General features: G+C 72.8%; 48 protein-coding genes and 3 pseudogenes. 22 read left to right on the top strand and 29 right to left on the bottom strand.

What is annotated here, in order from left to right; translation table 11 throughout:
* Positions 1-126: 126 nt before the first annotated feature.
* From ACFVGY_RS06960 to ACFVGY_RS06950, 3 genes are all read right to left on the bottom strand, one after another.
* A complete protein-coding gene (locus ACFVGY_RS06960) occupies positions 127-1,347 on the bottom strand; it encodes an esterase/lipase family protein (RefSeq protein WP_385672184.1) in 1,221 nt (406 codons plus the stop codon).
* A gap of 174 nt (positions 1,348-1,521) precedes the next feature.
* Positions 1,522-2,937, bottom strand: coding sequence for an FAD-binding oxidoreductase (locus tag ACFVGY_RS06955; protein WP_385672181.1), 1,416 nt, complete (start codon positions 2,935-2,937; stop codon positions 1,522-1,524).
* 255 nt (positions 2,938-3,192) lie between these two features.
* Positions 3,193-4,326 (bottom strand): PucR family transcriptional regulator, encoded by a 1,134-nt coding sequence (locus tag ACFVGY_RS06950; RefSeq protein WP_385672178.1) that lies wholly within the window; start codon positions 4,324-4,326, stop codon positions 3,193-3,195.
* Positions 4,327-4,446: 120 nt separating this feature from the next.
* Here ACFVGY_RS06950 and ACFVGY_RS06945 point away from each other — a divergent pair, with 120 nt between their 5' ends.
* Both ACFVGY_RS06945 and ACFVGY_RS06940 read left to right on the top strand, forming a co-directional pair.
* The gene (locus tag ACFVGY_RS06945; RefSeq protein WP_385672175.1) at positions 4,447-5,358 is read left to right on the top strand and encodes an alpha/beta hydrolase; all 912 of its coding nucleotides are present in this window, start codon (positions 4,447-4,449) and stop codon (positions 5,356-5,358) included.
* 356 nt (positions 5,359-5,714) lie between these two features.
* On the top strand, positions 5,715-6,827 hold the full coding sequence (locus tag ACFVGY_RS06940) for a serine hydrolase domain-containing protein (protein ID WP_385672264.1): 1,113 nt from the start codon (positions 5,715-5,717) through the stop codon (positions 6,825-6,827).
* Between the two features lie 150 nt (positions 6,828-6,977).
* Here the strand turns inward: ACFVGY_RS06940 and ACFVGY_RS06935 are convergent, their stop codons facing one another.
* The 10 genes from ACFVGY_RS06935 to ACFVGY_RS06890 form a co-directional block, all read right to left on the bottom strand.
* Positions 6,978-7,367 carry a hypothetical protein gene (locus ACFVGY_RS06935; protein ID WP_385672172.1) on the bottom strand — a complete coding sequence of 130 codons (390 nt, stop codon included), beginning with the start codon at positions 7,365-7,367 and terminating at the stop codon, positions 6,978-6,980.
* Positions 7,368-7,559: 192 nt separating this feature from the next.
* A complete protein-coding gene (locus ACFVGY_RS06930) occupies positions 7,560-8,012 on the bottom strand; it encodes a DUF6069 family protein (protein WP_385672169.1) in 453 nt (150 codons plus the stop codon).
* A 129-nt stretch (positions 8,013-8,141) separates the two neighbouring features.
* Entirely contained in the window at positions 8,142-8,588 is a 447-nt protein-coding gene (locus ACFVGY_RS06925; protein WP_385672166.1) for a hypothetical protein, read from the bottom strand.
* Between the two features lie 4 nt (positions 8,589-8,592).
* Positions 8,593-10,287 (bottom strand): type IV secretory system conjugative DNA transfer family protein, encoded by a 1,695-nt coding sequence (locus ACFVGY_RS06920; protein ID WP_385672163.1) that lies wholly within the window; start codon positions 10,285-10,287, stop codon positions 8,593-8,595.
* A gap of 1 nt (position 10,288) precedes the next feature.
* On the bottom strand, positions 10,289-11,851 hold the full coding sequence (locus tag ACFVGY_RS06915) for a type VI secretion protein (protein WP_385672160.1): 1,563 nt from the start codon (positions 11,849-11,851) through the stop codon (positions 10,289-10,291).
* A complete protein-coding gene (locus ACFVGY_RS06910) occupies positions 11,851-13,377 on the bottom strand; it encodes an SCO6880 family protein (protein ID WP_385672157.1) in 1,527 nt (508 codons plus the stop codon). Before ACFVGY_RS06910 ends, ACFVGY_RS06915 begins: the two co-directional genes overlap by 1 nt.
* Positions 13,374-15,194, bottom strand: a complete 1,821-nt coding sequence (locus ACFVGY_RS06905) for a hypothetical protein (RefSeq protein ID WP_385672154.1) — start codon at positions 15,192-15,194, stop codon at positions 13,374-13,376. Before ACFVGY_RS06905 ends, ACFVGY_RS06910 begins: the two co-directional genes overlap by 4 nt.
* A 34-nt stretch (positions 15,195-15,228) precedes the next feature.
* Positions 15,229-16,011, bottom strand: coding sequence for a hypothetical protein (locus ACFVGY_RS06900; protein WP_385672151.1), 783 nt, complete (start codon positions 16,009-16,011; stop codon positions 15,229-15,231).
* Between the two features lie 2 nt (positions 16,012-16,013).
* Positions 16,014-16,352 (bottom strand): hypothetical protein, encoded by a 339-nt coding sequence (locus ACFVGY_RS06895; RefSeq protein WP_385672148.1) that lies wholly within the window; start codon positions 16,350-16,352, stop codon positions 16,014-16,016.
* Positions 16,349-17,254 carry a hypothetical protein gene (locus tag ACFVGY_RS06890; protein WP_385672145.1) on the bottom strand — a complete coding sequence of 302 codons (906 nt, stop codon included), beginning with the start codon at positions 17,252-17,254 and terminating at the stop codon, positions 16,349-16,351. The genes ACFVGY_RS06895 and ACFVGY_RS06890 overlap by 4 nt, the downstream gene beginning before the upstream one ends.
* Before the next feature lie 300 nt (positions 17,255-17,554).
* Here ACFVGY_RS06890 and ACFVGY_RS06885 point away from each other — a divergent pair, with 300 nt between their 5' ends.
* From ACFVGY_RS06885 to ACFVGY_RS06875, 3 genes are read left to right on the top strand one after another with little or no spacing between them, the layout of a single operon-like run.
* On the top strand, positions 17,555-18,685 hold the full coding sequence (locus ACFVGY_RS06885) for an NlpC/P60 family protein (protein ID WP_385672142.1): 1,131 nt from the start codon (positions 17,555-17,557) through the stop codon (positions 18,683-18,685).
* Complete coding sequence (locus tag ACFVGY_RS06880; protein ID WP_385672139.1) at positions 18,682-19,257, top strand: hypothetical protein; 576 nt, start codon at positions 18,682-18,684, stop codon at positions 19,255-19,257. The genes ACFVGY_RS06885 and ACFVGY_RS06880 overlap by 4 nt, the downstream gene beginning before the upstream one ends.
* 16 nt (positions 19,258-19,273) lie before the next feature.
* Entirely contained in the window at positions 19,274-20,809 is a 1,536-nt protein-coding gene (locus ACFVGY_RS06875; RefSeq protein ID WP_385672136.1) for a hypothetical protein, read from the top strand.
* 32 nt (positions 20,810-20,841) lie between these two features.
* On the opposite strand, the gene ACFVGY_RS06870 is transcribed toward ACFVGY_RS06875, so the two are convergent.
* Positions 20,842-21,156 carry a GNAT family N-acetyltransferase gene (locus ACFVGY_RS06870; protein WP_385672133.1) on the bottom strand — a complete coding sequence of 105 codons (315 nt, stop codon included), beginning with the start codon at positions 21,154-21,156 and terminating at the stop codon, positions 20,842-20,844.
* A 613-nt stretch (positions 21,157-21,769) separates the two neighbouring features.
* Here ACFVGY_RS06870 and ACFVGY_RS06865 point away from each other — a divergent pair.
* The gene (locus tag ACFVGY_RS06865; RefSeq protein WP_385672130.1) at positions 21,770-22,192 is read left to right on the top strand and encodes an Ig domain-containing protein; all 423 of its coding nucleotides are present in this window, start codon (positions 21,770-21,772) and stop codon (positions 22,190-22,192) included.
* A gap of 58 nt (positions 22,193-22,250) precedes the next feature.
* On the opposite strand, the gene ACFVGY_RS06860 is transcribed toward ACFVGY_RS06865, so the two are convergent.
* The 4 genes from ACFVGY_RS06860 to ACFVGY_RS06845 form a co-directional block, all read right to left on the bottom strand.
* Positions 22,251-22,709, bottom strand: a complete 459-nt coding sequence (locus ACFVGY_RS06860; RefSeq protein ID WP_385672127.1) for an NUDIX domain-containing protein — start codon at positions 22,707-22,709, stop codon at positions 22,251-22,253.
* A 226-nt stretch (positions 22,710-22,935) separates the two neighbouring features.
* Positions 22,936-24,894: an ATP-binding cassette domain-containing protein gene (locus ACFVGY_RS06855; protein ID WP_385672125.1), complete on the bottom strand. Its 1,959-nt coding sequence runs from the start codon at positions 24,892-24,894 to the stop codon at positions 22,936-22,938.
* Positions 24,895-25,568: 674 nt separating this feature from the next.
* Positions 25,569-25,913 carry a hypothetical protein gene (locus tag ACFVGY_RS06850; protein ID WP_385672122.1) on the bottom strand — a complete coding sequence of 115 codons (345 nt, stop codon included), beginning with the start codon at positions 25,911-25,913 and terminating at the stop codon, positions 25,569-25,571.
* 154 nt (positions 25,914-26,067) lie between these two features.
* Positions 26,068-26,415: a hypothetical protein gene (locus ACFVGY_RS06845; RefSeq protein ID WP_385672119.1), complete on the bottom strand. Its 348-nt coding sequence runs from the start codon at positions 26,413-26,415 to the stop codon at positions 26,068-26,070.
* Between the two features lie 327 nt (positions 26,416-26,742).
* Between ACFVGY_RS06845 and ACFVGY_RS06840 the strand changes: the two genes are divergently transcribed.
* Complete coding sequence (locus tag ACFVGY_RS06840) at positions 26,743-28,086, top strand: amidase family protein (protein WP_385672116.1); 1,344 nt, start codon at positions 26,743-26,745, stop codon at positions 28,084-28,086.
* Positions 28,087-28,095: 9 nt separating this feature from the next.
* Complete coding sequence (locus tag ACFVGY_RS06835) at positions 28,096-28,323, top strand: hypothetical protein (protein ID WP_385672113.1); 228 nt, start codon at positions 28,096-28,098, stop codon at positions 28,321-28,323.
* 43 nt (positions 28,324-28,366) lie between these two features.
* On the opposite strand, the gene ACFVGY_RS06830 is transcribed toward ACFVGY_RS06835, so the two are convergent.
* On the bottom strand, positions 28,367-28,888 hold the full coding sequence (locus ACFVGY_RS06830) for a hypothetical protein (RefSeq protein WP_385672110.1): 522 nt from the start codon (positions 28,886-28,888) through the stop codon (positions 28,367-28,369).
* 296 nt (positions 28,889-29,184) lie between these two features.
* Here ACFVGY_RS06830 and ACFVGY_RS06825 point away from each other — a divergent pair, with 296 nt between their 5' ends.
* Complete coding sequence (locus ACFVGY_RS06825; RefSeq protein ID WP_385672107.1) at positions 29,185-30,363, top strand: glycosyltransferase; 1,179 nt, start codon at positions 29,185-29,187, stop codon at positions 30,361-30,363.
* Positions 30,364-30,670: 307 nt separating this feature from the next.
* Here the strand turns inward: ACFVGY_RS06825 and ACFVGY_RS06820 are convergent, their stop codons facing one another.
* On the bottom strand, positions 30,671-31,219 hold the full coding sequence (locus ACFVGY_RS06820; protein WP_385672104.1) for an NUDIX domain-containing protein: 549 nt from the start codon (positions 31,217-31,219) through the stop codon (positions 30,671-30,673).
* A 142-nt stretch (positions 31,220-31,361) separates the two neighbouring features.
* On the bottom strand, positions 31,362-32,402 hold the full coding sequence (locus tag ACFVGY_RS06815) for a D-alanine--D-alanine ligase (RefSeq protein ID WP_385672101.1): 1,041 nt from the start codon (positions 32,400-32,402) through the stop codon (positions 31,362-31,364).
* Positions 32,403-32,896: 494 nt separating this feature from the next.
* On the opposite strand from ACFVGY_RS06815, the gene ACFVGY_RS06810 reads away from it, so the two are divergent.
* Positions 32,897-35,089, top strand: a complete 2,193-nt coding sequence (locus ACFVGY_RS06810; RefSeq protein ID WP_385672098.1) for a PIG-L family deacetylase — start codon at positions 32,897-32,899, stop codon at positions 35,087-35,089.
* Between the two features lie 100 nt (positions 35,090-35,189).
* On the top strand, positions 35,190-35,690 hold the full coding sequence (locus tag ACFVGY_RS06805; protein WP_385672095.1) for a hypothetical protein: 501 nt from the start codon (positions 35,190-35,192) through the stop codon (positions 35,688-35,690).
* 51 nt (positions 35,691-35,741) lie between these two features.
* Here the strand turns inward: ACFVGY_RS06805 and ACFVGY_RS06800 are convergent, their stop codons facing one another.
* The gene (locus tag ACFVGY_RS06800; protein WP_385672092.1) at positions 35,742-37,280 is read right to left on the bottom strand and encodes a hypothetical protein; all 1,539 of its coding nucleotides are present in this window, start codon (positions 37,278-37,280) and stop codon (positions 35,742-35,744) included.
* Positions 37,281-37,570: 290 nt separating this feature from the next.
* Here ACFVGY_RS06800 and ACFVGY_RS06795 point away from each other — a divergent pair, with 290 nt between their 5' ends.
* Complete coding sequence (locus tag ACFVGY_RS06795; protein ID WP_385672089.1) at positions 37,571-39,133, top strand: DUF6056 family protein; 1,563 nt, start codon at positions 37,571-37,573, stop codon at positions 39,131-39,133.
* A 143-nt stretch (positions 39,134-39,276) separates the two neighbouring features.
* On the opposite strand, the gene ACFVGY_RS06790 is transcribed toward ACFVGY_RS06795, so the two are convergent.
* Both ACFVGY_RS06790 and ACFVGY_RS06785 read right to left on the bottom strand, forming a co-directional pair.
* Complete coding sequence (locus ACFVGY_RS06790) at positions 39,277-39,519, bottom strand: hypothetical protein (RefSeq protein WP_385672086.1); 243 nt, start codon at positions 39,517-39,519, stop codon at positions 39,277-39,279.
* A gap of 170 nt (positions 39,520-39,689) precedes the next feature.
* A complete protein-coding gene (locus tag ACFVGY_RS06785) occupies positions 39,690-40,766 on the bottom strand; it encodes a hypothetical protein (protein ID WP_385672261.1) in 1,077 nt (358 codons plus the stop codon).
* 194 nt (positions 40,767-40,960) lie between these two features.
* On the opposite strand from ACFVGY_RS06785, the gene ACFVGY_RS06780 reads away from it, so the two are divergent.
* The 3 genes from ACFVGY_RS06780 (at position 40,961) to ACFVGY_RS06770 (ending at position 43,091) form a co-directional block, all read left to right on the top strand.
* Positions 40,961-41,479, top strand: coding sequence for a GNAT family N-acetyltransferase (locus tag ACFVGY_RS06780; protein WP_385672080.1), 519 nt, complete (start codon positions 40,961-40,963; stop codon positions 41,477-41,479).
* A gap of 139 nt (positions 41,480-41,618) precedes the next feature.
* Positions 41,619-42,092, top strand: a complete 474-nt coding sequence (locus ACFVGY_RS06775; protein WP_385672077.1) for a carboxymuconolactone decarboxylase family protein — start codon at positions 41,619-41,621, stop codon at positions 42,090-42,092.
* 75 nt (positions 42,093-42,167) lie between these two features.
* Positions 42,168-43,091: an RNA polymerase sigma-70 factor gene (locus tag ACFVGY_RS06770; protein WP_385672074.1), complete on the top strand. Its 924-nt coding sequence runs from the start codon at positions 42,168-42,170 to the stop codon at positions 43,089-43,091.
* A gap of 96 nt (positions 43,092-43,187) precedes the next feature.
* Here the strand turns inward: ACFVGY_RS06770 and ACFVGY_RS06765 are convergent, their stop codons facing one another.
* The 3 genes from ACFVGY_RS06765 to ACFVGY_RS06755 all read right to left on the bottom strand — a co-directional run bounded on the left by ACFVGY_RS06765 (position 43,188) and on the right by ACFVGY_RS06755 (position 45,385).
* Positions 43,188-44,003, bottom strand: a complete 816-nt coding sequence (locus ACFVGY_RS06765; protein WP_385672071.1) for a transglutaminase domain-containing protein — start codon at positions 44,001-44,003, stop codon at positions 43,188-43,190.
* 217 nt (positions 44,004-44,220) lie between these two features.
* On the bottom strand, positions 44,221-44,946 hold the full coding sequence (locus ACFVGY_RS06760) for a DUF2625 family protein (RefSeq protein WP_385672068.1): 726 nt from the start codon (positions 44,944-44,946) through the stop codon (positions 44,221-44,223).
* Between the two features lie 34 nt (positions 44,947-44,980).
* Positions 44,981-45,385, bottom strand: coding sequence for a peptidase inhibitor family I36 protein (locus ACFVGY_RS06755; RefSeq protein WP_385672065.1), 405 nt, complete (start codon positions 45,383-45,385; stop codon positions 44,981-44,983).
* A 261-nt stretch (positions 45,386-45,646) separates the two neighbouring features.
* Between ACFVGY_RS06755 and ACFVGY_RS06750 the strand changes: the two genes are divergently transcribed.
* Positions 45,647-46,882: an FAD-dependent oxidoreductase gene (locus tag ACFVGY_RS06750; RefSeq protein ID WP_385672062.1), complete on the top strand. Its 1,236-nt coding sequence runs from the start codon at positions 45,647-45,649 to the stop codon at positions 46,880-46,882.
* A 66-nt stretch (positions 46,883-46,948) separates the two neighbouring features.
* Here the strand turns inward: ACFVGY_RS06750 and ACFVGY_RS06745 are convergent, their stop codons facing one another.
* Positions 46,949-47,077: a hypothetical protein gene (locus ACFVGY_RS06745; RefSeq protein ID WP_385672059.1), complete on the bottom strand. Its 129-nt coding sequence runs from the start codon at positions 47,075-47,077 to the stop codon at positions 46,949-46,951.
* Between the two features lie 176 nt (positions 47,078-47,253).
* Complete coding sequence (locus tag ACFVGY_RS06740; RefSeq protein ID WP_385672056.1) at positions 47,254-49,281, bottom strand: HelD family protein; 2,028 nt, start codon at positions 49,279-49,281, stop codon at positions 47,254-47,256.
* A 773-nt stretch (positions 49,282-50,054) separates the two neighbouring features.
* Between ACFVGY_RS06740 and ACFVGY_RS06735 the strand changes: the two genes are divergently transcribed.
* The 6 genes and pseudogenes from ACFVGY_RS06735 (at position 50,055) to cas2e (ending at position 53,693) form a co-directional block, all read left to right on the top strand.
* A complete protein-coding gene (locus tag ACFVGY_RS06735) occupies positions 50,055-50,378 on the top strand; it encodes a hypothetical protein (RefSeq protein WP_385672053.1) in 324 nt (107 codons plus the stop codon).
* A 122-nt stretch (positions 50,379-50,500) separates the two neighbouring features.
* A complete protein-coding gene (locus ACFVGY_RS06730) occupies positions 50,501-50,704 on the top strand; it encodes a hypothetical protein (RefSeq protein ID WP_385672050.1) in 204 nt (67 codons plus the stop codon).
* A 688-nt stretch (positions 50,705-51,392) separates the two neighbouring features.
* Positions 51,393-51,542 (top strand): annotated as a pseudogene (locus ACFVGY_RS06725) (HD domain-containing protein); the annotation flags it as partial.
* 42 nt (positions 51,543-51,584) lie between these two features.
* Positions 51,585-52,314: pseudogene (gene cas5e / locus ACFVGY_RS06720) on the top strand (type I-E CRISPR-associated protein Cas5/CasD).
* Positions 52,315-52,384: 70 nt separating this feature from the next.
* A pseudogene (locus tag ACFVGY_RS06715) lies at positions 52,385-53,349 on the top strand (type I-E CRISPR-associated protein Cas6/Cse3/CasE).
* Positions 53,346-53,693: a type I-E CRISPR-associated endoribonuclease Cas2e gene (gene cas2e, locus ACFVGY_RS06710; protein ID WP_385672047.1), complete on the top strand. Its 348-nt coding sequence runs from the start codon at positions 53,346-53,348 to the stop codon at positions 53,691-53,693. Before ACFVGY_RS06715 ends, cas2e begins: the two are co-directional and overlap by 4 nt.
* Positions 53,694-54,447 lie beyond the last annotated feature (754 nt).

Here is a 54,447-nt window from a genome sequence, read left to right as displayed (position 1 = left end):
TCCTCGGCACGTGCGCCGGACCGCGCATCGCCGGGCCCCTCGTCACCTGCATCCCGGTCGTCGTGGGCGTCGTCGGCCGGCGGGTGGATCGGTGGCCCGCCCCGGTCGGGTCGAGCCGTACGTCGCTCAGTCGGGCAGCCGGTCCAGGACCCACTCGCCGATCTCGCGCGTCATGATGGCGTGCGGGTCGTTGTCCGAGGAGAGCATGAAGTCGTCGAGCTCGGACTCCTCCGGGGGCAGGTTGTGGACGTCGACGTACAGGTCGTCCTGCCGGTCCAGGTCTCGGACGGCGACCGCGCTGACGGACGGCACGAAGCACACGGACCGGTGCGCCATCTCGATGGCCTCGCCGAATTGCTTGAGCGTGTCGCCGACGAGACCGAACGACTCCAGCGTCCCGCCCGGCGCCCCGTCCAGCTCGGGGAAGCCCCGCGTGATGATCGTGTGCGGCCCCCCGAGGATGCCGTTCAGCACGGCCACCTCCGCCGGGTCGCCCTGCGACTGGGCGAGGAAGTACGTGCCGTCGAAAAGCGGCCCGGAGCAGCTCAGCGTCTTCGCACCGGCGCGGACGCCGTTGCCCACGCCGTCGCCGCGTCCGCTGGACACGCCGAGCAGGCGCGGGATGCGGGGCCAACCGCCGACCTGCTGGAGCTTCTCCTTGAACTCCTTCCGCAGCGGGCTCTCCTTCGGCGTGCCGTCCACGCTGTCCAGGTACCGCCAGAGCATCTGCTGCGAGGCAGGGCTGCCGATCTGCCGCAGGTACGTGTCGTCCACCGGGGCGAGGTAGTGCGCGAACGCCTGCAGCCCGATCGGCACCCACGCACCCCGGTGCGGGGTGTCGAACGACACGTAGACGCCGACCCGGTGGTCCATGCGCTGCAGTTCCATCTTCGCCAGCGCGTACCGGGTGACCATGCCGCCCATGCTGAACCCGCCGACGACCAGGCGGGTGTCGCCCAGCTGCTCGGCGATGGTCCGCATGATCGCGGCGGTCGCCGTCTCGGCGTTCCGGAGGATCGACTCGCTGCGCTCTTCGAACCCGACGAGGATCAGAGTGCGTCCGCGGCGCCGGAGCTCGCTGATGAACGGGTACCGGCCGTTCTCCAGGTGGTCGTAGAGCCAGTCGAAGTCGGTCGGCCCGAGGTTGAACCCGTCGGCCAGGACGACCGGCCGGACCACGCCCTGCTGGCCCTCCCCGTAGTACACCCGGGCGCTGCCGCCCGGCAGCGGCCACTCCTCGTCGGCGCGGGGCGCCTGCGGGGCTGCTACTGCCGCCTTGCCGATCGGGGTCACGAGTCCGATCGATGCGGCGGCCTTCCTGGCCTTGTCGGTCTTGCTGTCGGCCACGAACGTCCCTTTCCATGCTGCTGACAACGGATCAAGGAACATGCTCGGTGCACGAACCGGCCACTACCCACCTGATTCCATACATTTCACCCTGTTGGGCCGATTGATTCTGTTGTCACCTCAAACGAGGAACGAGGAGGAACGGGGAACGAGGACGGGGGGACCGGTACGGGATCACGCGCGATCGTGGCTGCGGGACGCGGGCGGGATGCTCTGCTCGTACGAGAAGACGTGGTGCGGGTCGTACTTCGCCTTGACCTCGCGCAGCCGGTCGAGGTTCGGCCCCCAGTAGGCAGTCGCCCAGCCCTGCATGCCGATGTTCGGCACGTTGGCGTAGGCGCCGTTCACGTACGGCCGCAGCGCCTGGCCGAACTCGGCGATCCAGGCCTGGGCCCGCCCGGTGAGCGCATCGCCACTGCCCGCCCGCCCGCGGAACCCCCAGCCGGCGCCGGGCTCCGCGTAGAACAGCGCGTCGCGGTGAGGGAAGGCCGTGCCGTCGCGGGGGATCCTCCCGACCGCGCCGCCGAAGGCCTGGGTGAAGAAGTTGCTGGCCTCCGTGGGCGCGTTCCGCATGAAGGACGAAATCAGGCTGATCGCCTCCCCGGGGAAGGGCTCCGTGACGAACTGCGAGAAGAACTTCCAGTTCGCCGGATCGCGCTCGTTCGGAACCTGGAATCCCGCGTAGACGTCACCCCAGTTGCCGGCCTGCACCGTGACCTCGGGGCTGCCGACCGCCAGGACCGCGGCCAGCATCTCCTCCGCCTCGGCCGGCGATCCCTCCACGAGCACGGCGTACAGCAGGGCCTCGTCCCGGTGGATCTCGAGCTGCGTACCGAGGCGGTCGTCGGCGGACGGCGCCGTACGCTGCCACGTGTCGAAGACGCCGTGCAGGTCGCCGAGGCCCTCCCATCGGGCCTGCAGATAGGTGACGCTGCGCAGCGGAGCCACCGTGTAGGTGAGGGACGTGACGATCCCGAAGTTGCCGTTTCCCGCGACGCGGAGCGCCCAGAGCAGGTCGGCGTTCTCCAGCTGGTCCGCCTTGATCACCTCGGCGTCGGTGCTGTCGCCTGCTGCGACGACGACCTCGGCGCCGACGAGGTTGTCGCAGGCCATGCCGAGCCAGCGGGTGAGGAAGCCGAAGCCGCCGCCGAGCGTCGCACCGACGAGGCCCACGTTGCCCTCGGTTCCGGTCGTCACCGCGAGGTCCTGTGCGGCGAGGGCGGTCACCGCTTCCAGCTGGGTGAGGCCGGCGCCCACGGTTGCGATACGGGCGGCGGCGTCGATGTGGACCGACTTGAGCTCGCTGACGTCGATCACGATGCCGTTGTCCACGTTCGACCAGCCTTCGAGGCTGTGGCCGCCGCTCCGGACGCGCACGGCGACGTCGTTCTGCCGCGCCCACGCGAGGGCGTTGACCACGTCCTCGGTGTTCCGGGCGTAGACGATGACCAGGGGGTAGCGGACGAACAGCTCGTCCCAGCCGAGGCTCGCGCCCGCGTAGCCGGGATCGTCGGGGCGGACGATGCGGCCGGTCAGCTGTGCCGGCGGCGGCTGGTGGCCGGGGTGGGCGGGGCGGGTGAAGTCGTGCACGGTCCGCATCCTCGCGAGCGGGAGATGTCGGTCTTCGGCTCAGGCGCATCGTGTCGACCGGCCGGCGTGCGGTCCGTACGTGGTGGATGCGGGATGTGGATGTGTTGTGTTGCCTGTGCCTGGGGCCCGCAGAGTAACAGCGGCGACCCGTCACCGTGCTGTTCCAACACGCGCCCGGACGGCGGCACCCGGTGCCGCTGGTGGCGGTGGCGTCGCCACCGTCGTCCTGGTGGAAGTACGCCCCCGGAAGCCCGCTCAGTTGTTGATCAGATGCCATGCCGTGAGCGCGAGCCGTGCCCGGGTCAGGCCCATGGGTTCGGTGAGTTCGATGCCCAGGGTCTTCGCGATCTGGTCCAGGCGGCGGGCGACGCTGCTGTGGTGGAGGTGCAGGACGTCGGCGGCCTGGCGCAGGGAGCCGGCCGTGCAGTACGCGTCCAGCGTCTCCAGGTCTCCCGGGGTGGCGGCGATCCGGGCGATCGCGGTGACGTCCGCGTTCTCCCGCACGGCCTCCTCCGGGATCCGGGCCAGCAGCGCCACTGCCCCCAGCTCGTCGTGGTGCACGACCGGCCGGCGCGCGGTGGTGAACCGCAGGGCGGTGCGGGCCTCGCGCCAGGACCGGTCCGGGCTGACCGCGGCGCCGATCCCGGCCCGTACGCCCGTCGGGAACCGGGCCGGGTCCACCCCCGTGGCCAGGATCACCCCCACGTCGCCGAGCGGCGCCGCCTTCACCGGGCGGGCCGGGCAGACGAGCCCGCCGATCCGGTCCAGCGGCAGCTCCGACCGCACGGCGACGGCCCGGACCGGCGGCCCGGCGGCGGCGAACCCGAGGAGCCGTAACGCCCGGGCCCGGGCCGCCTCGTCACTGTCGGGGCTGATGACCAGTTCGACGAGGGCGGGGTCGGCCATGGTGGTGCGGGCCGGTCCGTACCGCTCGGCGGCGGCCGCGGCGGCGATGGCGAGCCGGTCCAGCAGCACCTCGTCGAGGGGGCCGGGCGGGCCGGGGCGTTCCAGCCAGACGGTGCCGATCTCCTCCTCGTCGAGCGTGATCGGCGTCGTGGTGGACGCGGCGGCCCGCGGCGCGGGGTCGGGCGGTGGCGTCTGGCTCTTGCGGGGCGGTGCCTGGCTCCCACGGGGCGGTGCCTGGCTGCCGTCGGGCGGTGCCTGGCTGTTGCTGGGCGGTGCCTGGCTCCCGTCGGGTGCGATGCGGATCGCCCGCCCCGTGCCGTGGAGCCGGATCCCGACCACGCACTCGGCGAGACCGGCCGAGGCCCGGGCGAGCGCCGGCAGGTCGACCCGCCGGCGCATCAGGGTGTCGTAGAACGCGACGATGCGCATCGCGCCGTCGACGTACGGATCCAGTCCCGACAGCCGTACGGCCAGTGCCTCCATGGCACACAGAATAGAAGGACAGGAGGTCGGAGCGGGGGCGCCGATCGGCGCGCAATCGGTGCAGGACGCGCGACGGTTGGCGGATGACCGGCCGGGGGCGCGGCCCTGAGGATCGTCGTCATGGACCCCGAACTCGAACCCTTCATCCCGTTCCTTCCCCAGACCGACCTGAACGACCCGGAGGCCACCCGCAAGACGGTTGCCGCCCTGGTCGCCGCGGGCGCCGCGCCGGACACCTCGCGCATGGACGTCGAGGACCGCACGGTGCCCGCGGAACCCGACGTGGCGGTACGGATCTACCGTCCGCACCGGGCGCCGTCGCAGGGCGGCGCGGGCGCCATCGTCTGGCTGCACGGCGGCGGCTTCGTCTTCGGCGACCTGGACACCGAGCACCCGTGGGCCGCCCGGCTCGCGGACGGCTCCGGCGCGGTGGTCGTCTCGGTGGACTACCGCCGGGCGCCCGAGAACCCGTTCCCGGCCGCCCTGGACGACGCGTACGCCGTCCTGGACTGGACCGCCGCGCACGCGGCCGAACTCGGCATCGACCCGGCGCGGATCGCGGTCGGCGGCCACAGCGCCGGCGGCGGTCTCGCGGCCGCGGTGGCACTGCGGGCGCGCGACGAGCAGGGCCCGGCGATCTGCTTCCAGCTGCTCAACCAGCCGGGGCTCGACGACCGGCAGCAGACGTGGTCGGCCCGGAACTTCACCGACACCCCCTGGTTCACCCGCGACAAGACCACCGCCGCCTGGCGGCACTACCTGGGCTCCCGGCCCGCCACGCCGTACGCCGCCCCGGCCCGGGCGACCGACCTGTCCGGCCTCCCGCCCGCGTACGTCGCCACGGCGGAGTTCTGCCCGAACCGCGACGAGGACATCGAGTACGCGCTGCGGCTGCTGCAGGCGGGCGTACCGGTCGAGCTGCACCAGTGGCCCGGCACCTTCCACGGGTCGCAGGCGATCCTCTCCGCCGACATCTCGCAGCGGCAGAACGCCGAACTCGCCGGAGCCCTGCGGCGCGCCCTGGCCGCGTGAACAGTGCGCGCCGACGAGCACGGGGGAGAGCCCCCGTGGCCCCCATCCACCAAGAAGGGACATAGGAGATGAAGATCCGACTGGCGGTGTGCGCGAGCGTGGCCGCGCTCGGTGTGTGTGCGGGCACGGTGGCGGCGGCAGCCCCCGTACCCGCCGCGGCAAGCGGAACGTCGACGGCCGAGGCCACGACCACAGCGACGGCCACGGCCACGACCAGAGCGACGGCCACGGCGACGGCGATGGCGACGGCGACGGCGGCCGCGCCGACAGCCGACGGCGGCGGCACGAGGCCGCCCGCCGCCCGCTTCGCCCCCGCGGAGCTGAAAGCCGCCCTGAACGACGTCCACCGGGCCGGCATGCCCGGGGTGTTCGCCGAGGTGCGCGACTCCGGCCGGACCTGGCGCGGTGCCTCCGGGGTCGCCGACGTCACGACCGGACGTCCCGTCAGGGCCGACATGAAGCACCGCGTCGGCAGCATCAGCAAGACCTTCACCGCCGCCGCGGTCATGCAGCAGGTCGAGCAGGGCCGGATCCGACTCGACGCGCCGATCGGCGACTACCTGCCGCACCTGGTGCCGGGGGAGCGCGGCCGGAAGATCACGGTCCGGATGCTGCTCAACCACACCAGCGGCATCCCGGACTACATCCCGTACGCGTTCCCGTCCCTCCAGGGATTCCCGTCCCTGCCGGACATGTCGGCGAAGAGCCTGGACGAGAACCGCTTCCGGGAGTTCCGCCCGACCGAGCTGATCGAGATGGGGCTCGGGGCGCCTGCCACCGGCGAGCCGGGAGGCCCGACGGGCGTGTACTCCAACACCAACTACATCCTCCTCGGCCAGCTCCTCCAGCAGGTGACCGGCAGCACGCCCGAGGAGTACATCACCCGCCATGTCATCGCCCGCGCCGGCCTCCGGCACACCGAGTTCCCGGCCGGCCCGCGCATCCAGGGCCCCCACTCGCGGATGTACGAGTCCTTCTTCGGCCTCCTCGACCCGCCGCGGGACTACAGCGTCTACACCAACTCCTGGGTGGGGCCGAGTGCCGGCCTGGTGTCCACGATGGAGGACCTGAACCGCTTCTACGCCAAGCTGCTCGACGGCAGGATCGTCAGCCGGGCGTCCCTGGCGCAGATGCAGCAGACCCTCCCGGTCCGCGCCCTGGACGGGTCGACCGTCCAGTACGGCCTCGGGCTGCACGAGGTCCGCACCGGCTGCGGCACCTTCTGGGGGCACGACGGCTCGGCGTGGGGAGCCGGGGCGATCTCCCTGACCCGGGCGGACGGCAAGCGCCAGATGTCCGTGGCGATCAACCTGATGCGGTGGAACGAGCTGGACTCCTCCGGCACGCCGCAGCCCCACCCCATCGACGGTGCACTGACGGCCCTGTACGCCAAGGCGATGTGCGGTGACGGCACCGCTCACGCCGCGGGGACCACCCCACAGGCCCCCGCCGCCCACCCCCACCGCTGAGGGCCTGCCCCCCGCTGGCCGTGCAGGGTCGTGGGAGCACGGCGTGCTGCCGCAGGGCCGGCGTTTTCGCACCGTGACGCAGACGCAGCAGGAACGCGACCGCACAGCGCACGGCACACGGCGCAGCAGCTGCGGCTCGCTGCCCGCGACCTACAGCGGGCTGCTGGCGGGGGAGCCGGGCGACGTGCCGCGGAACTCGTGGACGACCTCGATCCTGCCGACGATGTGGGCGTTGAACTCGTCCAGCTCCTCGGCCGGCACCCACAGCTCCAGGATCGTCTGCCCGCCGGCCTGTTGTACGGGGTACCGGCTCAGGAAGTCCGACTCGACCTCGAAGCGGGTGACGAAGCCGACGCCGCTGTGCGGCACGTTCCAGTCCCTCGCGATCTTAACCGCGTAGTCCTCGTTGAGCACCGGGTAGAAGATCGGCTGCTCCGGCAGCCGAGGCGGCCAGGCACGCCAGTCCAGCTCCCGGACCAGCTCCAGCTCCTCGGGGCCGGTGGGGCGCCACAGGGTCGTCGTTGCTCGCTGGTCGGTCATGGGGATCGCTCTCCGAACGCGTCGTGCCGCCGGTGCGGCCCGCCTGGGACCCCAGACCGTACGGCAGCACGAGCGCAGCCGCCACACACTTTCCGCATGCCGCGCAGGCCTCTGACCAGCGGCTGGATGCGGGAGGAACCGCGCGACGGCCCGCGGTGTCGGGCGGAGCTCCACCACCGGCACCAGAGGAACTCAACGGCGGCGGCGGTGGAGCTCCAGGGTGGCGACGACCGCGACGCCGAGGGTGACGTGCATGAGGGACAGGGCCGCGACGGTGCCGCCGTCGGCGCCGGACGACAGCGGGCCGGCGACCGACAACAGTGCCAGCCCACCGCCCACGAACTGCGCGATCCGCAGGAAGACCGGCTTCCACAGGGCCAGCAGGAGGGCAGCGCCCGTCCCGACGACCAGCGGGACGACGGAGGAGCCGATGACGCCTCCGACCGTGATCGGGTGCTCTTCGCTGCCGTTGACGACGATGAGCGAGGCACCGGCCAGCTTGGCAGCGCCGAGAACGATCAGATTGACCACGGCCGCACCGACCGCACCGGCGACCAGCGCCTTCCACCAGGTGAGGCCGGAACGGTGGACCGAGGGTGCGGCGGGCGCAGTGGGGCCGGAGTTCGAAAGGGCACTGCTCGACATGAGACTTCCTCCAATGTGTGAAGTGCTGCGCTGCCCTACGGCCAGCGGCACACGAAGAAGCCTCCAACCTGAATCTCACTTGAGGTCAAGCCTGTTCCGGCCCTGCGAGGCCAGACCGTGGAGAAGCGATCAGGAATGGAGAGCCCCGGTGAAGTCCTCCTCGCCGGCTGGGATGCGGGGTGGCGGGTCCTGATGGGTGCCGGTCGCGCAGGCGGGGAGCTGCAGGTGCGGGGTGAAGGCGTGCAGGGTGTGGATCCAGTCGGCCTCCGCGAGTTCGCGGCCCGGCGCGCTCTCGCCCGCGTAGGTGCGCATCCAGCCGGTGTAGAGGGCGGTGAGGTGTTCGACGACCGCGGAGTGCCGGTACCAGCAGGGGGTGATGACGTTGTGGAGCTCGAAGGCGGTGCGCAGCCAGTCGACCCAGGCGGCGAGTTCGTGCAGGCGGAGGCGGCGTTCCGCAGGTTCCATGGCGGCCCACACCCAGCGCTGGGGCTCGGGGGCCGGTGGGCCGGGCGGGGGCGGCCACAGGTCCACGGGGTCGGGGGCGGGGTCGGGGCAGGGGGCGGGGTCGGTCGTCATCGGTTCACGTCCCGTGGGTGGTTGTCGCGGGATCCGTCAGTAGTTTGTCGAGGTCCTTGTCGCGGAAGGTGAGGCGCATCCTCACCTTGATCGGCGGCAGGTTCGTGTACTGGGCGATCGCGGTGAAGTCGGGCAGCTGCTGGAGGGCGTGGACGGGGGCGAGGTCGGTCTCGACGGCCTGGGTGTGGGTGGAGTGGGACTTGTGGGAGCGGCCGTGGCTGGTCTTGGTGACCTCGGTGCGCCCGTAGAGGCCGGAGAAGTAGCGCAGGGTCTCCAGGTCGCCGCAGCCGGGCAGGAGCATGCGCAGCCCGGACGCGGACAGGACCGTGTTGGCCTTCTGCTGGCCCAGGGATTCGCGGAGCTGGGAGAGGTCGTGCCAGACCGTGAGGAGGACGATGCCCATGCCGCGGCCGGTGGTGAGGACGTTGGGCAGGCGCGGGTAGCGCAGCATGGTCCCGGCCTCGTCGACGAAGACGCCGACGGCGGGGTCGATGGCCCGGCCGTAGCGGTTGTAGCGGGTCTCGGCGGCGTGGACGGCGCCGGCGATCAGGGAGCTGATGAGCGGGGCGAACCGGTCGGCGTCGGCCTCGGAGGCGATGACGCAGATGGTGCCGCGCTTGTCGAGCCAGTCCTCGAAGGCGAAGTCGCAGCGGGCGCAGGTCTCGCGGACCTCCTCGTCGGCGAAGACGCGGGCGAGGACGTTCAGGCTGAACTGGATGGAGCCGATGCCGTCCTCGTGCAGGCGCAGCCACGGGGAGGCGTAGTCGTCGGCGACGTCGGTGTGACCGTGGGCGAGGAGGACGGCGCGGACGTGGTCGACGGCGTCCTTGCCGAGGGTGATCCACCGGCGCAGGTCGCGGATCCCGCCGCCGGAGAGGTGCGCGGCGAGAAGGATGCCCTTCAGGACGCTCTTGGCCTGGTCGACCCAGGCGGCGGCGCGCTTGTCCCCGGCGGCGGAGGAGGCCTCGGCGAGCCAGGCCGCCATGCGGTCGGCGGCTTTGGCGTCGGTGCAGTACTCCACCGGCGACCAGTGGTCGGTGTCCCGGCCCGGGATCCCGGCGGGGGCGATCACCCACACGGGGCCGAACCAGCGGCGGCGGGCGCGGATGACGTCCAGGTCGGCGGCCTTGGTGGTGGTGACCAGCAGCGGGCCCTGCCATTCGGCGGCGTTGGGCAGGACCAGGCCCGTGGTCTTCGACGAACCCGGAACACCGAACACCGTGGCGGAGATGTTGGGCTGCGCCGCCACCAGCTTCTTCGTGCCCAGGCCCCGCCCCGCCGTGATCCGGTTGGTGCGCCGGCCCGGGTCGTCGTGGGCGGCCATCTTCTTCTCGACCTTCGGCCCGCCCCACTGGGCGCCGCCGCCGCTGCGGCCGCCGCACGCGGAGAAGCGGCCGGCCGCCCTGACGACGACCAGGCCCAGGAGCAGCACCAGCAGCAACAGCAGCACGGTCAGGGCGTAGAAGAGCCACCCGGGCGGCGCCGGGTCGTACACGGCGGCCGGCCCCTTCGCCAGGGCGAGGACCACCGTCACGGGCACGCCCTGGCTGCTGTGCGCCCACCCGCCGCCCGAGAGGAAGGAGGCCAGGGGTGCCGCGAGGAGGACGGAACCGCCGACGGTGACGGCCACGCCCGCCCCGTACGCGGCAAGCAGGGTGTTGTCGTCCAAGCCCACGGTGAGCCCGCGCTGGCCGGCCACGTCAGATCACCATCCGCTCGTCGGTCTCGAAGAGCCGCTCCTCCGTGCGGGAGAGGACGAGCTGCACGGCGTGGGATCCGCCGCCGCGACCGACCTTCCACAGGGCGCGGCCGCGCTGGCCCGCGCCCCAGGAGCCGATCAGGGCGCATTCGGAGTCGGTGAGGCCGATGGCCTCGCGGGTCATCTGCAGGGGGCGGGTGTCCTGGGCGAGCTGGATGCGGGTCTCGCAGGAGGCGATCAGGTCGCGGGCGATCGCTACGGCTTCCGACCCGGCGGCGCCGACCGACTCGAAGTCCGACAGGCGGTGGGTGGCCAGGACCTGGATGGTGCCGGTGGCCCGGGACAGGCGCAGGTCGGCGTCGATCTTCCTGACCATCGTCGCCCCGCCGGAGCGCATCTGCCGCCACAGCTCGTCCCGTACGACGATCCACGGACGCTGCCCGGGCTGGTCGATCGCCGACTGCGCCCACGTGGAGACGCAGGACAGGACCATCGCGACCGTCTCGTCGCCGTACTCCTGCAGGGCGGAGATGTCGACGGACTGGATCGGGGCGTCCCAGTCCAGGCCGATGGAGGTCTCCTCGTCGAACAAGCCGCCGAGGTGGCCGCTGACCATGGCGCCGAGCGCGGAGCGGATGGGGGCCATGGCCTCCCGGGCGCGCTGGATGTCGGCGTCACGGATTCGGAGTTCGCGGGCCATGGCGTCGGTGGGGTCGCGCAACCGGTCGTAGACCAGGGGGAGGGTGGGGACGGCCAGCCGGGTGGCGCCGGCGCCGTGCAGCTCGCCGGTCACCTCCCGGACGGCGACGTCCAGGGCCTCTTCCTCCTGCGGGTCCAGGGTCCGCCGCAGCTGGAGTTCGAGGAGGGCCTTGAGGAGGGTCAGCCGCCGGCGGTGGATCTCCGTGAGCCGCCCGCGCAGCTCGGCAGGGTCCTTCACGAGGTCCAGGCCCGTGCCGAGGGGGCCGGCGTCGAGGGGGTTGAGGCGGCCGGGCAGGCCGGGCCCGAGACGTACGGGCTCCACGCCCAGGTGCTCGCAGAGCGCCGCGTACTCGCCTTTGACGTCGCCGGCGATGAGGGTGCGGTGCCCGAACGCCATCAGACGCAGGGCGACCGCTTTGACGTGCGCGGACTTCCCCGAGCCCGGGATGCCGGTGATCATCACGTTCGGGTTCGTGCACAGGCCTTCCTTCACCCACACCGCCGGGTGGGCGCTGAAGGCTTGCATGGTGAGGGTGTTCTGGCCGATGTACGCCCCCATCGGCGGCAGACTGCCGGCGTGCAGGAACGGGTACAGCCCGGCGACGTTGGCCGTGTCGGCGCGGACGACCTCGGCGCGCGGCACCGCTGCTGCCCGGCCGGCGAAGGGCTGGGTCCAGCCCTTCCGCGGGGCGACCCGCATCGACGTCTCGGGGTCTTCGAGGAGGCGGGCGCGGCGCAGCTCGCGCGCGGTCGGTTGTACGGGCAGGGGTGCGGGCGGGCGTTCGGCGAGGCCGGCGGCCTCGTCGATGCCCATGGCTTCCAGGAGGGTGTCGCCGGCGGGCCGGCGGCGGGAGAGCAGGCCCATCAGAATCCCATCCTGCGGTCGGGCAGGCCCTGGCCGAGCGGCAGGGCGCCGGTGGCGAAGCCGGTGTCCTGGGCGCCCCACATGCGGCGGACCTCCAGCCCAGACGCGGCCGCGTCGGCCTGGAGTTCGGCGCAGGCCGTCTCCATCTCGTCGTAGTCGGTGACGGTGACGGTCAGGACGGCGGTCATGCGGACGACGCCCTGCCCTGCGGCGCGGGCGGCGTCCTGGGCGCGGGCGACGGCTTCCTCACGGCGCTCGTCCTCGCTCTCGTCCCGCCCCGACTTGGCCCGCAGGTGTCGGGCGGAGGACCGCTTGGCCTTGTCACGGGCCAACTCCTGGCGGGCCCGCCGCGGGCCGATCGGCTCGTACAGCATGGTCAGCGACCGGCGGGCGTTCTGCCGCGGCCGCAGCAGCGGCTGGAGGACCGTGGCGTACACCTCCGACTGCGGCCAGGTGCGGACCTGGTACGACACCGACCACGCCCCGTCGTGCCGGTACACCCCCCACGCCGTCTCGGCCGCGGCCGGCCCGGCCAGGTCGGGGTCGACGCCCGGGGCGGTTCCTGACCAGCCGGGCAGCTCGGCGGCCGCGTCGCGGGCGGCGAGCATGTGCTGCGCCTCCGGGTCGTACGCGGTCCGGACGGTCTGGGCGACCGTGCGGGGCGACAGCCACTCGCCGACCTGCAGACTGGCGGTGGCCAGGGCCTGTCCCATCGCGTGGAGTTCGCGGACGAGGACGGCGGCGGCGCCGGTCTGTCCGCCGCCGGCGCCCTTGACGGCCAGGCGGGCCCGGGACGCGGACAGGGTGACCGTCAGGTACGTCTCGCGGGCGGTCGCGGCCGGTCCGGCGCTGTCCATCAGCTCCGACAGGACGGTGACGGCCGCGTCGGGGGCGTCCGCGCTGATGTGGCGGGCGGTCCAACTGGCCAGGGCGGCGCCGTCGTCGGGCAGGCACCGCTGGTGGATGGCGATACGGGTGAGGGGGGAGTCCTCGGTGCAGTACGTACCCAGGAACGCGGCCCAGGCGGCGACGCGGGCGGCTTGCTGGTCGGTGTCGACGAGGGCCAGGCCGGGGAAGGTGACGCGGGCGACGGCGCTGTAGGTGCCGGCGACGGGGTCGTGGACGACGCCGAGCTGTCCGCCGAGCCCGTCGGGCGCGTCGAGGATCCGGAGGCGGGCCAGGGTGCCGGGCAGGTCCAGCGGCTGGCGGCCGGTCGCCGCGGAGCGGGGCGCGAACGCGCCGGAGAAGAACAGGTTCCGTCGGGTAGCCACAGAGATCTGGTGCCTTACTGCGAGAGAGATCCATTCGTCGGCGCTGAGTCCCATCACCCGACCGAAGGCCAGGGCCAGCAGGAACAGCGACAGGGGCAGACACAGGAAGGCGCTCTGCCAGCCGACGTTGAAGGGCAGCGTCGCGATCAGCGAGGCGGCGGCCACCATGGCGAAGCCGGGGCCGGACAGGCGGCCCATGAAGCCGGTGGTCTCGGACTGCCACCCCGAGTAGGAAACGGGCTGTGACACGGTCATCCCCTGGGAGCGGAGTCGGCGTTGAGTCGATGCGGGGGCGGGGGCGGGGGCGGGGGTGGGGGTGGCGGGGCACCCATCGGTGCGGGGGCGGGCTGTCGGCGCGGCGGGATCACCACGTGCCGGCCGCCCGCGGCCCCCTGGTCGAGGCCCGCGTGGGCAGCCGTGTTGGCCAGGCCCGACTCGAGCGTGTCCTTCCCGGCCGCCATGGCCTGCAGCCCGAGCGTGGCGACGCCGGCCGCCCTCCCGCCGAAGCGGGGCGCCGACCGCGCCGCCGAACCGGTTCGCAGGCCCGCCGTCGGAGCCCCGGAGGCCGGCTGGGCGGTGGCGCTCTCCGCGTCCAGCGCCTTGGTGTAGCCGACTCCGCCGCCGACGGCCCCCGCTCCGCTGGGCTCCGCGCGGCCGCCGCCCGCGCCGGAGGACGCGGAGGAACCGAGCGAGCTGACCCAGCCCGAGGCCATCGACGTACCGGCCCCGTTGGTGGTGAACACCATGAACTTGGCGAGGACGGGCCAGCAGAGGGCCGCGGCCAGGAACATCACGAACCCGACGATCATGTTCTGTACGCCCTCGCCCTCGGTCATCGCGAAGACGCCGATGGAGAAGCAGCAGACGATCGCCGGTTTCATCAGCACCAGCGAGATGAACGCGTTCCGCGCCTTGGGCCACCACTCGGCCGTCGCGTCGGACAGCTGGCCGGCGAGGGTGATCGGCATCGTGCCGATGATCAACATGATGCCGACCTGGCGGAGGAGGATCTCCACCCACAGCGCGGCGATGGCCAGGATGCAGATGATCCCGATGACGATGACGACACCGACCGCGGAAGCGGCGACCCCCTCACCGGTGATGAGCGCGCCGCCGGCCGTGGCGGCGCCAGCCCCGCCGGTGATGAGACCGCCGAAGAGGGTGCCGAGCCGTTGCTCCATCGCCCTGGCCGCCGACTCCGGGCCGCTGCCCCCGCTGTCGAAGGTGTAGTTGACGATCCAGTCCGACACGACGTCCGACCACCTCAGGGCCTCCTGGGCGACCAGGAGGTAGACGGAGGAGATCACCGCCCACTTGGCGAGGCCGGTGAGTGCGGTCGCGGCGGGGGCGCCGTTGTGGCTGATCGCCACCTTCCCGAACTGGAGCAGCAGCAGAAAGCACGCCACGACCGCGGAGAGCGAGGTCATCAGCGCGGTGAACTTGCCCAGCCCGGTGTGCCCCAGGTTGATCGTCGAGCTCGTGTTGAAGAACCGCGCGAACTTCTCCAGCAGCCACACCACCGACTTGCCGATGTAGGACGCGGCCTCCTGCAACGCGTTGGACGCGAACTGCGAGAACTTGCCCGCCGCCCACTCCAGCGGCGTCTGGACCGGCTCCCCGAACTTGTTCGTACCCTCCCTTTTACACACGGTGAACGGACGGCCGCTCTTGGCCACGCAGTCGTTGACGAACTCGATCAGCTCCGCGGACTTCTTCCGATCCTGGTCCGAGAAGGCCTCACGCCACTGCTTGAGCCGTCGGGCCTCCGCCTCGCGCTGGCCCTGCTCGGCGCAGTTGCGGGCGCCGTTGCCGTCGGCGCCCTCGCAGATCGGTAGCCGGCCTTTGCCGGGGATCGGAGGGTCGTCGGGGCCCGGCAGGTGGCAGATGGTGCCGTCTTTGATGCGGTCTTCTAAGCAGTACTTGCCGTTCTTGTCGATCCCCACGCTGAACTGCGCCCAGTCGGTGGGGATTGGGGAGGGTGGGCCGACAGAAGCGTGGTAAGTCGGGTTGTCGGCTGCCACCGCCACGGAGACGAAACCGCTGGCCTCGAAGAGCGCCAGCAGAACAGACATCAGGACTACGACGCGGCTGGATCGCCGCAGACGATCAGCCCGCATGACGTACCTGTACCCATCCGTCGCTCCAGGCGTACGGGCTGGTGGCCTCGTAGGCCAGGGGGTAGTCGCCCATGGAGTCGTACTTGTCGGTGAACTTCCAGGCTCCGTCTTCCCACTTCACGACGAAGGCGATGGTCTCGCCTCGCAGAGGGTTCTCGTCCCGTCCGCCCTTGGGCCCGGTGGCGAAGCGGTCGTAGGAGAGCCAGACCTGCATGATGTCGCCGACCGGCACACCAGGTGCCTTGAGGGTCTTGCCCCGCGCGGCGTGGACGGACGTGGTGAAGGTGATGTCGGCCGGGATGCCTCCTGAGGGGGCCAGGCCGATGGCCTCGCGCATCTTGCGGATCTCGGAGACCTGCTTGTCTGCGTAGCCGGGAGCGTCCTTGGAGACCACAGCGTTCAGCTGCTGGCTGGCCTTCTCGTCGTCCAGCCAGGCGTACTCCTCCCAGAAGTACACGACAGCCGAAATGCCGCCGCCTGGATACCTGGGGAAGCCAACTGCCACACTGTTCTTGTGATCGGTGGGCTTCGGGAGAACGATCTTCTCGCCCTTCTCCGGCGTCATGAGGTCATCCTGGCTCCCGGTGCTCCCAAAAGAGGTTGTGCCGGTCACCGCGGGACTGGCGGAAGCCTGCGGCTGCCCCTTGGGATCGCCGTTCATCAGCGTCGCCGCCGTGAACCCGCCGGCAACGAGCAGCGCCGCCACCGCCACCGCGCCGCCGGCCAGGATGAAGCGGGCTCGGCGGGCCTTGAGGCCGGGGGAGGTGTTCATGGTCAGCCGCCCTTCGACATGGTGTAGACGGCCAGGACCAGGGAGGACGTCACCCCGATGCCGCCGGCGCCGATCAGGCTCCACAGCACGCCCTGCTTGCCCCGGGCTGCCAGGGCGGCGCGTTCGGTGTTGTGGCCGATCGCCGTCAGCGCCCATCCGCACAGCCCGCCGAGGACGGCGAGGGTGATGCCGCCGCCCGCGGTCCAGGACAACATCGTCTTGGCCGAGTTGTTGACGGGGTCGGGCAGCGCCGGCACGAAGGCGGGTACCGGGCCGTCGGCCCGGACAGCGAGGCCGGGGTCGGCGGCGAGGGCGTGCAGGGTCGTCAGGAGCTGGCTCATCGTTGTGCTTCCTCGTCAAACGGCAGGTACGGGGATCGGGCGGCGGCGGGCTGCGGCGCGGCCGGCAGCGGCTCGCCGAAGTGTTCGTGGGCGGCGGCGAGGACCGCGGAGGCGAGTTCGCGGGCCGCCTGCTGCGTACGGTCGCGGATGCGCGGCGGCTGGGCGGCGACGGCCAGCCCGTGCGCGCGGATGTCCGCGTCGTGGGGCAGGTGGACCACGGCGGCGGCGCGGGAGGACAGCATCGTGGCGGCCGCCCGCGCCACCGCGGGCAGGCGTCCGTCCGAGGCGGCGGAGAAGACGACCACGGTGCGCCGCAGGGGCAGGCCTTCGGCGTGCAGCACCATCACGGCCTGCTGCAGGGCCTGGATTCCGGCGGCGGTGGGCTGTGCGCACAGGACGGGCACGGTGAACGGTAGGGCGCACCAGGCGCGGGTCAGGCCCGGGAGGCCGGAGCAGCGTGCCGTGAGGACGTCGTGGGCGACGGGGTGAGCGGTGTCGGCGAGGACGAGCTGCCAGCCGCCGGCGGCGGCCAGCTGGTACCAGGCGGCCGGGTCGGCCGGCAGCTCCAGCGGGGCGGCGTGCCATGCGCGGGCGTCGGTCAGTACCGACCAGTGGCTGTCGGCCGCCCCCTGCCGGACGACGACGACGGCGGCGGTGGCGGCGCGGATGTCGGAGCGGCTCAGCGGCCGGTCGGGCGGGAGCGCGGCGAGGCCGCCGCCGGCCTGCGCGTCCGCGGTCCACGAGGGCCAGGGGGAGCCGAGCCGCGGTGATAAGTCGGCGACCACGGTGTCGGCGAGGGGAGTCATGGCGGTGGCGAGCAGGTGCGTCACGGTGGAACGGCCGCTGCCCCCGACGGCGGCCATCACCGGCACCACCAGCCGCGCCGACACCGGCAGCCTCACGTCTACCGGTTCACTTTTCTTCCCCATGAATCCCCCCGGCGGCAGCTGCACCCCACAAAGTCATCACCGCTTATGTGAATGTCACATCAACGTCGGTGCGGCGTGACAGCGTCACAGCGTTTGGGCACCCTACACCGATCGTCAGTGATCAGATTTCTGACGCGTGCTCAACAATCATCGCTGGAGCGGAAATGGCATAGTGTCGCGACCTGTCATGCGATCCCGGCACGATCAAATGCTGGCCGGATTGGTCTCATTGACTTTTCGTGGACGCACATCGGTTACGGGCCGGGGGAATCAATGCGGGTGAAGCGGTGGTGGGGATTCGCCGCTGCGGGCGGGGCGGTGGGCGCTCCGTTGGCCCTGGGGATCGGCGCGGTGATGCTGTTCGCCACTCTTGCGGAGGACGACGGCAAGGGCGGCATCGGCACCGGCACCTGGCCCACCGCGGGAGCACTGAGGATCGGCGGGGCCGACGGTGTACCCGCCGCATACGCGCCCCTCATCCTGGCCGCGGCCGCCGCCTGCGACCAGGGCCTGCCTCCGTCGATTCTGGCCGCGCAGCTGTGGGCCGAATCGAATTTCCGATCGGACGCGATCTCCCGGGCCGCGGACGGAAGTCCCATCGCCTATGGCATAGCCCAGTTCGTCCCCGGTACATGGGCCACTCGCGGCGTCGACGGCGACGGGGACGGAGACAAGGACGTCATGGATCCGGCCGACGCCATTCCCGCTCAGGGCCGCATGATGTGCGTCCTGCTGAAGACCGCGAAACGACACCCGGAGTACGGCGGTTCGCCCGTCGAACTGGCCCTCGCCGGATACAACGCGGGCTGGGGCCGCGTAGAACAGTTCCGCGGTGTTCCCCCGGCCGATTTCGCCGCGGGCGAGACGTACGAGTACGTAAAGAAGATCATGAAGAGGTCGGCGCAGTACACCGCGCCCGACGGCAGCGGCAGCGGCGGCCCCGTCGCCCTGCCCGCCGGGTTCAGCCTGCCCCCGGACACCCCTCCCCAGGTCCGTACGGCGGTCGGCTGGGCACTGCAGCAGAAGGACGGCTGGTACCACCTCGGTGGCGACTGCACCGTCGCGCACGGCTCCAACCCGGCGCACTGGTGCGACTGTTCGTCCCTCGTGCAGCAGGCCTACAAGGCGGCGGGCATCAGCATCCCGCGCGTCACCTTCGACCAGATCAACCTGCCGCTCCAGGTCGACCTCGACCGCCCCGCGCCCGGCGACCTCGTCTTCAACGCCGGCTCCGACGGCTCGGCCGCCAGACCCGGTCACGTCGGCATGTACATCGGCTCCGGCATGCTCATCGAAGCGCCCCGGACCGGGGTCCGCACCCGTATCGTGCCGTACGACAGCTGGCGCAACTCCTCGTCCTACATGACCCGGGTGACGGGCGTCCGCAGGGTGGTGAACTGGTGAGCAACGACGGAGTCTTCCTGCCCTGGGGCGTGGTCACCACGGACTTCTGGACCACACCGGCCACCTCGCACACGCCGCCGACGCCGACGGCAGCGACACCGCCGCCACCACCGCCGCCGCCACCGCCCGGACCCCCGAACGAGGTGGACGTACCCGCCCGGATCGCTGCCGTCGCCGCCCTGGCCCGGGAGGGCGACCTGGACGAGGCCGTCCTGCTCGCCGAACGACTCGACACCGAACACACCGCAGCCACGAACGAGAACTTCAGCACGGCCACCGCAGACATCCGGGAAGTACGCGGCTACCTCGCCAGCCTGACGGGGGACCACCGCACAGCAGTGGGCTGGTACCTGCACGCGCTCCGCCTGCGCGCCGACCTGCACGGACCGGACCACCCCGACACCGAAGCCGCAGTCCACCGCGCGTACAGCCTCTGGCGGACCACCACCGACCCCGTCCTCGGCGACCGGCTGGGCAACGAGCTCCTGACCACGGTCATCAGCATCCAGGGCCCCCACAGCGCAGCCGCCCGCCGGATCCACGAAGCCCTGGACCATGCTGCCGACCCGTAAGGAAAGGGAAACGCCGATGACGACGCTGGGCGAGCTCTTCGACGCCGCCCTCGCCCATCTCGCAGCAGCGGCCCGCGACCCGGGCACCCCGGCCGACCTGGAGGACCGGGCGGCGCTGGTCGGGAGCGTCGACCACGTACTGCAGGAGATCCGAACGGCACTGGGCCCCGGCACCCCGCCCGAGCAGTCCCCGATCCCGGCCGCGAAGGACCTGGAGGGATGGCTCAGCCAAGCCTCGGGATGGCTGAGCCGGGCCCGGCCCTACCTGCATGCCCCCGGAGACGTGACGCCCGCCGGGCCGTCGCGCACCCGGATCGAGGCGGCCGCCCGGGCCGTGGCAGCGGTGCGCGACACCATCGGCAGCCACCTCGGCCCGGACGGCGCACCCCGCACCCCGTACGCCTGCCTGCTGCGGGACCGAGCGGCCGTCGAACACCTGGCGAGCCGGTACGCCGAGGTGGGACGGGCCGCCGGACAGGTCGTCCACCGGATCGCGCGCAACAGCGACGACCCAGGGGCCGCGGAGGCCCTCGCAGGGGCCCGGGCCTGGCTGGACCAGGCCTCGGTCCTCACCCGCACCACCTCCGGGGATGCTGCTCCCCACCTGGCGGCGTTCCCGCACGCGCTACCGGTGATCCCCGTGCAGGCAGCGCAGGACGATCCCACGACAGCAGTCACGGCCCGCCTCGCAGAAGACTGCGAACGGCTGTCCACGGCCGCATACACGACCCTGCACGACCGTGAGGCGCAGCCGCTCACCGGCCCGGACCTGCACGACATGGCCCACTGGAACTCCCTCAGCCGCCTCCTCGCCGGCCGGGTGCTGCTGACGGCTGCTGAACGCATGCCCCACGCGGACGGGACCACCGCCGACGAGTTCCGACGGGCCGCGGCGGCCCTACGGGATTCCGCCGACGCATGGGGGAAGACCGCAGCCGCCTGGCACCGCGCCGCCGACCTCGGCGAACTCCCCGCGCTCCCGGGCTGCGAACTCCTCCGCCGCGGGCAGACCGCGCCCCCACCCGAGCCTACGCCCGCACCCTTCCCCGATCCGCACCCCGCCGCGGTGATCTCACGGACGACGGCAACGCGGCTCGGTCGGCTGCTGTTCGGCGCACACTGGAGCCCCCCAGCCGCCCCCGGGCCAGTGCGTCCGCCGGGCGAGATCCTCGCGGACGCCGGCGGCCCCGGCCCCCTGGCAGCATCGCTGTACCGTCTGCCGGCCACCGGGTGGCAGCTGGCCTCCATCGTCCCGCGGGTGGTCGAACGGGCAGGAGGACCGCCGGTGCACCGGCGCCGGGTTGCCGCCTTCGCCGAGGCGTACTCCGCGGTCATGGCCGCGGAGCAGAGGAGCGCGGGACAGCTGCTGCACGCGGCCCGCCGCGCAGGGACCACCGTCCCCCGCGCCGTACTCGACGCCGTCGCACACCGGGCCCTCGCCACCGCACTGCGCTCGGCACCCACCCACCAGGTCCGGCCCGCGCACCGCCCGGTACTCCGCGCCGCGGCACCCCGGAATCTGATGACGGGCCAACGCATCGGCCTCAGTTGACCACCGGTCCCCACGGTCGGGAGCCGTACCGCTCACTGCCCCGGCCCGACTCCGGGTGGTGTGTCGGACCAGGCCGTCTCGTAGGAGCGGACCCGTTCGTCTTCTGCCACCACGTGCATGCCGGCCGCGGTCATCACGTGCTGGGACGCGGCGTTGTCGTGGTCGGCGTCGCCTTTGACGCACGTGATGCCGATCTCCCGCGCGAACGCCAGCAGTGCCCGCAGGGCCTTCGACGCGTAACCCCGGCCGCGGGCCGACGGCACCAGGCCGTAGCCGATCGTGACGCTGCCGTCCTCGTCGGCGGGGTCGTGGAAGTTCAGCCCCCCCGATCGCACAGCCGTCGTCACGGCGCCGGATCTCGTAGGCGCCGGGATGCCGGGCACCGCGCCCCTCCGCGCAGGATCGCAGGAAACGCCTCGCGGACGCTCAGCCGATGCAGCACGAGCCGTCCGTCACGAGATCACCCATAGGAGGGTTGAGTAGCACGCGGCGCAGCCGGGCCGCATCAGGTTTTGCGCGGCGGTCCCGCGCGGATACTCCGCGGTGGGCCATGCGGACACGGTCGACTCGACCGCCGCGGACGGCGCGCGCAGCACCGGGGCGCGTCTGCGCGAACTCGGAGAACACTGGAGCGGATCGGCCGACAACGCCCGGGCGCGGGTTGCACCGGCAGCTCTGATCCGGCCAACTCCCGCAGGCGTGCGACGATCGCGCGGATTTCCCGCCGTACCTGCGGCGATCCCGATGGACGGGCCGCGGGACTGCCAGGGCGGCGCTGCCGGAACCGCGACGGTGAAGGGGCGCGGAGTGGCCGAGAGACCCCGTCGACTTCCGGCCCGCAGCCACCTAGGATTCGGACGCTCTACCGCACCTCGAACATTCATACCCAATGCGGGAGGCGACGGGATCCGCGAACCGCACCGGAAGGCCCGCCGCCTGTCGATGAGTTCGGAGGTCAAGTTGACAGCAACCTCGCGCACCCCGCGGCGGCTGGCCGCGCTGGCCCTCGGCCTGGCCGCCCTGCTGGCCGCGCCCGTGGCCCCGGCGGTCGCCGACGCGGCCGGCACCGCGCAGCCCGCCGCCCCGGTGGCCGGTGCCGTACTGGACAAGCCGATCGTGTTCGGCTCCGGCAACCGCACCGACTACCAGTGGGACAGCGTCCGCGAGCAGATGGGGGGCATCGGAGGCGTGCCGCCGTACACCTTCTCGGCCGTCAACCTGCATACCGGTACGTCGATCAACCGCACGACCGGTCTGATCTCCGGTGTGGTCCGCAGCACCGGCACCCGTGCGGTGACCGTCACCATCACGGACAGCATCGGCCAGACCGGCACGACCACCTTCAACTGGCGCGTCATCCGCGAAGCCTGCCCGCGCTGCTGAAGCCCCGGCGGGAGCCTCCGGAGGGGGCGGCCACGTGCGCCGGTGTGGCTGCACGTGGCTACAGGGCGAGTTCGAGGTAGGCGGGCCGTTGCTCCGCGCGCGCCAGCAGGGCGCGGCGCCATATGGCCAGCGCGAACGGCGGGACCATGTCCGGCGGGATGTCCTCCGGCAGGCAGAAACGGATCTCACCGATCTCCGACTCCTGGAGGGTGATGGCCCGCTGCTGCTCCGCGGTCAGCCGCGGACCGTCGAAGACGTGGAACACGTGGGAGCCCTCCGCCCTCGTCACCCAAGCGGTGACCAGCAGGTCGCCGATCTCCAGGTCGAGACCGAGCTCCTCGCGGACCTCGCGACGGGCGGCCGCCGTGGGGAGCTCGCCCTCCTCCAGGTGGCCGCCCGGCAGGTTCCACCGCTCCTTGTAGACCGGGTTGACGATGAGCACCCTGCCCCGTTCGTCCGTGATGAAGGCGGCGGCGGATGCCGTGGCCCTGGCGCGGTCCGCGGATGCGGCGGTCATGACGTGCTCCTGTGATGAGTGGCGGCCGGCCCGGCCGGTCCGGTGCTCGGCCCGACTCCCGCCCGGCCTCGCACCACCGGGCGCACTGACATGATCCGGTACGACGCCGACGTGCCTGCCCCTGCCCCTGCCCCGGGCGCCCCGTACCGCCCTGCGCGATCTCGCCCCGCCCGCCCCGCCCGCGCCGGCAGCGCGCTGCGGGCTGCCGGCGCGGCGGAGGCTCGGGCTACCGGTCCTGGGAGAGGCGGACCAGTTCGGCGAAGGAGCCGTCCAGGCGGAGGAGTTCCTCGTACGTGCCCTGCTCGGTGATGCGTCCGGAGTCGAGGACGACGATGCGGTCGGCCAGGCGGCAGTTCTCCATCCGGTGGGTGACGATCACCGTGATCCGGTCGTCCTTCATCTCCCGCAGCCCCGAGAACACCATGTGCTCCCCGCGCGGGTCCATGGCCGACGTCGGCTCGTCCATGACCAGCAGGCCGGGCTTCCGGTGGAAGGCGCGGGCGCACGCGATGCGCTGCCACTGGCCGCCGGAGGGCTCGTGGCCGCCCCAGAGGGAACGGGCGAGGAGGGTGTCGAGGCCGCTCGGGTACGCCGCCACCGTCTCCTTCATTCCGACGGCGCCGAGTGCGTCCCAGACGGCGTCCTCGCCGCGCGGGTCGGGCTGACCGAGGGTGATGTTCTCGCGGGCCGTGAAGGGCCAGTACCCGTACGACTGGGTGACGAGCCCGACGTGCCGCCAGGCCGAGCGCTGGTCGGCGTCCGCGGTCGGTACGCCGTCCCAGGAGACGGTGCCGGTGGTGGGAGCCGTGAGGCTCGTGAGGAGCCGGATGAAGGTGGACTTGCCGGCGCCGTTCTCGCCGACCAGGGCGATGACCTCGCCGCGGTTGAGGGTGAGGTCCACCGGGCCGAGGGCGGGGGCGTCCTTGCCCGGGTACGTGTACGTGGCCGCCTCCAGGCGGATCTTCTCCGGGGGTTCGAGCTCCTGCGGGCCGCGCGGCCCGGACTGCTCGGCGGCCTGCCGGATGAACGCGGTGTAGTCCCCGAGGTAGAGGGCGTGCTGGAACATCGCGGCCCCGTAGACGACGAGCTGGGACAGGGCGGCGGTGGAGGTGCGCATGGCGACGATGGCGGTGCCGGCCGCGCCGATGGCCATGAACCCGCCGACCACCAGGGCGCCGAGGCTCGCCCAGGTCAGGACGGTGAACAGGCCGGAGACGACGGCGGCGGTGAGGTAGACCGCCAGGTAGCGGGGCGCGGAGCTGACCATCTTGGAGTCGATGCGGGAACAGACGGCGGCGTACCAGTGGTGGGCGTACGGACGCATGCTGTTGCCGCGCAGCTCGTCCGCGAGCTTGGGAGTGGTGAGGTGCCAGCGCATCATGTGCCGGATGTTGCGGGACGCGATCGTCTCGTTGTGGAGGCGGTAGTCGAGGCGGGCGGCGAGTACGGAGCCCAGGCCGCGCGGGATGACGGACAGCAGGAGCAGCGGCAGCAGGACGGGGTGGACGACGGACAGGACGGAGGCGACGGCCACCATGTCGATCAGGCCGCTGGTGAAGCCGAGCGCATCCTGCAGCAGCATCCCGGAACGGGCCGAGCCGGTTTCGGCGGCCTCGGAGCGCTCGGTGAAGTCGGGGGCGTCGTACGCGGACAGCTCGACGTCCATGTGGGCGTCGACCATGGCGAGGTCGGCGATCGTGGACATGCCCGGGTTCAGGCGCCGGGCGGCGCTGCCGGCGGTTACGGAGGCGAGCGCGCCCAGGGCCGTCATGGCGGCCGCGGCGGCCAGCGGCCAGGCGGCCCCGGTGATGCGCTGCTCGACGGTACCGCCGGCGAGGAGGGGGCCCATGGCCCGGGACACGGCCGCGAGCGCGGCGGCTGTACAGATGCCGCCGACGACCTGCGCGCAGACGAGCCAGGTGAACGCCGTCCGGTTCACCGCCCAGGCCAGCCGCGCGGTCTGGGCGAGCGCGGCCGGAACACGGCGGGCCATCTGCGCGAGCGAGAGCTGCTCCATGGTCTTGTTGTGCTGGCCCCAGGTGTACGTGAACTCCGGGGGTGCGGGGAGCTCAGGGAGCGCGGGGAGCGCGGATGCGGCGGGCTCCGGTTCCTGGGCGTGTGCCGCCCGCGCTTCCGGCTGTGGCTGCTTGTGTGCCGGGCCCTGTTCCTGCTGTTTCCGGGACATGGGTTCCTCCTCCAACTCGGCCAACTCGTCGATGAGGGAAGTCGGTTGCTCCCACGGGCGGCGGCATGACGAGGAAGCCCCCGACCCCCGGTACGGGGGAGGGGCGGGGTGCTGCACGGGGAGCGGAGGAGTGAGTACACAGGACGCCGGAGGGCGGAGCAGCGCGATCCGGCCGACCTGACGGGTGCGGCGCGGCCGGTGCCCGGACGGCCCGGGACGGGCTCCGGCCGCAGCTCTGGGCGGGCGATTGGCCGGAACCGGTCGGTGGCGGGCGCGGGCTTCGGAAATCGCTTGCGGGGGCGTCCCCGGCGCGGCTTCGGCATGCGGCCCGGGCCGGGCTGGGGCCAGCGAGACGGGTGGGACGGGCGGTAGCCCCTGGGCGGGTCCTCCGGGGGGATGCGCGGCGGATCTCCCCGTCGGCATCCCGGGGACGGCATCCCCGGAGCGGAATTCCCGGAGCGGGATCCCCGGGGCGGCATCCCGGGGACGGCATCCCCGGAGCGGAATTCCCGGAGCGGGATCCCCGGGGCGGCATCCCGGGGATGGAATCCCGAGGGTGGAATCCTCGGGGCGGCATCCCGGGGACGGAATCCTCGGGGCGGCATCCCGGGGGCGGCATCCCGGGGCCGGAATCTCCGGGGCCGGCATCCCCGGCGGGTCTCTGCCAGGCCGCGTCAGTCGAGCGGCTCCTCGACCACGCTGGTGCCGCTGCCCGCCTGGGACTCCCAGGTCCAGGTCTCCTCCAGGCGGAGGCGGCCGTCGGGGAGTTCCGTCACGCGCGAGGTGCAGTGCCCGGACGCGGTGCTGCCGTCGAGGCGGAGCTGGACGTAGCGGAAGTCGATGCTGTCTTCGCCCGTCCGCGTCCCGACCAGGTGCCCCCGGACCACATCCCCGCCGGCGTACTCGGCCCAGACCCGGCCGTCCTGCTCGTGGTACGCGAACCGGGTCTGCCGCCCGACCTGGCCCGGAGCCTGGTCGGCCACGGGGACGAAGACGAGGCCGTCGAGCGAGCGTGCCATGGGTGACTCCTGAACGTAGGTGGGGCGGTTGGGGGCGGTGGCATGCATTGCCCGCCACCCTAGGCGCCGTACACACGTACACACGTACGCACGCATGCGCGTGCGTACGGTGACGGTACGGCCGAGGGTTCGGCGGTCTCCGCCGGCCTGCCGCTCAGGATTCGAACGGCGTGTCGCTCCACCGGAACCATGCCTCGCCGCCCTGGATGTGCAGCAGGAACTCGGCGACCGGGCCGGCGGGGGAGACGAGGCTGAGCGTGCGGGTCATCGACTCGTACACCTCGTCGAACCGCTCGAAGTCCTCCTCCTCCAGCGCTGCGAGGGCCTCGTCGAACCAAGGCCTGAACTCGGCGAACGCGCGCTGCGCGGTGAAGCGGCCGCGCAGCCACGGGAAGTCGGTCTCCACGATCTCGATCTCGCCCAGCAGCTCCCGCTCCCGCTCGCCCTGGTGCTCATGCGGCCGCAGCCGCTCCAGCCGCCACACTTGGCCTTCGAATCCCATTCCGCCCCGCCTTCGCACCTCTCCCGATCCTCTCGTCGTGCCGGTCCCGACCACCCTGTCTGCAGACTAAGGCGAGTTTCTCAACGACTGCTGAACGAAGCGGACCGGGCGGTCGCGGTCGCCGTGCCGGGAGCCGCGTCGGCGCCGTCCCGGCGCAGGCCACAGCGTGTCAACGAACCGGCTGAACCCGTGAACGGCCTGACCGGTGCCGACGGGTTCGCGGGCGGACCTTCGCCCCTGCTGACGTTGAATGGTCATCTCCGGCCGGACGAGTCGTCGTTCTTGCTCTCCCGGCCGACCACATCACTCCGACCGCGGGAGGCCGCTGTGAGTACGACCCTCGGCGCAGCCGGCGACTACGCCGCACTGCCCGCCTGCGAGATCGCCGCCGCGGTCAACGCGGGCCTACTGTCGGCGCGCGAGGTGGCGGCGGCGGCCCTGCAGCGGATCGCCCGGGACGACGTCGGGCTCCGCGCCTTCACCACGCTGTGGCCACGACAGGCCGCCGAGCACGCCGAGCTGATCGACCGTCGGATCCGGGAGGAGGGCATCCGGCTGCCGCTGGCCGGGGTGCCGTTGGCGGTGAAGGGAACCGAAGGGCTGGGGTCGCTCCAGACCACACGGTTGATGGCGGCGGGCTGCGTACCCGTGGGAGCGACGTCCACCCCCGGCCCGGGCACCCGCTGGCAGACCTGGGGTAGCACCGGCCGCGGTGTGACCCTCAATCCCCTCGGCCGCCAGTGGAGTCCGGGCGGGTCGAGCGCGGGTTCGGCCGTCGCCGTGGCCGCGGGGATGGTGCCGTTGGCCACCGGCAGCGACGGGGCCGGATCCGTGCGCATCCCCGCAGCCTGGTGCGGGATCATCGGGCTCAAGCCGACGAACGGCCTGGTGCCCGCGCGGGACCGGGCTGGCCTCAACATCGCCGGGCCCTTGGCACGCCACGTCCAGGACGCCGCCGCGTACCTGGCCGCGCTCGCCGGGACCACGACCTCCGGGCCGCCGCCCTCGGCCCCGGCGCGGCCGCTGCGGACGGCCTGGTCCTCGACGCTCGGCTTCGCGGCGACGGATCCGGCCGTCGCGGCGGCGGCGCGCGCCCGCCTCGAAGCCCTGTCCCGAGCCCGGGCGGTCGAGGTCGTCGGGGTCGGCGGGGGCGTCGGGGGCGTCGGGGGCGTCGGGGGCGTCGGGGGCGTCGGGTCTCCGGTACGCCTTCCCGATCCCGCCGGTTGCTGGGAGACCCTGCGACGCGGGCCGAACTCCGCAGCCGGCGCCGCGGAACGCGCCGCAGCCGCACGTACCAAAGCGGAGCTCGGCGCCGCCCTCGACGGGGTCTTCGCCGAGGCGGACCTCCTGGCGACCCCGACCACGCCCCACGCCCCGCACGGCCACGACGGGCCCGGCGACACCCTGAGCGTGGCGCTGACCTGGGCGTTCAACATCAGCGGCCACCCGGCCATCAGCCTCCCGGCCGGCCGTACCCCCGCGGGTGAGCCCGTCGGGCTGCACCTGGTCGCCCGGCACGGCCGGGAGGCCGACCTGCTCGCCGTCGCCGCAGCAGCCGAAGCCGTCACGGAAGGCGCTCAGGGGCCGGGAGCGGATCACCGGCAAGCCGGTGCGCGGCCGGCCTCCGGCATTCTGCCGGATTCGCGGCGCCTCGGCCGGCCGGAGGCGTAGCGTGGCCGCATGACCGATGCCGTGGCAGGCAGGGGCCCCAAGCTGCCGCCGTCGTACCCGCCCAAGTCGCCGCCACCGCAGAGGAAACCGGTGGAGCCTCCTCGGCCGCAGCCGGCCACGAAGCCGGTCAAGCGTGTGACGGGCCCGGCGGCCCGGCCGACGAAGCCGGCCCGCGTAACCGCCGTCCGCCAGGTGCCGTTCGAGGCCGCCCTCCGTCTTCCCGCCCTCCTGGGCTGACGTCGAGCGCGGGACGGGTGGTGGGCGGCGGGGCGTGCGGGGCTCAGAGCCAGAGGAGGAGCAGGACGAGGGCGGAGCCGGCCGTGGCGAGCGCGAAGCGGGTGAGGACGACGGGCCGGAGCCAGGCGGGGAACGGGGCGTTGGCGGCGGCGATGAGGGCGGCGGCGTCGATGGTGTGCAGGGCGGAGTCGGCGGACCGGGCGAAGGCGGCGCGGGTGTAGGCGGTGGCGAAGACCTGGCCGGCGGTGATGAAGCCGACGCCGAGGAGTACGAGGGGCTCGACGATCCAGGAGAGCAGGCGGCCGGTGGGGTTCGCGGCGAGGTTGAGGGCGCCGAGGACGGTGAGGACGACGCCGATGGTGAGGGCGAGGGCGAGCTCCCACGGCTTCTCGCGGAAGGCGATGCCGTGCTGGGCGAGGACCGAGGGGGCGTGGCCCTGGCGGCTGATCTCGGCCTCGGCGGCGTCCTGGGAGGCGCCGCCACGGATCCAGGCGACCGTGGGGATGACGAAGAAGGTGGCGGCGAGCAGGAGCTGGAGGGCGGCGGCGAGGGCGGTGGTGTTCAAGGGGTTCCTTCTCGGCGGCGTGGGCGGTGGGCTGCGGCGTGGGCGGTGGGCTGCTGGGTCGCCCACTCGACTTTTACTTAGTTCAAGTCCTGGCGCCCAGAACTCTAGGTCTCTCGCCGGAGGTCGCGCAAGTCTCTTCTTGAACTTTGTGCAATTCCCTTCGTCGTGTCGGCCCGGCGCCTCGCCGACCCCGAACTCCCGCGGTCCCGCCCGCCCGTGGTTGACCACCTGAACCTCCGGTTGGGTCCCAACTCCCCGGATCGCGGCCGGTCCGCGGCAGCGGTTAGGGTTGCCGCGTGAACGCTCCCTTGCTGCCCCGGTCCTTCCGCTTGCTCGTCACGGGAGGAGGTACCGGCGGCCACACCTATCCCGCCCTGACGGCGATCCGGACGTTGCAGGGCCGGCTCGCGGCGGCGGGCGGCACCCTCGACGTGCTGTGGATCGGTGCCGCCGACGGCCTGGAGGCGCGCGTCGCCCCCGCGGAGGGCATTCCGTTCAAGACGGTCGCCACCGGAAAGATCCGGCGGGCCGCCAACCCGCTGAAGATGCTGTCGGCGGCGAACATGAAGGACATGGCGCGGGTGCCGCTCGGCGTGGCGCAGGCCCGGTCCATCGTGTCGGAGTTCCAGCCCGACGTCGTCCTCGCCACCGGCGGGTACGTGGCCGTCCCCGCCGGCCTCGCCGCCCGCCTGTGCCGGCGACCGCTCGTGCTGCACGAGCAGACCGTCCGGCTGGGCCTGGCCAACCGCAAGCTGGCCGGTTCGGCCACCCGGATCGCCCTGTCCTCGGAGTCCTCGCTCGAACTCCTCTCCCCCGAGCTGCGCGGCGCCGCGGTCGTCACCGGAAACCCGATCCGGCCGGAAGTCCTCACCGGCCACGGCGACAAGGCCGTACGGGCACTGAACCTCACCGGCTTCGACCGCCGCCTGCCGACCGTGTACGTCACCGGTGGCGCGCAGGGCGCCCAGCAGATCAACGGCGTCGTCCGGGACGTGCTCCCGTGGCTCCTGAGCCACGCGAACGTGATCCACCAGTGCGGGCCGGCCAACGTGGACGAACTCCGCGCGGCAGCCGCCGGCCTGGACCCGGTCCTGGCCGGCCGTTACCACCTGACCGGCTTCGTCGGGCCGGAGCTGCCGGACGTGCTGGCGCTCGCCGACATCGTGGTGTCCCGGTCCGGCGCGGGGACCCTGGCGGAGCTGACCGCGCTGGGGAAGCCTGCCGTGTTCGTCCCGCTCGCCACCTCGGCCGGCAACGAGCAGGTGCACAACGCCCGTCACCTGGCCGATGCCGGGGCGGCCGTCGCCCTGGTCGGCGAGGTCACCGGGCAGGTCCTGCAGCACGCGGTCGGCCCGCTGCTGACCGACCCCGCCCGGCGGGCGGCGATGGCGGACCGCGCCAGGGCGTACGGGCGCCCGGACGCCGCGGACCGACTCGTGGACGTACTCCTGTCCGCGGCCGCGGTGTCCGGCTGACCCTCCCGGCAGGGGAGGGGCGGGGAGCGGACGTGCGCGGCGGCAGGGCGGCAGGAATGCACACCTGCCGCCGACCGCCGACCGCCGACCGCGCATCTCCGCCGGTCAGCCGTGGAGTCGGCGGCGGCGCCGGTACGCGACCGTGGCCACGGCCGGCAGCGGGCCCCACGGCAGCAGGGGCGCGTAGCAGGCTGTCATGGCCCACCGGGCGACGCCGCCGGCTCGAAACCCGGCCCGAGCAAAGCGGACTCGACGGCTTCGGCGGCGTTGACGGCCTCGACCGGCGCGGTGTGGCAACCGGTCCCCGTCACGATCCGGCAGGCCGCCGCCCGCGGCCGGAGCGCGAGGCGACCCGTGCCGCGTGCCGGCGCATCCGGGCCCGGTCACCGGGGAAACAGCCCTCCCACTCGTCCTCCAGGCGCATCCACGCCGCCGGCTGCCCGCTCTCCGCCCGTAGCGGCACGCCGACGCCGACGTCGACGACCGCGACGTACGACAGCCCGAACGTCGCCGCAACGCCCGGCCGGTAGGAGCGGACGGTCGCCAGAGCCGGCTCCCGGAACAGCTCCGCCCTGAGCCCGGTCTCCTCCAGCAGCTCCCGCCCCGCGGCCTCCCGCGGTGCCTCACCCGGCTCCACGCGCCCGCCCGGCGGCACCAGCCCCCGCCACCGGTGCCGCACCAGCAGCACGCGGGACAGCGCCCCGTCGAATACCCAGACCTCGGCCGCGAGCGGGCCCTCGAACCCCGGCCCGGCCTCCGCCAGCCACCGGCGCGCGCCGTCGAGCTCCACGACCGCGAGGCGCGCGTCCGCCACGGCCGCGTCGAAGGCCCGCTGTCCGATCCCGTCTCCCGTCATCCGCTCACCCTACGGAGCCCCGCTGACAGCGTCGGTCCGACGGCACGTCAGAGGCGGGCCGGACAACGCCCCGTGGCGGCGCCGCGCCAGAACCGAGCCGCGCCCGTCCGACGAAGAACACGGAGATTGAGGTCCGCGCGTCTCAGGCTGTCGTGGCGAGGTCCGCGATGCGCTGGATCAGGTCGGCGTACGTCCAACCGGCGCCGGACGCCGCGAGCGGCAGCAGACTCGTGGCCGTCAGCCCCGGGAGGGCGTTGACCTCCAGGCACATGGGCTCGCCCGCCGCGTCGCAGCGGAAGTCGGTGCGCGAGTAGGTGCGCGCGTCGAAGCCCAGGGCCGCGTGCGCCCGCAGGGCCAGCTCCTGGAGCCGGGACGCGAACTCCGCCGGGATCCGGGCCGGACACACCTCGCTGACCGCTCCGGGCTGGTACTTGGCCGTGTAGTCGAACAGCGGCGTACTCAGCTCGATCTCGACCACCGGCAGCACCTGCTCCCCCACCACGGCAACGGTGAACTCCCGGCCCGGCAGGAACGGTTCCACCAGGAGCTCGCCCTCACCGGCCCGGATCCCCGCGGCGATCCGCTCCAGTTCCGCGAGGGAGTCGGCCCGGTGCACCGACACGCTCGACCCGTCCGCAACGGGCTTGACCACCACCGGGCCGGCGGCCAGCAGCCGCTGCACGTCGTGCGGCACCTCGTCGGTGCCGGGCTGCCACAACGCGCGCTCCGGCACCGGCAGCCCCGCGGCGCCCAGGACGGCCTGCGCCCGGTCCTTGTGCCAGGCCGCCCTGCACGCGGTGCTGTTCGCGCCGGTGAAGCGGATGCCCGCCTCCCGCAGCCGTCCCTGCACCCACCCGTCTTCGCCCCAGCCGCCGTGCAGGGCGAGGAAGACGAGGTCGGCGTCGCGCAGGAGCCCCAGCACCGGCCCCTCGGCCAGGGCGGCGTCCATGCGCTGCTGCAGGAGCCGCCGCCCGAGGCCGGACGGCGGCTCCTTGCCGACCGTGGACCCCTCCACCACGTCACCGGGGCGCAGGGGCCCGGCCAGGACCGGCGCTGCGGCGGCCGGATCGACCAGGACCACCTCGTGGCCGCGCTCCAGCAGGGCCCGGGCGACCGAGCCGCCCGAGGCCAGGGAGACGTCTCGCTCCGGGCTCTCTCCACCACACAAGATCACGATTCGCATGCCGGGATTGTGTCCCCTGCCGCGACCTTCCGTATCCGCCGACAGGCTGAAAATCGCTGGTCGGCCGGTCGGCCGGTCGGCCGGTCGGCTGGTCGGCCGCCGGTCCGTGTGGTTCGGATGCCCCACGCGTGGGTGCCCGTCATGTCCAACCGCCGGCCGCCGGTGTGTGATGTGCGTCATCCCGTCGGCGCCCGCCGCGAGCACGGTCGTCGCCCGCGGCAGCCTCGGTCGGCGCCTGCCGCCGGGCTCGGTCGGCGCCTGAGGTGGACTCGGCGGGCCCAGAATCCGAACCGCCCAAGGTGTGGCAAATCGGACATGAAAGGCATATGCCCCATTCAATTTAGTTTTCGGCATATACCCCTTGATGGTGTGTCAGTCGAAAACCCGCGATGCATAATCGGGCCCGGTCGTCTCCGGCAGTGATGGATCCATCGGGGCGCCGACACCGCCCCCCGGCGGCATTCCGCACCGGACCGATCCCCAAGGCGTTCTCCATGTCCCTCGTCAGCCGCACCCGCCTCGCGGGCCTGCTCGCCGTGCTCTCCGTCGGCGCCGCCGGCGTGACGACCTGGGCCTACGGGTACGGGGTCGAGCAGTCGCCGACGGCCCCTCAGGCGGCCGTCCGCCCGAGTGTGACCGAAGGCACAGTCCTCCACGTCGTCGCCCACCCCGACGACGACCTGTTCTTCATGAACCCCGACCTGAGCCGCTCCATATCCGCGGGCGTCAAGGTCACCACCGTGTACCTCACCTCCGGCGAGTCCGACGGCAGGAACGAGGCCCACAGCCCGCACCTGAACGACCCCGAGGGCCCCGCCGACCGCGCCGCCTACGCCGAGGCCCGCCAGAACGGCATACGGGCCGCCTACGCCCAGATGGCCACCGGCGACCGCACCAGCCCCTGGGAGCGCAGGTCGGTGCCCACCGCCGGCGGCGGGAGCGCCGAGGTGGACGTCCTCACCGCCCGGCCCGAGGTCAACCTGGTCTGGATGCAGCTGCGCGAGGCCCGCAGCATCTCCGGCGACAACCCGGACAGCCTGCGCGGCCTGTGGGACGACCGGGTCCCCGCCCTGGACGCCCAGCTGACCTCCGGGACACCGGTCGAGCTCTCGTTCTCGTACACGAAGGACCAGGCGATAGACGCCATCGCGGGCGTCTTCGCCATGTACAGGCCGACCGCGATACGGACGCAGGACCCGACGCCCGGCAAGGCGGCCGGCGACGGCGCCTTCCACGACCACCAGGACCACATGTACGGCGCCCGCTTCGTGCAGGCCGCCGCCGAGCGCTACGCGAAGTCCGCGGACCGGCCGCACTTCTCGGTCCAGAACTACATGAGCTACGCCAACACCTCCCTGCCCCCGACGCTCGACCCGCAGACGGCCGAGGAGAAGCTCGGCTACCTCAAGACCTACGCCTGGATGGACCACGAGGACTGGTGCGGCAGCCCCGCGGGCTGCGGCGACCGCAAGACCGCGACCCGCCCCGCCGGCGCCGGCTGGAGCCAGACCCTCCGCTACGCCCGCGGCGACGGCACCTCCTGGATGACCGAGGGCCGCGCCGGCCGGCTGTGGGCCTTCGCCGTCCTGGACGGGCAGATGGCGTACTGGTCGCGCAGCGGCACCCAGGCCCCCTGGCAGGGCCCCCGCTTCCTCCCCGGCACCGGCATCGACACCGGTGCGACGGCGGTCCGGCTGCCCGACGGCCGGATCGCGGTGTTCGGCACCCGCACCACCCTGGGCGCGATGCACGAGGAGTACGGCCGGGAGGTCGTGTACGCCGTCCAGACCGCGCCCGACGGCGTCGCTTTCGGCCCGTGGCAGTCGCTGGGCACTCCGGACGTCCCGAACACGTCCACCACCTCCGCGATCAGTACACCGGCCGTCTCCGTCGACGCCGGCGGTCGCATGACGGTGTACGTACGGGACTCCCGGCGCACCCTGCGCGCCCGTACCCAGCCGGCTCCGGACGCCGCCTTCGGCGCGTGGCAGGACATGGGCGGCACCGGCCTGGTCGGTGACCCGGTGACCGCGACCGACGGATCCGGGCGGCGGCACGTCTACGCCGCGACGGCGGCGACCGTCCTGGCCTGGGTCCAGCCGACCCCGGACGCCCCCTACGACGGCCCCCTCCCGACCGGGCTGCCGGCGACCACGGGCCCGCTCTCGGCGAGCCCGCAGGAGGACGGCGGCGTCCGCCTGTACTTCCGCCGCCCCGGCACGGGCGCCGTCGGCACGGGTCTGGCCGCCGTCGGCACGGACGCCGGCGCAGGCACGGACGCGCGCACGGGTGCGGGTGCGGACAGCCCCGCCGAGGCGGAGTTCTCCCCGGTCACCGAGGCGGGCGGCGACGGCGGCTACGGCGCCGTCAGCGTCGCCGGACGCCTGCTCGCGGGGCGCGCCGGCGCGGGCACCGTCAGCGTGTCGGGCACGGACGGCCCGCCGTCCTGGTACGAGTCCCAGATGCTGTACACGGGCGCACCGGCGGCCGTGGGCGAGCCGGACGGCAGCGCCGTCGCGGCGGCGCTCGGCCTGGACGGCGGCCTGCACGTCATGGCGGCCCCCGCGGCCGAGGTCGCGCCGCCCGGCAGTGGCGCTCCCGCCCCGTGGCACCGGGCGGTCCAGCCCTGGATGGCCGCCCTGGCCGGACGTCCGGGTGCGGGCTCCGGCGCGGGCCCCCTGCCGTAGGGCGCTGACCCGGGGCCGCGCGCCCCGGCGCACTCCGGTGGCAGCGCTGATCGGCGCGGGCGAGGATGGCGGCCCGACCACGCCGGCGATTGGGGCTCCCATGACCCCTTGCTCCCCCCGCTCCGCCGCGTGCGGCCGCACGGCTCCGGGCGGAACGGTCCGCGCCGTCGCCTCCGTCGCCGTACTCGCCGCCTTCGCCACCGGGTGCAGGAACGACACGCCGCCGCCCTGGGGCTACCCGGACCTCAAGGCAACCCTGGGCTCCCTGTCCCGCGCCCTCGAAGAGGGCTGTGCCGAGACGGCCCCCGAGAGCTGCGTCGACGACCTCGACCGGCTCGGCGCGCTGGCCGACCGCGCCTTCGGCCAGGCGCTGGGGCACCGGCTCCTCGACGCCGGGTACGTCGACGCCGTGACCGAACTGGACCGGGCGAGGGAACTCCGTGTCGCCGCCGCCGCGGCCGCCCGGGACCGGCGTGATCCGCGGTACGCACCGTTCAGGCGGGCGGTGGCCGCCGAGAGGCTCGCCTACCGGCGCCTCCTGGCTGCGCTGGAGCGCATCCGCACCGCTCCGCCGCCGGGCGACGGGACCGATCCCGTCTGAAGCCCGGCCTCCAGCCCGACCCCCGGCCCTCGGCCCCCGGGGCGCATCGCGCTACGGCTGCAAGGGCGGGGTGGGAATCGTCCTGCCCTCCAGGGCCAGCAGGCAGAGCACGGTGATCGCGCCCGTCCACGCGAGCGGGGCGATCGACGCGGGCCGCCCCTCCCGGTCCACCTTCTCCGGCAGCTCGCCGAGAGCGTTCCGCTTGGACAGGACCCAGTCCAGCACCCGTTCGGCCTCGGCCGGCTTCCCCGTAGCGGCCCAGGCGAGCGCGAAGAAGGCCGTACTCGGCGTCCAGGCGTTGCCGCCCCACGGCGCGGTGGGGTCGTTCCCGGGGATGAGACCCCCGTTCGGCAGGAGCAGCGCCCGGTACGTGGAGTCGAGCGCCCGCGGCAGGTCGGCCGGGGCCGCGTTGAAGGGGGGAGCCATGAACGCCACCGCGCTGTCGCGCCCGTGCCGCCCGTCGACGGTGCGCTGGTACCCCAGGGGGGCGAACCGCGCGGCGATCCCGGCGGAGAGCCGTCGCGCGGCAGCGGCCCAGCGCGCCGCGTCGCCCGGCCGGCCCGCCTCCCGGGCGAGGTCCGCGGAGGCGTTGAGTCCGGCGAGGAGGGGCGCGGCCGTGCCGATGTTCGCCGTGGTCGTCATCAGCTCCCAGTAGTCGGGGGAGGGCGGGGGCAGCCCGTCCGTGCGCAGGGACGCCGCCGCGTGGTCGGCCGCCTTGCGGATCATCGGGTAGAGGGTCGCCAGCCGGGCGCGGCGGGTGTCCCGAGGCGCCGCCCGGTACCACTGCCAGGTGGCCCAGGGGACCCAGCCGTTGGCGTCCAGCTGCCACCGCCTGCCGTCCGGCGGGCCGGATCCGTCGAGCTTCGTCCGTGCCTCCCAGGTGCCGTCCTCGCGCTGGGTCGCGGCGCTGTACCGGAGGATCCGGAAGGCCTCGGCGTCGTGGCCGGTGTGCGCGAACGCGGCGGACGCGAAGCTGGAGTCACGCGGCCAGGAGTACTTCCAGCCGACGGTCCAGCCCGCCGCCACGGCACCGTTCGGCCGGAGCAGGGCCCGCATCGACAGCAGGGCCCGCTCGGCCGCCGCGCGCTGCGCGGGCGTCCTGCCGGGGATCCGGCCGGCGGCCAGCCAGGCGCGGCTCTGCGCGATCTGGCGCCGGGCTGCCGGGTGGTCGCGGGGGACCACCGCCGATGCCGTTCTCGCGGACGGGAGGTACGCCCACCAGCCCGACGGCAGCTGCAGCACGTTGCTCTGCCCGACGTACCGCGCGCCCTTGGCGGTGCCCGGCGGGACGCCCACGACGGCGGTCGTGTTGGCGAGGAGTCCGACGGCGGGAGCGGCGAGCACCGACAGGGGCGCGTAGCTGCCCACGGTGACACCGTGGGCAGCCACGCCCTGGTGCCCGGCGGGCCCCACGAGGAATCCGGGCCGCTCCGGTGTCCGGTCGGGCGGCCGCCCGACGTGCCGGCCCGCGGCGCACACGGGAAGGGCGACGCCCGCCAGACACACCGCGAACACCGCCCACCGGAACACCGCCCACCGGAAGACCGTCGATCGGAAGACCGTCGATCGGACGAGCCGGGCACCGGGCATCGCCACTCCTCCCGTGGGGCCGTCGGGCCTCCGTACGCGTGCACCCTGCCCCCCATCGCCCATCGTGGAAGAGCCGTACGCAGCCCGCTACGCCATACCCGCCGCCCGGGTGAGCAGCGGCTCCGCCGGGCCGCGCGACCCCGTAACCCTTCCGTGACCCGTCCTCCCGTGACCCGTCCTCCCGTAACCCGTCCCGACCCGCCCGGGATGCCGGTGCCCGCCCACCGTGCACACGATGGGGGCCGACGACCGGGGCGGCGGGTCGGGCCTCGCTGCACAAGGGGTGGCGAATGGACACTGCTTCGATGGCGGGCGAGGGCGTACGCGGGAACCCCTCCGCAACGGGCCGGACGGCCGCCGTCCACCGCGCGCGGCTGCGCAGGCTCCTCCTGCCGGGGGTCTGCGCCACCGTCGTCGCCGCGGCCGGGGCCCTGATCGCCGTCGGGTGTTTCCTCGGGCTCTACGTACGGCCCACGTCCGATGACTGGTGCGCCGCCTGGAAGGCCCGTGATCTGGGAGTCCTCGGCATCACCGCCGACTTCTACACGACCCAGAACGGCAGGATCACCAACGCCTTCCTCAGCGGCCTCGTCTACACCGGCGGGCTGACCGGAATCAAGATCCTCCCGACCGTCATCACCGTCGCCTTCACGGTGGGCCTGGTCCTGCTCGGGCGCGAGTTCGTCCGCAGCCTCGGCGGCAGACCCCGGGTGCTGCCCCTGACCGCCTGCGCCCTGGTCATCCAGGCACTGCTGTACTACGCCGGCACCCGCAGCTACCAGGTCCTGCTGTGGGCCCCCGCCACGATCTCCCACACCCTCCCGAGCGTCATCGGGGTGTGGGCGCTCCTGCTGGCCGTCCACACCGTCCGCCACCACAGCGCCGCCGTCCGGGCGGCGGGCTTCGTCGCGGCGTTCCTCATCGCCTTCGCGGTGGGCACCCTGAGCGAGCCGTTCGCCCTCGTCAGCGGCCTGCTCGCCGCCGCCGTCGGCCTGCTGGCACTGCTGCGCCCCGGGCCGGCGCGCATCCGGCGCCGCCCCTTCCTGTGGTGCCTGCTGTGGTGCGCCGGCCTCGTCTGCGGTCTCGCCGTGCTCTACGCATCCCCCGGGGCCCGGTGGCGCCGCGCCCAGCAGCCGGAGCGGGAGTCGATGCTCTCCGCGGCCGAGCTCAGGGCCACCTTCGGCGACTGGCTGCACATGTGGGACGAGGTCACCGGTCAGTGGGCCTACCTCGGAGCCGCCGCCGTCGGCGTGCTCCTGGGCCTGGGGAGCAGATTCGGGTACCAGGCCCAGGCCCAGGCCCGGCGGCGGGGCCGGAGCACCGCGGCCGGGGTGCGGAAGCTGCCGGTCACGGTGCTGCTGCTGCCCGTGCCCGTGGTGCTGCTGGGGTCGTTCGCCGTGGTGGCAGGCCTGCGCAGCGGTTACGGCCCGACCGGGTGGACGTACGCCCGCACCTGGACGAGCTACCTCGTCCCGATGGAACTGGCCCTGTGCGGCTACGGCGCCCTGCTCGGAGCCCGGGCCGCCGCCCGCCGGCCGACAGCCCGCGGCGGCACCCGCACCGCCGTCGGAGCCGGCACGGTGGCGGCGGGCTGCCTGGCGCTGGCGTCGGCGGTCGCGCTCGTCCCGAGCGCCCAGCAGCTCACGACCGCCACGGTCACCCGCGCCGCGGCCTGGGACGCCCAGAACGCCCGCATCCGCGCCGAGGCCGCGCGCGGCGCCACGGACGCGGGCTACACGCCCCTGCCGATCGGGAACCTCGCCGAACCCTTCTTCACGGGGAACTACGCGCGGGACTGGGTCGCCGCCTGCGCGTCGCAGTGGTACGGCCTCGAACGCATCCACCGCCCCTGAACACGTCCGGCGGCAGCCGCCCGCCGCCCCCCGGCAGCAGGCGGCCCCCGACCGATGGTTTCCGCCTCCGGGGCGAGTCCCCCTGGCATCGAGGAACTGCTCGCCTCCGCCCGGGGCCAGCCCGGGTGGTCACGGCCGAACGGTCACCAGTGCGGCTCCTGCCAGGTGAACTTCCCGCCGCCCACCCACCGGACCGTGTCCAGGTCATCGAGATCGTGGATGCTGACGCCTGCCTCCGAGGCAATCAAGATCACGTCCGTCATGGACGTTGCCGTACCGACCACCTCCCCGTCGACCTCCACGATCCGGAACGGCGGATCGCCGGGCTGTACCGACAGGACGGTGACCCGCGGCGAGGAGATGTACGGGCTCGAGCTCTCAGTCATACAGGAATCGTTCCACGCGGTCCCCGCGTCTGCCCGAAGCAGCGCGCCGCGCCGCGAGCACCGTCCTCCCCGGGCCGCTGCCCGCCGGACACCGTGCCCACCGGGCAGGGCAGGGCCGGCGACGGGCCGGAGGGTTGTCGGTCACTGCGGCATCCGGGCGATGCGGCGCATCAGGCCGGGCAGACGCGCATCCGCTTGCCGGCCAGGACGTCCAGGACCTCGGCGAACAGGTCGTAGGGCTCTCCGTCGGGCGTCAGGGCCCGGGACAGGTGTGCGCGTGCCGTCGCGGCGTCCTTCCAGACGAGGGTTGCGGGTGCGGTGTGGCCGAAGGCGCCGCCCAGGCAGTCGTCGACGGCCGCCAGGCATCCGCCGAAGTAGCCGCCGGGGCCGTTCACCGCCTCGCCGAGCGCCAGGTAGAGGCCCGGGACGTCGGTGACGTGGCGGCCGTCGAGTACGTAGGTGTGTCCGGCCGGACGGTCGTTGCCGGCATCCGGGCGGGCCCGTTCCCGTACGAGATCGAGCCACGCCCCGCGCTGCCGGGTGTCGAGGTCGGCCCAGGCGCCCGGGGTGTCCGGCGGTCCTGCGAGCCAACGCTCCACGACGGGGCGGACGTACGCGGGCACGGGACGGGCGAGTTCCGTGTCGAGCTCCAGGTCGATCAGGTCCGCCCCGTGGGAGGACGGGCCCCAGCGGCGGACCCTGCCCCAGAGCAGCCGGTCGGTGAGCCGGCCGCCGCCCTGGCCGTCCCGTATCTGCAGCGCGGGCTGATCCAGTTCGAAGGCCTCCCGGGTGCCCGCGTCAAGTGTCCGCTGCAGCCGGGCACTCGGGGCGAGCCCCCGCAGGACGATCGGCGACGCCACCCACCGGTCCGGCGGCACAGGGTCGAACCCCCGGCAGGAGCCCAGCCACCGGTGCTCGTCGTGGACGCGCACGGCACCCCGGTATTCCCCGGGCGGGCCTTCGTGGCCGTCCACACCGCTGAGCACGAGGCAGTCCGTCCCGGAGCGCGGCCCCAGGGCTTCCGCCTCGCTCAGCAGCCAGGGGTCGAGCCCCTCGTCCTCCGGGACCAGCCAGACCCGGCTGCCCACCCAGCCGTCCGCCGCGGCCGGTTCCTCCGGCACCCAGCCGAGCAGCTCGTACGTTTCGTGGTCGGCTTCCCCGAACAGCCCGTCCACCTCGTCGCACGTGCCCCAGATGCCACCGTGCTCCGTCCCTGTCGCCCTCCCCGTTCGCGTCCCGGTCCCCATCCCCGTCCGCGTCCCCGTTCCCGCCCCGGTCTCCGTCAACGTGTACCGCGCGGGCCCGCGCCGGTCTTCCATCCCGTTCACACCACGATCATGCCCGGACAACGCGCGGACGCCGGAGCCGGTTTCCCGGCGGCTGGCCCCGCGCCGGGCAAATGCGTTGCCGTGCCCACGGCGGGGTCGGCAAGCTCTCCACCATGATCGACACACCCGTGTCCCCCGAATCCCCCGCCGCGACCATCGCGTTGCCCGTCAGCGTGCGCGACCTGCTGCCCCGGGACCTGCCCGCATGCACCTGGTCCGGCTCGGCCACCCACCTCCGCCACGTGGAACACGAGTTGGCGCGCGCCGCGGCCGGCGAGGCGGACTACCTGGCGGTGTGCACCCCGGCGGACCTCCCGGTCGCGATCGGCGGCATCGACTACCAGGTCTGCGAAGGAGCCGGATACCTGTGGCAGCTCGCCGTCCTCCCGGCGCTCCAGTCCCGCGGCCTGGGAACACTGCTGATCCGAGCCGCCGAACAGAAGATCCGGAGCCGCGGCCTCCACCGGGCCGAACTCGCCGTGGAGGAGGACAACCCGCGCGCCCGCGCCCTGTACGAGCGCCTGGGCTACGCCGCGTACGGCCGCAAGCCCGACGCCTGGGACGAGGAAGCCCCCGACGGCTCGGTCCACCGCCACCACACGATGTGCACCCTCATGCGCAAGGACTTCTGAACCCCTGCGACGGACGCGGCCCGTTCCGTACCTCGCGGCGGTGGGGGTGACACAGGTCACGTCCCCCCGTGTCACAGGGGACCGGGCTGTCTCGTCTCGAGGGTGTAGGCACCGCCCCACGAGCACGGAGGAACACACCATGGACGCGCGACTGAACCTCCTCGCCGCCCCGACCGTCGGCAAGGCCCTCAAGCACCTCATGGCGGCGGGCAAGGTGGTCAAGGAATCGCCGCTGCCGCCCGTGACGCAGGAACTGGTGTCGCTGCGCGTGAGCCAGATCAACGGCTGCGCCGCCTGCATCGACATGCACACCAAGGAAGCCGCCGCGGCCGGCGAGACCGCGCTCCGCCTGCACCTGGTCGCGGCCTGGCGCGAGGCCACGGTGTTCACCGACGCCGAACGCGCCGCGCTGGAGCTGGCGGAGGAGGGGACCCGGGTCGCGGACGCGGCCGGCGGGGTCGGCGACGAGGTGTGGGCGCGTGCCGCCCGGCACTACGACGAGGAGCAGCTCACCGCCCTCGTCCTCCTCATCTCGTTCATGAACATGGCGAACCGGATGAACGTCATCACCCGGCAGCCGGCCGGCGACTACGTGCCCGGGCAGCTCCACTGACCCGACACCGGCAACACCGGCCCGGGACCCGGCGAACCGCCGGTCCAGGATGATGACCAAGAGGGGGCGTTCGAGATGACCGAGGTCGAGGAGTTCGAGGGGCTGCGGCCACTGCTGTTCTCCATCGCGTACCGGATCCTCGGCAGCGTCGGCGAGGCCGAGGACGCGGTGCAGGAGACCTGGCTGCGCTTCGCCGGCTCGGCGACCCGGCCCGTGTCGAGCAAGGCCTTCTTGTCGGCCACGGTGACCCGCATCTCGATCGACGTCCTGCGTTCCGCGCGGGTACGGCGTGAGGAGTACGTCGGCCCGTGGTTCCCCGAGCCGCTGCTGAGCGACCCGTACCAGGACCCGGCCCGGTCGGCGGAGCTGGCCGACTCGGTGTCGATGGCCGCACTGCTGCTGCTGGAGCGGCTCAGCCCGCTGGAGCGGGCGGTGTTCCTGCTGCGGGACGTGTTCGCCTTCGGGTTCGACGAGGTCGCCGCGGCGGTGGGCCGGTCGGAGGCCGCGTGCCGCCAGCTACTGGTACGGGCGCGACGGCACATGCAGGACGGACAGCCGCGGTTCGCGGCGGACCGACGCGAGCGGCGGGAACTGGCGACCCGCTTCTTCGACGCGCTGCAGAACGGCGACGTGGGCGGGCTGCAGGACCTCCTGGCCGCCGACGTACAACTGGTCGGCGACGGCGGCGGCAAGGCCCCGCAGCTGGCGAGGACCGTCACGGGCGCACAGAACGTGGCCCGGCTGCTCGGCGCGGTCTTCCCCTGGCTGATCCGGATCGACGTGACGCTCGAACGGCAGGAGATCAACGGCCAGTCCGGTGCCATCCTCCGCGACCGCGACGGCAAGGTCCTGCAGACCATGGTCCTCGACGTGCTCGACGGGCAGGTCCAGGCCGTCCGCCTGGTCCTCAATCCCGACAAGCTCGCCCACCTCGGGCCGGTCGCCGACGCCTGGGCCCTCAGCCGCGAACTGAAACGGGCCCGCCGGCCCGCCAACTGAAACGGGCCCGCCGGCCCGCCAACTGAAACGGGCCCGCCGGCCCGCCAACTGAAACGGGCCCGCCGGCCCGCGAACTGACGTGACCGGCAGGCCGTCTCAGGCGCCGGCCGCGTGGCGGCCCAGGACCGGCTCGGCCAGGAGCCTGGCCATGGTGCACAGGGTCTGGCCGTGGCGGGCGAAGAGCTCGTCACGGGAGGCGAAGTGGCCGAGGTCGGTGAGGACGTAGGCGGAGAGGTCGCAGGCGGCGGTGCCTGCGGTGGGGCCGATGGTGGCGTCGGCTGCCGGGCACAGGGCCGTCGTCGTGCCGTCCCAGTCGATCGCGGTCCGCGACAGCGCCTCGAACAGCGTCTCCGGGCCGGCGTTGCTGAAGCCGCCCCCGCCTGCACCGCTCAGTTGCTCCAGTCCGCCGAAGAGTTCCGACACGGTCAGCCAGTGCCCGGCCGGGTCGTCCAGGCGGAACTCCGGCCAGGCCAGCAGCACGTGATCCGGGACGAGGTGCCGCATCCGCGGGAAGCGCGGGTACCAGAACGAGCCGTCCACCACCAGCCCGCGCACCCGGGTCGCCGTCCCCGAGGCCCGCGCCACGGCCTCCAGCACCGCAAGCCGCTGGCTGCACGAGCCGCGGCCCCGCCGCAGCACCTCCGACACCGGCCGTTCGTCCTGGACCGAGTAGACCGGGCGGATGCTGCGCGAGATCCGCCGGTGGGCCCGGCGCAGCCCCGCGATCTGCCCGGAGGCGCCGTCGGCAGCGCCTTCGCCGCCGTCGGCGAGATCGCCGAGCAGGACCCCCATCCGAGGGTGCTCCCAGTTCAGGATCGGCGTCGGCGCGGTGCTCCCCGCGACCGGGACCGCCGTGCCGGCGCCGGGACCCGTACGCGTCCGGCCGCGTGGCCGCAGAAGTGAGCTCGTCATGGCGACGTATCGTGGCAGAGTTTTTGAACGCGCTCAACTCAGGGCGTCCCGGAAGAGCCCCGCCTAGCTGTCGAAGTGGTGGCAGGCGGCCCCCCTTGGTGTTCGAGGCGACCTTCGAGGCGGACTGGACCCGCGGGCCGCGGAGCAGCCGCTCGACGGGCTGCTGGCGGGGCTGCGCGCCCCTGCCTGACCTCGCGCGCAGCCGCTCACGCCCGGGTCACACCTCGCCGAGGAACCCGGAGTCGGACGGTCCCATCTGTCGGGCGAAATCCGCGGTGACTCCGATGAGCTCGCGCATCGGCACGGGGCACCGGCTCGTCGCGGCGAGGTCGGCCCGGGCCTCCTCGGACCACAGGAACGGGTACACGGAGATGCCCTGCGAGAGCGCCAGGGCAGTGGTTTCCGCACGCCAGCCGGGCCAGCGCAGGCCGTCGTAGAACGTCTGCGACTCGCCCGAGAGCAGCCAGGAGACCCATACGGAGTGGCCCACCTCCAACGCCTCCCACGCCAGGGTGTCGGGGGCGAAGTACGTCATCTGCCCCGGCGCCCCGGGCCGGCCCGCAGCCGCAGGATCACCACCGTTCAGGGCGAAGACGCCACCGACGACGTCGTGGCCGACGACGAGACCCGCCGCGGGATGCCAGTCCGGATCGAACGCCGCCGGGAAGCCGTTGACCTGCGCCAGGCTCGGGAGCCCGCCGCCCGCGGCCGAACCCCCGCCGTACACGCGCACCCACCCGTCGTCCACGAGCAGCCCGCCGGTGTTCAGCGTCAGGGCACCCAGCACGGAGCGCGCGGTGACCTGCATCTGCAGCAGGGACCGGCGTCCCTCGTCGACGTCGGCGGGCAGCACCTGCACCGGCACGGAGCTCGCCCCGAGCATCACCTGAAGCTCCGGCCACGCCGGATCTTCCACGTGGACCAACTCGTCTGTCTCTCGCATGGGAGGATCGTCGCACCCTCCCTCAGCAGCGGTGTCAGTAGCAGCGGACGGAGGAGGCCATGTCGTTCTCCGACGGCAACACGTTGACGCGGTACCCGTCCTGCATGTCGTGGCCTTCACCGCCGCTGTAGGCATCGGTCCACCAGTAGCAGACCGTGCCGCTGTCGTTGGACCAGGAGGACATGAGGTCGTTGAAGCCGTAGGCGCCCAGCCACGGCAGGTGGTCGCCCGCCCGGAGCGCGATGCCGCCGCCGGTGAAGCCGTAGTCCCGGTACAGGCACAGGCTGTCGGCCGGGCAGTTCGATCCCTCGAACGTGGACACCGCGTGCACGCGGGCCGCCGCAGCCGCGGGGGACGAAGCCGGTTCGGCCGACGCGGGCACGACGGCCAGACAGGCTGCGGTGACGGTGGCGAAGAACAACGGGACGAGTCGACGCATCGGTTCCTCCAGAACGGATATGGACGCGCACGCCGGGCGGGCCGCGAGGCCCGTTGGCGGCTGCTCCCTGCGGAGCGAGATCAACGTAGGAAGGAACGACGTTCGCGCCCCAGGCCGAAGGTGTGCCGGTCACCCGAACGGACGCGGCGCACCCGAAGCACGCGCGAGCGCATGCCGGGGCACGCACGCTTGCAGCGTGTCCCTATCCTCTTCTCCTGGAGTGGTAGCGGGCGGTGCCGGATCCGAACGATGAGGTGATGCATGCCGAAGCGACGCGCAGTGGTGGTCGGTGCCGGAATCGGCGGCCTCACGGCCGCCCATGCACTGCATCGCCGCGGCTGGCACGTCACCGTGTGCGAACGTGCTCCCGAACTCCCCGCCACCGGTGCCGGCATCGGGCTGGCCCCGAACGCCCTGCGCGCGCTCGACGCGATCGGCGTGGACGCCGCACGCGCCGCCCGCGCTGCCGGCAGCGCCATACCCGCGACGATGGGCGTGCGCCGCTCCGACGGCCGGTGGCTCACCCGGGTCGCCACCGCGGACATGGCCGCCCGCTACGGCACGGCGCCGATCGCCGTCCCGCGCCCGGCGTTCACGGCCGCTCTGGCGGCCGCGCTGCCGCCGGGGGCCGTTCGCTTCGGCACTGCCGTGACCGCTGTCGATGACGCCGCGGGCCGCCCGACCGTCCGCACGGCGGCCGGACCGGACCTCCCCGCCGACCTGGTCGTCGCTGCCGACGGCATCCGCAGCCCGCTGCGCCGCGCGTACTTCCCCGCCCACCCGGGACTCCACTACATCGGCGAGACGGCCTGGCGGACCCTCGTGGACGCCCCGGATCTCGGGATATCGGACATGAGCGAGACCTGGGGGAGGGGCGAGCGGTTCGGCGTGACCCCGCTCGCCGACGGCCGCTTCTACCTGTACGCCACCGCCGTCGTCCCGGCCGGAACCCGGTCGGCCGATCCCCGCGCCGAACTCCTGGAACGCTTCGGCACGTGGCACGACCCGATTCCGGCACTGCTGGACCGCGTCCGCCGCCTCGATCCTGCCGGCGTCCTCCAGAACGACCTCCACGACCTGGCCGCCCCGCTCCCGACCCTGCACCACGGCCGCATCGTCTGGCTCGGCGATGCTGCCCACGCCATGGCTCCCAACCTCGGCCAGGGCGGTTGTCAGGCCATCGAGGACGCGGCGGTCCTCGCCCACCTGCTTCCAGCCGGCGAGATCGCGGACAGCACGAACAGCGCGGAGGGCGCGGAGGGCGCGGAGGGCGCGGACGGTGCGGACCTCATCCCGGCCGCGCTCGCCGCGTACACCGCCGCCCGGCGCGACCGGACCGATGCCGTACGCGTCCGGGCCCGCCGGGTCGGCCGCCTGGGCGCCCTCCGCAACCCCGTCGCGGTGGCGGCCCGCGACCTCGCCGTCCTGGCCACCCCCGCCCCGCTGGCCCTGCGCGGTATGGACGACCTCTTCAACGGCTTCCGCCTCCCGGCGTGATGCCCGATGGCTCGGGGTGACCGTGCCGCCGGCTCCTCTTCCGGTCACTGGTGTTGAGGCCGGGCCTCACGCGGCGGCGGTGAACCGTTCGACCAGGGCGCGGCGTTCCCGGTGGTGGTCGCGCGGGAGTCGTCCTCCGCGCATGAGGGTGGCCAAGCCGTGCAGCGCGGCCCAGTAGGTCGTCCTCGCCCGCATGCGGTCGGATCGCCTCGGCCAGTTCGCCGAACGCCGAGTGCTTCCTCCTCGCACCGCAGGCCGCGGCCACCGGCTACGGGGTCCCCGCCCGACCGAACGGCGACCCCGCCTACCCGACCGTCAAGGGCCTGCGCGATCTCCTCGGTGCCCGCGGCGACGACGCGGGCGCCGATCCGTCAGGCGGGCTGGACGGTGATGGTGCAGAGGCGCTTGGTGGCCCGGGTCAGGGCTACGTACAAGTCCCTTTCCCCGCCGGGGCGGGCGGTGATGATTTCCTCGGGGTTCATGACGAGGACCCCGTCGAATTCCAGGCCGCGCGCTTCGGACGCCGGCACGATGCGTGCGTGGTGAGCGATGCCCTGGGCCGTCAGCTCGCTCACCCTGCTGTCCGCGCAGATCACTCCCAGAAGCTCGCCCGGGTGCCCGGTGCTCTGGGCGCGGAGTTCCTGAACGACGGCGGTGACCAACCCGTCCGGAGGTGTGGTCACGGTGCGGGGGCTCTCACCGCTTCGCAGTGACCGTGTGGGCTTCTGGTCCGGAGCGATCCGCGTGAGCAGGTCCCGGACGCTCTCCAGGATCTCCTGCGTGGTGCGGTAGCTGACGGTCAGGTTGTGCAGCTTGAACCGCGGTCCGACGTGGGGGCCCAGTGCTTCCGTCCAGTCGCGTGCTGTCGCGACCGGGCCTGCCTGGGCGAAGTCACCCACCAGCGTCATCGCCCTTGCCGGGCAGCGGCGGACGATCAACCGCCACTGCATGGCGGTCAGTTCCTGCGCCTCGTCGACGACGACGTGCCCGTACGTCCGCTCGGGTGGGCCGTCGACCAGGCTCGCCGCCTCGTCCAGCAACGGCACATCGGCATCGGTCCACGGGTCGTCCGGACCGCGCAGCAGAAGGGACCGCTCCTGCGCGGTCAGGCGGGGCAGGCGCTCGGCGAGGGCGCCGGCGTTCGTCAGGAGCGCCTTCACGAGGTCACCGGGTACCAGCCGCGGCCACAACACCTCGACCGCCCGGTCGACGCCGGCGTCGTCGAGGAGATCGGCTCGGATGGCGTCCAGGTCCAGCTCGTGGACCGGACCCGAGTCTGCGGCACCTTCGGCACGGCGCTGGGCGGCTCCCGTGAACCGGTCGAGGTCCATGCCCGTCATCTTTTCGGCATCGGCGTCGATCTGCTCCAGGAGGTCGCCCATGTCTCGTTGCATCGCATCGGTGACGGCGTCGACCAAGAGCTCCCTGAACACCTGGCGCGCGGGGTTGTGCCCCGGGGCGGCTGCCACGGCGGCGTCGCGTGCCGTGGCGACTTCCTCGCCGGACAGGTGAACCAGTTCCTGTCCGACCCGCACGGTGAAGTCACCGGTGGGGGCTTGGTGGACGCGCAGCAGGCCGGCCAAGGCGTCGGCGAGGTCGGAGCTGCCCTTGAGACGCGCCGTATCGAACGGGTCCACCGAGTCCGTGGACACTCCGGCCAGTTCCCGGCAGGTCGCCAGAACGACGTCGTTCTCTCCGAGCGAGGGAAGGACCTGGGAGATGTAGTCGAGGAACCGGGCGTTCGGGCCCACCACCAGGACACCCTCCTCCGCGGCGCGCGGGAACGCGTACAGGACATAGGCCGCCCGGTGCAGGGCGACCACCGTCTTGCCGGTGCCGGGCCCGCCCTGCACCACGGTCACCCCGCGGTGGGCGGAGCGGACGATCTCGTCCTGCTCGGCCTGCAGCGTCGCGACGGCCGCGTGCATCCTGCCCGTACGCCGCGCCGATAGAGCCTCGGTCAACGGGCCGTCCCCCACGACGTCCTCGTCGGTCGGGGCGGTCCCGTCCAGCAGCTCGTCGCTCACCGAGATGACCGTGCGCTCCTCGAGGCGCAGGTGCCGGCGCCGCCGCAGGTCCATCGGGTGGACCGGTGTCGCCTCGTAGAAGGGCCGCGCCGCGTTCGCGCGCCAGTCCACGAGCAGAGGCAGGTCGTCCTCCTCCGTATGCAGTCCGATCCGCCCTATGCGCAGGGCCGTGCCGTCCGTCCAGTCGATGCGCCCGAAGACCAGCCCCTTCTCGGCGCCCTCCAGCCGGCCGATTTCCTTGGCCAGGCGCTCGGCGGCGATTCCTCTCTCGTATGCCTCACCGGCGCTGTCCGCCGGGGCATTCAGCACACTCGCTCGGTGTACTCGCGCCTCAGAAAGCCGCTCGGCGAGCAACTCGTATAAGGAGGACACGTAATCCTGCTCAGACTCAACCGCACGCGCAGCGGGATCATTCATTTTCGACAACAGGGGGCTCCTTCGATTCGAGCCACACCATACGGTCAAAGTTCCTTAAAGGTAAGTCTTGACTTACTTGGTGAAGCTATGTCCCTACGCCTGAATCCATGGCGGCTGACCGTACGACGTATCGCGCATTCCGCCGTTCCGTATATCGCTCATTGCACTCCCGATGCCCGCCTGCCTTATGGGCGAGCTGCTTTGCCGCGCTCCGGAAAAGGGGGAAGATCCGGCGAGGGGACCGGCGCGCCACGGAGCACACTGCCGGAGGGCATCTGGTCGCCTCGCCTGGCGCCCTGAGCGAGGAGACGAGCACACAATGCGTCAAGCCCGCGCTCGGTCCACCACTACACGACCGGCGTCGACGGTCCCATCTCGGGACCTCAGCACCACGCCGCCGTAGGTCGCGGCCGCCCCGGAGAACGGATCGGTGAACTCTCACCCCGTTCGCCGCCACGACGCCCGGCGGCAGGCCCGTCCGTGGCCGAGCCATCCGACCCGGCTTCGCCCGACCTGGATCCGCCGACCTTCGGCTTCCGCATCTTTGATGTCGTCAAAGGAACGAATGACGACAGGCGCGGCGGGCGTCCAACGAACCGGGCTTTCCGGCGCCCGGCGGTGCCGATCCAAGCAGATCCGATGACGACTGATGACAGCGTTCGCTGACAGTTAGCATCGAATGCGACCATCACCACGGGGAGCGTCATAACCAACCTATCTACAAGCGGGTGTCGACCGACCAGCAGCCGACCGACCGCCAGAACCTGGTGCTGGACGAGGCCAGGATCGAGGCCGAGGAGCAGGCCGGGACCACCAGCAGCCTTCATCCGCTGGAGCAGCCGAAGTTCGGCGAGTTGCTTGCGCACGCGCGGCCGGGCGACGCTGTGCACATCTCCGAGATGTTCCGCCGGGTGCGGGCACCGGACACATCCTCGACGTGCTCGACGCCTTGCACCGCGACCGCCTCGCCCTGTGCATTCACGATGGCGCGTTCTCCGCAATGGACCTCACCGCCCGCCACCCGCGTACCGGCGAGCTGCTGTCCACCGTGAAATTCATGGTGCAGCCGGCGAACTCCAGCGCGAACTGACCTACGACGGGCTGCGGGCCGCCGAGGCGAAAGGGTAACAAGGGCGGGCGCCGACCCGCCGTCCCAGCCACGAAGGCCGACGACGTGCGCACCGTGTACCTGGAACACATCGCCGCCCTCGCCCGCGGCCATGACGTCAGCCGCGGCGCGGCGGGCCTTGCGCTGGGCCGGGAGCGCCGCGGTACCGTCGAGGACCTGGCAGAGGTCGAGGAGTCGCCGGTCGACCGCGATACGAATGGCGTGTGCGAGAGCCGCGTCAACGCCCTCCCGGCTGCCAGCCTGCGGTGAGCTGACCGACCACCACACTCGCCAAGCCCAAGAACGGGCGGCCCTTGGGCTTACCTCGGCGCTACCCCGTCAGGGGTCATCCCCGCGGGTGCGGGGAGCAGGCTTCGTGAGCTGTGACTTTAGCTCGATCGAGGCCGCTGGTTCATCACTTTGAAAGAATCCGGCAAAACGGTCAAAAACGCCAGATGTGGTAGCGTCGGTGCCTGATGGCGTCTCAGGAACCCTTGGGGCGTCGTAGCCTGCGCCATCGCGCAAGTCGAGCCCATCGTCGTGGAGTCCGAGAAAGGCACGTGACGGGCTCGACCTTTGCCCACGGCAAGGATCCGCGAATGACTCGCACATTACGCCCCACGAACTCCCAGGACACCGCGGGCAGCAGTCACAATCGTGGCTGCTGCCCGTACTCGTTGCCGTACTCACGGTTGGTGCCGGATCGCAGGTGTCGGTGGAAGCCTGGATCCGCTTCGCTGTGCTCATTACCACGCTCGCCGTCGTTCTGGTCGTCATCCTGTGGATTTCACTCACACGACTGATCTCGGCCAAATGACGTTCGGGGCGCTTGCGATGCCCCGATCATGAACGGGCTCCCTTCCCCTCCCCGCTTGAGGGCGAAGAGAAGGGGCCCGCGCTCCGGCGGGAAGGGGACTCTCGCCGGGGGCGGTGAGAACTGCGGTCCGGGGGGACCGAGATGCACCACGACTCAACGCACTGGGGTGCTGCGCTGACGCCTGCCGCTCGTAGCGTCTGGGCCAAGCACGACAAGGACTCGGCGAAGTGGCTCCCGCTGCGGCGGCACATGGCCGACTCGGCCGCCATGGCGGAGCGGTTGTGGGACGAGTGGACCCCGCACAACCGTGACCGACCGTCTGGGGAAGCGTGGATGAGCGTCCTCGTCCTCCGCTTGGCCGGACCCCTGCAAGCATGGGGGTCCTCCGCCCGCTTTGGTCGTCGCACCACGGAGACGGCACCGACGAAGAGCGGCGTCATCGGGCTGCTCGCCGCCGCACTGGGCCGCCAGCGCGTTGCTGACCCGTCCGACCTGGCCGAGCTCTCCTTCGCCGTCCGCATCGACCAGCCGGGCACCCGCCTGCGCGACTTCCAGACCGCCCACCACGCCGACACCGGGAAGGCGATGCCCGTCTCGGAGCGCTTCTACCTCGCCGATGCCGTGTTCGTCGCGGCCGTCGCGGGTGACGACGGGTTCGTCCGGGCCCTGCACACGGCCGTACGCGCCCCCGCCTACCTCCCGTACCTGGGCTGCGCGACGAGCCGTGGCAGGCCGCCGCATGGCACCAGAAGCAGCGCCACCGTCAGGCCACGGTGTCGCTGTCCCTCCTGGCCGAGGCCGCAGGCGGACCCGAGTCGCGAGCACGCTCCGGGACCAGCCGCTCAGCTTCGACCCCGCCCACCGTCGGTACGCGCTGCGCAGCGTCGTCGCGACCTCCGTCGACGTCGACAACCCGCACTTCCGACCCGGAAGACAGCCGAAGCACACCGCGCGACGGCCGGCGACGCCCGTACCCGTGCCCGTGCCCGTTCCCCTGCCCCGACACACCCCCGAAGCCCACCTCGCCCCGCTGCCCACGCAGCCCCCGCTGGACGGCCGCTGATGCACCTGACCCGATTCCGAATCAACACCGCGCGCAGGGAGCCCGCCACCTCCTCGCCTCACCGCAGCGCATGCACGCCGCAGTCATGTCCTCCTTCGCAGGCGTCCTGCCCAGCGACGAGAACACCTCACGCATACTGTGGCGCCTCGACCGCACCGCGCGGGCGGAGACCGCGCTCTTCATCGTCAGCGAAGACCGCCCCGACCTCACCCACCTCGTGGAACAAGCCGGCTGGCCCACCACCGCCACCTGGCAGACGTACGACTACAAGTCCTTCCTCGACGGGCTCGCCAAGGGCAGCACCTGGGACTTCCGACTGACGGCGAACCCCGTCCACCACGTCCGCCGCACGCCGGACGAGGACCGCATGCGCGCCGCGCACCGCACGCCCCGCTACCAGGCGGCCTGGCTCCTCGCCCGACAGGAGCAGGCAGGCTTCCGCATCCTCGAAACCCCCGCAGAGCGCCGCCGTTTGCAGCAGGGCGACGAACACCAGCTGGTGGTTCGCGACGAGCGTCGACACCGCTTCGACAAGACCGGACCGACCACCGGCGAACGCAACCGCGTACCGCTCGGTGTGCAGTGGCGCGGACGCCACTACGTCCCCGGCGACTTCACGGCCGGCGATGCGCCCACCAGGCCGTCACGGCAGCGGCCCAGTGCATGTACGGCGTCGCACACGCCGTCGTCGCCGCGCTCGGCTGCTCTCCCGGCCTCGGATTCGTCCACTCGGGGCACGAGCTCTCGTTCGTCATGGACATCGCCGACCTCTACAAGACGGAGATCGGCATCCCCGTTGCGTTCGACGTAGCAGCCGAGAGCGACGAGGACATCGGCTCCCGTACCCGCCGCGCCCTGCGCGACGCCATCAACAGGACCCGCCTGCTCGACCGCTGCGTCGACGACATCAAACTCCTGCTCCAGCCCGACGGCCCCGGCGTCGGCCACGACACCGACGACCGGGTCGCCCTCCAGTCGGACCGGGACGTGACCGTCCCTGCCGGCCGCAACTACGCCGACGAGGTGACCTGGTGACGGTCATCGTCCTGACCCACTGCCCGATCGGCCTCCGCGGCTTCCTCACCCGCTGGCTGCTCGAAATCTCCCCAGGAGTCTTCATCGGCGGCCCCTCGGCCCGCATAAGGGCAGCGCTGTGGGGGGAGGTGAAGCAGTACGCGGGCATCGGACGGGCCCTCCTGGCGTACAACACCGACACCGAACAGGGCTTCGCCTTCGAGGCGCACGACCACAAGTGGCAACCCGTCGACTGCGAGGGCATCACCTTGATCCACCGCCCAAGCGACCGCGCCACCCGGCAACCGCGGCCGACATCAGGCTGGAGCAAGGCATCCAAACGACGCCGATTCGGCAGCGGTTAGACCGAACACCACTGCTCTCCCCGCACACCCACCCGCGGGGATGGCCCCCTGTACCGCGGCGCCGGGGCGGATGGGCTGAACTGCTCCCTGCACCTGAGGGGGTTGGCGCTGGCCCGGCCTCCCTTAAACGTCAAAGGGTGCTCTGCTGCACGCACCGCGGGGATGATTCCAATGCCTCCTGGTGGGGTGCTGGCTGGCGGCCGGTCCCGTACCCGCGGGGATGCCTCGCGAGGAGGCCCTGGGCGAGTTGCCCCGCACCTGCGGTATATCCCGCCTTGGCGGTGCATCCGTGCCGTGCACTTCGCTGTTCCCTCCGGCGCTCCGGCGCTCCGGCAGGCGGCTCGTCTCGGTGGCGATGTTTGGTCGGCACCTCAGGTGCCGCATACGAGGAGGCAGGAGACAACTCTGGGAGCGGCGGAACTGAGGACGGCCCCGCTTGGGGGCCGCATCAGCCGGGAATCGTGCCGAATTTTGCGCGTGCAGCTAGGCGGAAATTAGTTGTGGAGTACTCCACACAACGTTGGGTGCTGCGGTAGCGTGGAATCGCTGGAAGACGAAAACTTGCTTCCCGTGACCTGAGTAGTCCAATTGCGGCTACGGCAGGGGCCCGCTGCGGTCAACTTCCCCGCAACGGGCCCGCCCTGGACTGGCGGGGGGGGGGGGGGGGGGGCCCGCCCCCCCCCGCCCCCCCCCCCCATGGCCGACCCTAATCACCCCCGGGGGAGATTAAAAAAAACCACCCCACCCGCCCCCC

Source organism: Streptomyces sp. NPDC127106, assembly GCF_042677605.1.
GTDB lineage: Bacteria > Actinomycetota > Actinomycetes > Streptomycetales > Streptomycetaceae > Streptomyces.
The sequence above is the reverse complement of the archived record's forward strand: the minus strand, read 5'-3'. Positions and strand labels throughout refer to the sequence as shown.

Bases quoted from the DNA above. Each gene is read 5' to 3' on its own strand.
- ACFVGY_RS06950 (WP_385672178.1), bottom strand. From the start codon at position 4,326: ATGGAGGCACTGGCCGTACGGCTGTCGGGACTGGATCCGTACGTCGAC.
- ACFVGY_RS06945 (WP_385672175.1), top strand. From the start codon at position 4,447: ATGGACCCCGAACTCGAACCCTTCATCCCGTTCCTTCCCCAGACCGAC.
- ACFVGY_RS06940 (WP_385672264.1), top strand. From the start codon at position 5,715: ATGCCCGGGGTGTTCGCCGAGGTGCGCGACTCCGGCCGGACCTGGCGC.
- ACFVGY_RS06935 (WP_385672172.1), bottom strand. From the start codon at position 7,367: ATGACCGACCAGCGAGCAACGACGACCCTGTGGCGCCCCACCGGCCCC.
- ACFVGY_RS06930 (WP_385672169.1), bottom strand. From the start codon at position 8,012: ATGTCGAGCAGTGCCCTTTCGAACTCCGGCCCCACTGCGCCCGCCGCA.
- ACFVGY_RS06925 (WP_385672166.1), bottom strand. From the start codon at position 8,588: ATGACGACCGACCCCGCCCCCTGCCCCGACCCCGCCCCCGACCCCGTG.
- ACFVGY_RS06915 (WP_385672160.1), bottom strand. From the start codon at position 11,851: ATGGGCCTGCTCTCCCGCCGCCGGCCCGCCGGCGACACCCTCCTGGAA.
- ACFVGY_RS06910 (WP_385672157.1), bottom strand. From the start codon at position 13,377: ATGACCGTGTCACAGCCCGTTTCCTACTCGGGGTGGCAGTCCGAGACC.
- ACFVGY_RS06905 (WP_385672154.1), bottom strand. From the start codon at position 15,194: ATGTCTGTTCTGCTGGCGCTCTTCGAGGCCAGCGGTTTCGTCTCCGTG.
- ACFVGY_RS06900 (WP_385672151.1), bottom strand. From the start codon at position 16,011: ATGAACACCTCCCCCGGCCTCAAGGCCCGCCGAGCCCGCTTCATCCTG.
- ACFVGY_RS06895 (WP_385672148.1), bottom strand. From the start codon at position 16,352: ATGAGCCAGCTCCTGACGACCCTGCACGCCCTCGCCGCCGACCCCGGC.
- ACFVGY_RS06885 (WP_385672142.1), top strand. From the start codon at position 17,555: ATGCGGGTGAAGCGGTGGTGGGGATTCGCCGCTGCGGGCGGGGCGGTG.
- ACFVGY_RS06875 (WP_385672136.1), top strand. From the start codon at position 19,274: ATGACGACGCTGGGCGAGCTCTTCGACGCCGCCCTCGCCCATCTCGCA.
- ACFVGY_RS06860 (WP_385672127.1), bottom strand. From the start codon at position 22,709: ATGACCGCCGCATCCGCGGACCGCGCCAGGGCCACGGCATCCGCCGCC.
- ACFVGY_RS06855 (WP_385672125.1), bottom strand. From the start codon at position 24,894: ATGTCCCGGAAACAGCAGGAACAGGGCCCGGCACACAAGCAGCCACAG.
- ACFVGY_RS06850 (WP_385672122.1), bottom strand. From the start codon at position 25,913: ATGGCACGCTCGCTCGACGGCCTCGTCTTCGTCCCCGTGGCCGACCAG.
- ACFVGY_RS06845 (WP_385672119.1), bottom strand. From the start codon at position 26,415: ATGGGATTCGAAGGCCAAGTGTGGCGGCTGGAGCGGCTGCGGCCGCAT.
- ACFVGY_RS06835 (WP_385672113.1), top strand. From the start codon at position 28,096: ATGACCGATGCCGTGGCAGGCAGGGGCCCCAAGCTGCCGCCGTCGTAC.
- ACFVGY_RS06820 (WP_385672104.1), bottom strand. From the start codon at position 31,219: ATGACGGGAGACGGGATCGGACAGCGGGCCTTCGACGCGGCCGTGGCG.
- ACFVGY_RS06815 (WP_385672101.1), bottom strand. From the start codon at position 32,402: ATGCGAATCGTGATCTTGTGTGGTGGAGAGAGCCCGGAGCGAGACGTC.
- ACFVGY_RS06810 (WP_385672098.1), top strand. From the start codon at position 32,897: ATGTCCCTCGTCAGCCGCACCCGCCTCGCGGGCCTGCTCGCCGTGCTC.
- ACFVGY_RS06805 (WP_385672095.1), top strand. From the start codon at position 35,190: ATGACCCCTTGCTCCCCCCGCTCCGCCGCGTGCGGCCGCACGGCTCCG.
- ACFVGY_RS06800 (WP_385672092.1), bottom strand. From the start codon at position 37,280: ATGCCCGGTGCCCGGCTCGTCCGATCGACGGTCTTCCGATCGACGGTC.
- ACFVGY_RS06795 (WP_385672089.1), top strand. From the start codon at position 37,571: ATGGACACTGCTTCGATGGCGGGCGAGGGCGTACGCGGGAACCCCTCC.
- ACFVGY_RS06790 (WP_385672086.1), bottom strand. From the start codon at position 39,519: ATGACTGAGAGCTCGAGCCCGTACATCTCCTCGCCGCGGGTCACCGTC.
- ACFVGY_RS06785 (WP_385672261.1), bottom strand. From the start codon at position 40,766: ATGGGGACCGGGACGCGAACGGGGAGGGCGACAGGGACGGAGCACGGT.
- ACFVGY_RS06780 (WP_385672080.1), top strand. From the start codon at position 40,961: ATGATCGACACACCCGTGTCCCCCGAATCCCCCGCCGCGACCATCGCG.
- ACFVGY_RS06775 (WP_385672077.1), top strand. From the start codon at position 41,619: ATGGACGCGCGACTGAACCTCCTCGCCGCCCCGACCGTCGGCAAGGCC.
- ACFVGY_RS06770 (WP_385672074.1), top strand. From the start codon at position 42,168: ATGACCGAGGTCGAGGAGTTCGAGGGGCTGCGGCCACTGCTGTTCTCC.
- ACFVGY_RS06765 (WP_385672071.1), bottom strand. From the start codon at position 44,003: ATGACGAGCTCACTTCTGCGGCCACGCGGCCGGACGCGTACGGGTCCC.
- ACFVGY_RS06760 (WP_385672068.1), bottom strand. From the start codon at position 44,946: ATGCGAGAGACAGACGAGTTGGTCCACGTGGAAGATCCGGCGTGGCCG.
- ACFVGY_RS06755 (WP_385672065.1), bottom strand. From the start codon at position 45,385: ATGCGTCGACTCGTCCCGTTGTTCTTCGCCACCGTCACCGCAGCCTGT.
- ACFVGY_RS06750 (WP_385672062.1), top strand. From the start codon at position 45,647: ATGCCGAAGCGACGCGCAGTGGTGGTCGGTGCCGGAATCGGCGGCCTC.
- ACFVGY_RS06745 (WP_385672059.1), bottom strand. From the start codon at position 47,077: ATGCGGGCGAGGACGACCTACTGGGCCGCGCTGCACGGCTTGGCCACC.